At 29.9% G+C, this 57,671-nt stretch carries 59 protein-coding genes (2 of these 59 running past the window's edge); 35 read left to right on the top strand and 24 right to left on the bottom strand.

Features of this window, described 5'->3' with window-relative positions; translation table 11 throughout:
• Both AEBR_RS02360 and AEBR_RS02355 read right to left on the bottom strand, forming a co-directional pair.
• Positions 1-169: the 5' end (the start) of a sensor histidine kinase gene (locus AEBR_RS02360; RefSeq protein WP_129086893.1), read on the bottom strand. Its footprint begins 2,585 nt before the window's first position; the window shows 169 of its 2,754 coding nt (coding positions 1-169); it begins with the start codon at positions 167-169; its stop codon lies off the left edge, out of view.
• A gap of 158 nt (positions 170-327) precedes the next feature.
• The gene (locus tag AEBR_RS02355; protein ID WP_129086892.1) at positions 328-1,452 is read right to left on the bottom strand and encodes a methyltransferase domain-containing protein; all 1,125 of its coding nucleotides are present in this window, start codon (positions 1,450-1,452) and stop codon (positions 328-330) included.
• Between the two features lie 330 nt (positions 1,453-1,782).
• On the opposite strand from AEBR_RS02355, the gene AEBR_RS02350 reads away from it, so the two are divergent.
• Together AEBR_RS02350 and AEBR_RS02345 are read left to right on the top strand one after the other, a co-directional pair.
• Positions 1,783-2,001 (top strand): cold-shock protein, encoded by a 219-nt coding sequence (locus tag AEBR_RS02350; RefSeq protein WP_129086891.1) that lies wholly within the window; start codon positions 1,783-1,785, stop codon positions 1,999-2,001.
• Positions 2,002-2,604: 603 nt separating this feature from the next.
• The gene (locus AEBR_RS02345; RefSeq protein ID WP_164969463.1) at positions 2,605-2,742 is read left to right on the top strand and encodes a hypothetical protein; all 138 of its coding nucleotides are present in this window, start codon (positions 2,605-2,607) and stop codon (positions 2,740-2,742) included.
• Positions 2,743-2,784: 42 nt separating this feature from the next.
• On the opposite strand, the gene AEBR_RS02340 is transcribed toward AEBR_RS02345, so the two are convergent.
• The 4 genes from AEBR_RS02340 to trmD are packed head-to-tail and all read right to left on the bottom strand — an operon-like array spanning position 2,785 to position 5,700.
• The gene (locus tag AEBR_RS02340) at positions 2,785-4,047 is read right to left on the bottom strand and encodes an SPL family radical SAM protein (RefSeq protein WP_323807949.1); all 1,263 of its coding nucleotides are present in this window, start codon (positions 4,045-4,047) and stop codon (positions 2,785-2,787) included.
• On the bottom strand, positions 4,029-4,565 hold the full coding sequence (locus AEBR_RS02335; RefSeq protein ID WP_129086889.1) for a nucleoside phosphorylase: 537 nt from the start codon (positions 4,563-4,565) through the stop codon (positions 4,029-4,031). Before AEBR_RS02335 ends, AEBR_RS02340 begins: the two co-directional genes overlap by 19 nt.
• Before the next feature lie 33 nt (positions 4,566-4,598).
• Positions 4,599-4,955, bottom strand: a complete 357-nt coding sequence (gene rplS, locus AEBR_RS02330) for a 50S ribosomal protein L19 (RefSeq protein ID WP_128979890.1) — start codon at positions 4,953-4,955, stop codon at positions 4,599-4,601.
• Positions 4,956-5,010: 55 nt separating this feature from the next.
• Positions 5,011-5,700, bottom strand: coding sequence for a tRNA (guanosine(37)-N1)-methyltransferase TrmD (trmD, locus tag AEBR_RS02325; RefSeq protein ID WP_129086888.1), 690 nt, complete (start codon positions 5,698-5,700; stop codon positions 5,011-5,013).
• A gap of 99 nt (positions 5,701-5,799) precedes the next feature.
• Here trmD and AEBR_RS02320 point away from each other — a divergent pair, with 99 nt between their 5' ends.
• The 5 genes from AEBR_RS02320 (at position 5,800) to AEBR_RS02300 (ending at position 11,226) form a co-directional block, all read left to right on the top strand.
• Positions 5,800-6,150: a hypothetical protein gene (locus tag AEBR_RS02320; RefSeq protein WP_129086887.1), complete on the top strand. Its 351-nt coding sequence runs from the start codon at positions 5,800-5,802 to the stop codon at positions 6,148-6,150.
• Between the two features lie 35 nt (positions 6,151-6,185).
• The gene (gene metE / locus AEBR_RS02315) at positions 6,186-8,465 is read left to right on the top strand and encodes a 5-methyltetrahydropteroyltriglutamate--homocysteine S-methyltransferase (RefSeq protein ID WP_129086886.1); all 2,280 of its coding nucleotides are present in this window, start codon (positions 6,186-6,188) and stop codon (positions 8,463-8,465) included.
• Between the two features lie 95 nt (positions 8,466-8,560).
• Entirely contained in the window at positions 8,561-9,766 is a 1,206-nt protein-coding gene (gene ilvA, locus AEBR_RS02310) for a threonine ammonia-lyase (protein ID WP_129087020.1), read from the top strand.
• 91 nt (positions 9,767-9,857) lie between these two features.
• Complete coding sequence (locus AEBR_RS02305; RefSeq protein WP_128979880.1) at positions 9,858-10,544, top strand: F0F1 ATP synthase subunit A; 687 nt, start codon at positions 9,858-9,860, stop codon at positions 10,542-10,544.
• Between the two features lie 112 nt (positions 10,545-10,656).
• Entirely contained in the window at positions 10,657-11,226 is a 570-nt protein-coding gene (locus AEBR_RS02300; protein ID WP_228712161.1) for a thiamine phosphate synthase, read from the top strand.
• Here the strand turns inward: AEBR_RS02300 and AEBR_RS02295 are convergent.
• On the bottom strand, positions 11,219-13,954 hold the full coding sequence (locus tag AEBR_RS02295) for a RecB-like helicase (RefSeq protein ID WP_129086885.1): 2,736 nt from the start codon (positions 13,952-13,954) through the stop codon (positions 11,219-11,221). The genes AEBR_RS02300 and AEBR_RS02295 overlap by 8 nt on opposite strands.
• Positions 13,955-14,065: 111 nt before the next feature.
• Between AEBR_RS02295 and AEBR_RS02290 the strand changes: the two genes are divergently transcribed.
• The 7 genes from AEBR_RS02290 (at position 14,066) to AEBR_RS02260 (ending at position 21,650) form a co-directional block, all read left to right on the top strand.
• The gene (locus AEBR_RS02290) at positions 14,066-15,910 is read left to right on the top strand and encodes a GGDEF domain-containing protein (RefSeq protein ID WP_129086884.1); all 1,845 of its coding nucleotides are present in this window, start codon (positions 14,066-14,068) and stop codon (positions 15,908-15,910) included.
• A gap of 46 nt (positions 15,911-15,956) precedes the next feature.
• Positions 15,957-16,856, top strand: coding sequence for an acetylglutamate kinase (gene argB / locus AEBR_RS02285; protein ID WP_129086883.1), 900 nt, complete (start codon positions 15,957-15,959; stop codon positions 16,854-16,856).
• Between the two features lie 87 nt (positions 16,857-16,943).
• The gene (gene thrC / locus AEBR_RS02280; RefSeq protein WP_129086882.1) at positions 16,944-18,422 is read left to right on the top strand and encodes a threonine synthase; all 1,479 of its coding nucleotides are present in this window, start codon (positions 16,944-16,946) and stop codon (positions 18,420-18,422) included.
• Positions 18,423-18,570: 148 nt separating this feature from the next.
• Positions 18,571-19,074: a Rieske 2Fe-2S domain-containing protein gene (locus AEBR_RS02275; protein WP_128979870.1), complete on the top strand. Its 504-nt coding sequence runs from the start codon at positions 18,571-18,573 to the stop codon at positions 19,072-19,074.
• 10 nt (positions 19,075-19,084) lie between these two features.
• On the top strand, positions 19,085-20,332 hold the full coding sequence (locus tag AEBR_RS02270; RefSeq protein ID WP_129086881.1) for a cytochrome b: 1,248 nt from the start codon (positions 19,085-19,087) through the stop codon (positions 20,330-20,332).
• Positions 20,332-21,216, top strand: a complete 885-nt coding sequence (locus AEBR_RS02265; protein WP_128979866.1) for a c-type cytochrome — start codon at positions 20,332-20,334, stop codon at positions 21,214-21,216. Before AEBR_RS02270 ends, AEBR_RS02265 begins: the two co-directional genes overlap by 1 nt.
• A gap of 38 nt (positions 21,217-21,254) precedes the next feature.
• Entirely contained in the window at positions 21,255-21,650 is a 396-nt protein-coding gene (locus tag AEBR_RS02260; protein WP_129086880.1) for a hypothetical protein, read from the top strand.
• A 29-nt stretch (positions 21,651-21,679) separates the two neighbouring features.
• On the opposite strand, the gene AEBR_RS02255 is transcribed toward AEBR_RS02260, so the two are convergent.
• Positions 21,680-22,351, bottom strand: a complete 672-nt coding sequence (locus AEBR_RS02255; RefSeq protein WP_129086879.1) for a 16S rRNA (uracil(1498)-N(3))-methyltransferase — start codon at positions 22,349-22,351, stop codon at positions 21,680-21,682.
• Positions 22,351-22,755, bottom strand: coding sequence for a hypothetical protein (locus AEBR_RS02250; protein ID WP_129086878.1), 405 nt, complete (start codon positions 22,753-22,755; stop codon positions 22,351-22,353). Before AEBR_RS02250 ends, AEBR_RS02255 begins: the two co-directional genes overlap by 1 nt.
• 60 nt (positions 22,756-22,815) lie before the next feature.
• On the opposite strand from AEBR_RS02250, the gene AEBR_RS02245 reads away from it, so the two are divergent.
• From AEBR_RS02245 to accA, 8 genes are all read left to right on the top strand, one after another.
• Entirely contained in the window at positions 22,816-24,039 is a 1,224-nt protein-coding gene (locus tag AEBR_RS02245; RefSeq protein WP_129086877.1) for a molybdopterin molybdotransferase MoeA, read from the top strand.
• Positions 24,032-24,706, top strand: coding sequence for a 7-cyano-7-deazaguanine synthase QueC (gene queC, locus AEBR_RS02240; protein WP_129086876.1), 675 nt, complete (start codon positions 24,032-24,034; stop codon positions 24,704-24,706). Before AEBR_RS02245 ends, queC begins: the two co-directional genes overlap by 8 nt.
• 2 nt (positions 24,707-24,708) lie before the next feature.
• Positions 24,709-25,242: a 6-carboxytetrahydropterin synthase gene (locus AEBR_RS02235; RefSeq protein WP_129086875.1), complete on the top strand. Its 534-nt coding sequence runs from the start codon at positions 24,709-24,711 to the stop codon at positions 25,240-25,242.
• Positions 25,235-25,984, top strand: a complete 750-nt coding sequence (locus AEBR_RS02230) for a 7-carboxy-7-deazaguanine synthase QueE (RefSeq protein ID WP_129086874.1) — start codon at positions 25,235-25,237, stop codon at positions 25,982-25,984. The genes AEBR_RS02235 and AEBR_RS02230 overlap by 8 nt, the downstream gene beginning before the upstream one ends.
• A gap of 54 nt (positions 25,985-26,038) precedes the next feature.
• The gene (fabG, locus tag AEBR_RS02225; RefSeq protein WP_128979850.1) at positions 26,039-26,782 is read left to right on the top strand and encodes a 3-oxoacyl-ACP reductase FabG; all 744 of its coding nucleotides are present in this window, start codon (positions 26,039-26,041) and stop codon (positions 26,780-26,782) included.
• Between the two features lie 61 nt (positions 26,783-26,843).
• Positions 26,844-27,074 (top strand): acyl carrier protein, encoded by a 231-nt coding sequence (gene acpP, locus AEBR_RS02220; RefSeq protein WP_128979848.1) that lies wholly within the window; start codon positions 26,844-26,846, stop codon positions 27,072-27,074.
• A 129-nt stretch (positions 27,075-27,203) separates the two neighbouring features.
• Positions 27,204-28,463, top strand: a complete 1,260-nt coding sequence (locus AEBR_RS02215; RefSeq protein WP_129086873.1) for a beta-ketoacyl-ACP synthase II — start codon at positions 27,204-27,206, stop codon at positions 28,461-28,463.
• A gap of 30 nt (positions 28,464-28,493) precedes the next feature.
• Positions 28,494-29,432 carry an acetyl-CoA carboxylase carboxyl transferase subunit alpha gene (accA, locus tag AEBR_RS02210; RefSeq protein ID WP_128979844.1) on the top strand — a complete coding sequence of 313 codons (939 nt, stop codon included), beginning with the start codon at positions 28,494-28,496 and terminating at the stop codon, positions 29,430-29,432.
• A gap of 30 nt (positions 29,433-29,462) precedes the next feature.
• Here the strand turns inward: accA and AEBR_RS02205 are convergent, their stop codons facing one another.
• The gene (locus AEBR_RS02205) at positions 29,463-29,792 is read right to left on the bottom strand and encodes a histidine triad nucleotide-binding protein (protein WP_129086872.1); all 330 of its coding nucleotides are present in this window, start codon (positions 29,790-29,792) and stop codon (positions 29,463-29,465) included.
• Positions 29,793-29,907: 115 nt separating this feature from the next.
• On the opposite strand from AEBR_RS02205, the gene pheS reads away from it, so the two are divergent.
• From pheS to efp, 7 genes are all read left to right on the top strand, one after another.
• On the top strand, positions 29,908-30,900 hold the full coding sequence (gene pheS, locus AEBR_RS02200; RefSeq protein ID WP_129086871.1) for a phenylalanine--tRNA ligase subunit alpha: 993 nt from the start codon (positions 29,908-29,910) through the stop codon (positions 30,898-30,900).
• Positions 30,897-33,224, top strand: coding sequence for a phenylalanine--tRNA ligase subunit beta (pheT, locus tag AEBR_RS02195; protein WP_129086870.1), 2,328 nt, complete (start codon positions 30,897-30,899; stop codon positions 33,222-33,224). Before pheS ends, pheT begins: the two co-directional genes overlap by 4 nt.
• Before the next feature lie 9 nt (positions 33,225-33,233).
• Positions 33,234-34,514, top strand: coding sequence for a 3-phosphoshikimate 1-carboxyvinyltransferase (aroA, locus tag AEBR_RS02190; RefSeq protein ID WP_129086869.1), 1,281 nt, complete (start codon positions 33,234-33,236; stop codon positions 34,512-34,514).
• A gap of 106 nt (positions 34,515-34,620) precedes the next feature.
• Positions 34,621-35,454: a 4-hydroxy-3-methylbut-2-enyl diphosphate reductase gene (locus AEBR_RS02185; RefSeq protein WP_129086868.1), complete on the top strand. Its 834-nt coding sequence runs from the start codon at positions 34,621-34,623 to the stop codon at positions 35,452-35,454.
• Between the two features lie 74 nt (positions 35,455-35,528).
• Entirely contained in the window at positions 35,529-37,181 is a 1,653-nt protein-coding gene (locus AEBR_RS02180; RefSeq protein WP_129086867.1) for a 30S ribosomal protein S1, read from the top strand.
• 18 nt (positions 37,182-37,199) lie between these two features.
• Complete coding sequence (gene serA / locus AEBR_RS02175; RefSeq protein ID WP_129086866.1) at positions 37,200-38,786, top strand: phosphoglycerate dehydrogenase; 1,587 nt, start codon at positions 37,200-37,202, stop codon at positions 38,784-38,786.
• Between the two features lie 12 nt (positions 38,787-38,798).
• Complete coding sequence (gene efp, locus AEBR_RS02170) at positions 38,799-39,362, top strand: elongation factor P (RefSeq protein WP_129086865.1); 564 nt, start codon at positions 38,799-38,801, stop codon at positions 39,360-39,362.
• A 349-nt stretch (positions 39,363-39,711) separates the two neighbouring features.
• Here efp and ribD read toward each other — a convergent pair whose 3' ends face one another.
• From ribD to nadA, 13 genes are read right to left on the bottom strand one after another with little or no spacing between them, the layout of a single operon-like run.
• Entirely contained in the window at positions 39,712-40,716 is a 1,005-nt protein-coding gene (gene ribD / locus AEBR_RS02165; protein WP_129086864.1) for a bifunctional diaminohydroxyphosphoribosylaminopyrimidine deaminase/5-amino-6-(5-phosphoribosylamino)uracil reductase RibD, read from the bottom strand.
• Positions 40,716-41,342: a LysE family translocator gene (locus AEBR_RS02160; RefSeq protein WP_129086863.1), complete on the bottom strand. Its 627-nt coding sequence runs from the start codon at positions 41,340-41,342 to the stop codon at positions 40,716-40,718. Before AEBR_RS02160 ends, ribD begins: the two co-directional genes overlap by 1 nt.
• A gap of 14 nt (positions 41,343-41,356) precedes the next feature.
• Entirely contained in the window at positions 41,357-41,785 is a 429-nt protein-coding gene (gene rimP, locus AEBR_RS02155; RefSeq protein ID WP_128979820.1) for a ribosome maturation factor RimP, read from the bottom strand.
• Positions 41,782-42,138, bottom strand: coding sequence for a 30S ribosome-binding factor RbfA (gene rbfA, locus AEBR_RS02150; RefSeq protein WP_128979818.1), 357 nt, complete (start codon positions 42,136-42,138; stop codon positions 41,782-41,784). The genes rimP and rbfA overlap by 4 nt, the downstream gene beginning before the upstream one ends.
• Positions 42,139-42,149: 11 nt before the next feature.
• Positions 42,150-44,789: a translation initiation factor IF-2 gene (infB, locus tag AEBR_RS02145; protein ID WP_129086862.1), complete on the bottom strand. Its 2,640-nt coding sequence runs from the start codon at positions 44,787-44,789 to the stop codon at positions 42,150-42,152.
• Complete coding sequence (locus tag AEBR_RS02140; RefSeq protein ID WP_128979814.1) at positions 44,779-45,057, bottom strand: DUF448 domain-containing protein; 279 nt, start codon at positions 45,055-45,057, stop codon at positions 44,779-44,781. The genes infB and AEBR_RS02140 overlap by 11 nt, the downstream gene beginning before the upstream one ends.
• 36 nt (positions 45,058-45,093) lie before the next feature.
• Positions 45,094-45,975, bottom strand: a complete 882-nt coding sequence (gene thrB / locus AEBR_RS02135; RefSeq protein ID WP_128979812.1) for a homoserine kinase — start codon at positions 45,973-45,975, stop codon at positions 45,094-45,096.
• 11 nt (positions 45,976-45,986) lie between these two features.
• Positions 45,987-46,439 carry a hypothetical protein gene (locus AEBR_RS02130; RefSeq protein ID WP_129086861.1) on the bottom strand — a complete coding sequence of 151 codons (453 nt, stop codon included), beginning with the start codon at positions 46,437-46,439 and terminating at the stop codon, positions 45,987-45,989.
• Between the two features lie 3 nt (positions 46,440-46,442).
• Entirely contained in the window at positions 46,443-47,348 is a 906-nt protein-coding gene (gene lpxC / locus AEBR_RS02125; RefSeq protein WP_129086860.1) for a UDP-3-O-acyl-N-acetylglucosamine deacetylase, read from the bottom strand.
• Entirely contained in the window at positions 47,345-48,721 is a 1,377-nt protein-coding gene (locus AEBR_RS02120) for a M23 family metallopeptidase (protein ID WP_129086859.1), read from the bottom strand. Before AEBR_RS02120 ends, lpxC begins: the two co-directional genes overlap by 4 nt.
• The gene (locus AEBR_RS02115) at positions 48,705-49,691 is read right to left on the bottom strand and encodes a DHH family phosphoesterase (protein ID WP_129086858.1); all 987 of its coding nucleotides are present in this window, start codon (positions 49,689-49,691) and stop codon (positions 48,705-48,707) included. Before AEBR_RS02115 ends, AEBR_RS02120 begins: the two co-directional genes overlap by 17 nt.
• Positions 49,692-49,729: 38 nt before the next feature.
• On the bottom strand, positions 49,730-50,551 hold the full coding sequence (gene nadC, locus AEBR_RS02110) for a carboxylating nicotinate-nucleotide diphosphorylase (protein WP_129086857.1): 822 nt from the start codon (positions 50,549-50,551) through the stop codon (positions 49,730-49,732).
• The gene (gene nadA, locus AEBR_RS02105; protein ID WP_129086856.1) at positions 50,548-51,537 is read right to left on the bottom strand and encodes a quinolinate synthase NadA; all 990 of its coding nucleotides are present in this window, start codon (positions 51,535-51,537) and stop codon (positions 50,548-50,550) included. Before nadA ends, nadC begins: the two co-directional genes overlap by 4 nt.
• Positions 51,538-51,643: 106 nt before the next feature.
• On the opposite strand from nadA, the gene plsY reads away from it, so the two are divergent.
• The 6 genes from plsY (at position 51,644) to AEBR_RS02075 (ending at position 57,114) form a co-directional block, all read left to right on the top strand.
• Positions 51,644-52,267 (top strand): glycerol-3-phosphate 1-O-acyltransferase PlsY, encoded by a 624-nt coding sequence (gene plsY, locus AEBR_RS02100; RefSeq protein ID WP_129086855.1) that lies wholly within the window; start codon positions 51,644-51,646, stop codon positions 52,265-52,267.
• A gap of 32 nt (positions 52,268-52,299) precedes the next feature.
• Positions 52,300-52,617, top strand: coding sequence for a dihydroneopterin aldolase (locus AEBR_RS02095; RefSeq protein ID WP_129086854.1), 318 nt, complete (start codon positions 52,300-52,302; stop codon positions 52,615-52,617).
• Positions 52,618-52,809: 192 nt separating this feature from the next.
• On the top strand, positions 52,810-53,997 hold the full coding sequence (locus tag AEBR_RS02090; RefSeq protein ID WP_129086853.1) for a major outer membrane protein: 1,188 nt from the start codon (positions 52,810-52,812) through the stop codon (positions 53,995-53,997).
• Between the two features lie 122 nt (positions 53,998-54,119).
• Complete coding sequence (locus AEBR_RS02085; RefSeq protein WP_129086852.1) at positions 54,120-54,755, top strand: c-type cytochrome; 636 nt, start codon at positions 54,120-54,122, stop codon at positions 54,753-54,755.
• Positions 54,755-55,855 carry a peptide chain release factor 2 gene (gene prfB / locus AEBR_RS02080; protein WP_129086851.1) on the top strand — a complete coding sequence of 367 codons (1,101 nt, stop codon included), beginning with the start codon at positions 54,755-54,757 and terminating at the stop codon, positions 55,853-55,855. Before AEBR_RS02085 ends, prfB begins: the two co-directional genes overlap by 1 nt.
• Before the next feature lie 110 nt (positions 55,856-55,965).
• Positions 55,966-57,114, top strand: coding sequence for a major outer membrane protein (locus AEBR_RS02075; protein WP_164969462.1), 1,149 nt, complete (start codon positions 55,966-55,968; stop codon positions 57,112-57,114).
• A gap of 55 nt (positions 57,115-57,169) precedes the next feature.
• Here AEBR_RS02075 and AEBR_RS02070 read toward each other — a convergent pair whose 3' ends face one another.
• Positions 57,170-57,671, bottom strand: partial view of a PD-(D/E)XK nuclease family protein gene (locus tag AEBR_RS02070; RefSeq protein ID WP_129086849.1) — the final stretch only. The gene runs 1,853 nt beyond the window's last position; the window shows 502 of its 2,355 coding nt (coding positions 1,854-2,355); the start codon falls outside the window, past its right edge; the stop codon is at positions 57,170-57,172.

Here is a 57,671-nt window from a genome sequence, read left to right as displayed (position 1 = left end):
CCAATATTTTCCAGAATCTTTCACTCATCCATTGGTTTTCAGGATTTTCTAAATCCCAATACCAAATTCCATCCAATGAGCTAGACTCTATAAATTCAAAAATAAATATATCAGATTTTATTAATTTGTCTAATTCTTCTTTTAAATAGTGTGTTTCTGATATCTGCATAGCATCTCTCGTCTTATTTATATGAAATCTTTAATTATACCATAAGTTTCCAGATTTAATATTATCTTCATAATTTGCTTAATTATGGGAGTTGTTAGAGATTCGACAACAGTGTAACTTAAAGAGAATTATTTTTTGTTATTTAATATCTCAACAACTTATGTATCATAATTTGTATCAAATTTAACTAGTTTTTTTAATATAAAAATAACGCCTTTTTGACCAATTTTATTTTCTTCTCTTAAAATAATTTCTTCTTTCTCTACTATCTCAAAACCAATATTTTTGCATAAAGCTACTATGTAGCTAATATCATGCGAAAACCTACCACTTTTTGCTAGTTGAAAATCTTTGATATTAGTCTCTAATGATAATTCAACAGTAAATATAAAATAACCGTCAGAACTTATACATTTTTCTACATAATTAAAAATAGTTTCAATATTACCTATATATATAAAAACATCTGCAGCAATAATTAAATCAAATTTTTCAGTATTTTGGGAAAGAAAGTCACTTATATCCTTGATATAAAGTTTTGAATAGATATCTTTTTTTCTTGTTTCTTCAATCATGTTAGTGGATATATCAACACCTACTATATTTGAAAATTGTTTAATAATAGTTTTTCCTAATAACCCAGTACCACATCCTAAATCTAAAACTTTTGACTCATTTGAAAGATTTAAAAGTTTTAATTTTTCTTTTATAATAAATGGCACTTGGTATTTTAATGATGAAACTAAATGCTCTTCAAAATGTCCTGCATATCTATCAAATAAATCTTCAGCATATTCTGAAGAAAATTCACTTATTATCTCTTTATTTATTGATGCTAACAAATGATTAGCACCAGGGTGTTTTGGCAACTTTGATAATGTTTTATTCAAATACTCAATCATTTTACTTTCATTTTTCATTTTTCTATAACACTGTGCAATTAAAAAAAGTACATCATAAAAATCTGGACAAATAATAACTACTCTATCTAAATGAAAAAGTGAAAATTCAAATTTACTAAGTTTCTCATAAATTTTCGACATATTAAGGTGACAAACATAACATTTACTATTTACTTTTGAAGCTTTTTTAAAATAAAAAAGTGCCTTATTATAATCTTTAATCTTTTCATAACAGTTTCCCAACTCAAAGCAAGCTTTGAAATTAGTTTCATTTTCATTTAATATATCTTCATAAATCACTTTCGCTTTATTTATCATTCCAGATTTTTGAAACAAAATAGCTTTTTCTAAAGATTGTTCAATTGTAAGTTTTGTATTCATAATATGCAGCTCCTAAGGATTGAGCTGCAGAAAATGTTAATTAAGTGTTAAATCAAAAAAGATTAAAATAGGCTCTATTAAAGTGTATCTTTTTAATATCAATCTAATAAATAAAACTGTATAAAATTTATTAAATTTCATATTTCAGTAAAAAAAACTTGCTATTTTTATTTTTTTCAGATATAGTTTCGCACTTAAAGAAAAAATTAGTACTTATTTATTGTTTGCTTTTTATTGATTCACACTCAACATCTGTCTCTCGAAAATTTAAAACCCTGATTTAACTTTACTAAAACTTCTTAAATGAAGAAATACATAAAAAGGATTTCTATGTCAAATAGATACAATGGAACTGTAAAATGGTTCAATAATGATAAAGGTTTTGGATTTATCCAATTAGAAGATAATAGCAAAGATATATTCGTACACTATACTGAAATTAATAACAAAGGTTATGGAAAATCTTCATTAACTGATGGTCAAAAAGTAACTTTTAACATTGGTGTAAACCAAAAAGGTGAACAAGCAACAAGTGTAGAAGCTCTATAAGTTTGTTTGTCCAAAATAAGATATAAATATCAAACAATAGTATTTGATAATGTAGATATACATTTAAAAACACTTAAAGACCCAACAATTTTATAATAAAAATAGTGAAGCTCAAGAATTAGGAATAAATTCTGCATCTTGGGCTCTGTTTGGAGTCTTGTGTCCTTCAAATCACATTTTAGCAAACTTTATTTATTAATCTGACACAACCTCAAGAAGAATTCTTGAAGTTGGTTGTAGTATCAGTCTAAGTAGTTTACTTTTAAATCATTTACAACAAAATATTTCAGCAACTGATTATCACTCTGAAGTAGAATCTTTTCTTTTAAATAACTCAATTTTGAAGAAACTTGTAAGTTTGATTTAATAAGTGGAACTCATTTACTTTACTAGCAAAATCATGAAAAATTACTTTCTCATTTTATTAGTCAATCTGCAAATAATAAATATGAAGTAATAATTGTTGACCCAAAAAAAGGTAATCCTTCAAAATTTAAAAAAGAGATGATGAACTTTGGGTTTAAATATGAAAAGATAGCTACCTTAAAATACTCTAATTCAGTATTCAAAGGTTCTATTTATAAATATAATAAAAGGATAAAAATGCACATTTTAACAATGGAATATAAATATATAGTTTTTTTAAAACTACTAAAAAAAAATGAAAAATTGGAAGATGCTTGTTCAAAAGCTGGATTAACTATTAAAGAAGCGTCCACTTTAATAAATATGGTTTTATAAAACAAAACCACATTTCTTAAAAATTTTCATATAAACTCTTTCTTAAGAGTTTTGCTTTATCTTATTCAAGTATGCCATCTTCATAAACTCTTCCATTTGATTGTTTGAGATATATTCATAACCAAAAACATCTTTCCATAAAGATTCATCTTCCATACAAAGATAAAAATATACATCTTTGTGCCAAGGCTTAAAGCTCTCATAAGCATGTCTAAACATCTCTCTTTTTATCTCTAAAGGATATGATTGTTTACCATTTGCATCAGAAAAAGGCATTTGTAAAATCTTTGATTTAAAATTTCTACTTCTAATTTTATTTATAACTGGTTTTATAAAAGTTAATGTTCCAAATGAAACTAATGCTACTTTTTTAGAATCAAAGGTGTTTATAAGAGTTTTATAAACCTCTTCATACTCATTTAAATAGTTTTCATAGTGAACAATAGGATGAAAATGAAACCCAACTAAAACACCCTTTTCACTAACTTTTTTTGCAGATTCTATTCTCTGAGTTAGAGAGGCAGCTAAATGCTCTTCATTTTCAATTATAGTTGGAGTATTTAAAGACCAAGTACAAATTATATTTTTAGGAACTTCATTTTCTAAAAAATATTTTATATTGTTTGATTTGGTTTTAAACTCCAAAATAACATTTGGATTATTTTTTGCAAAAGCAAAAAGAGCATCAAGTATCCCCTCTTTGTTCCCCCACATAAGTGAATCTGAACTTTGTCCTGTTCCTATATGATAGATCTCATTGGGATCAAGTTTTAGATTTTCCAAATTTTTTTTAAAATTAATATCAAAACCAATTTTGTCTTGATTGTAAAAACTCTGTATAGAACAATAAGAGCAATCAAAACCACAAGATTGAACTGCATCCAAAGTTAATAAATTACAACATCTTGTATTAGCACTTGCAACAGGGCAAGAACCAAGAGCTGTTTTTTCTCCTTCAAATTTAGTGAATGAAAACTTTCTAATATCATCTTTGTATAAATCTTTTGTAAAATTTTTATATGAGTTTGGTTTTTGTTTTAACTCTTCCCATTTTTTTCTAATATCATTGAAAGCATTTTTTCTATTTGAATATTCATTTTTGAAAAAAGAGCTTATATCACCCTCATGCCACATCTTAAAATCTATGGCAAAATCTATTAGTTGTTTTAGCTCTTGAAAAGAGAACTCATAAAAAAAAGCTTGCTTTTTTATAAACTCTTGATTTTCTAAAGAGAGTTTTTGAAAGTTTGTTTTATCTACAGACTCTTCAAACTTCTTTTCATAACTCATAGGTAGTCTTTCCACTGCTTTTTGCATTTTTCTATAAGTTCAATTACAAAAGATTTTTTAGGAATTTGTATATCTAAATAATCTGATACAACTTTAAAACAATAGATATTTTTACAATATTTTTTTGAAATCTCTAAAAAATATTTTGCTTCCATATCAACCAAAAGTGTTTCTAAATTTTCATCACTTTGTAAAGGTTCATCAACAGTAGTAATTGAAGCAAAGTTTATATTTGGAAGCAGTTTATTTGTACAAAATAGTGTTCCAATCTTAATTGAAGAATCACAACAACCAGCAATTCCTATATTTATAGCTTTTTTTATCTCATAGTTATTGTAAACAAAATCTAAAGATTTAAAACAATTATCTCTACCAATACCAGATACTATTAATAGATATTTTTCATCTTCATCTTTAAAAAGTTTGAAATTTAATGATAGATTTCGAACAGAGTTGTCCTCTTTTAGTTTTAAAAAGTTGATAAGTGGTTGTGCTTCTGGAAGTAATGCAGTATAAATTAAAGTTTTTGACATGAAAGTAAAACTAAGGCTAAGGCCTTAGTTAGATTACTTTTTAAGCTCTTTAATTCTAGCAGCTTTTCCTGTAAGACCTCTTAGGTAGTGAAGTTTAGCTCTTCTTACTTTTCCTCTTCTTACAACTTCAAAAGTTTTAATTGATTCTGAGTATAGTGGGAAGATTCTCTCAACACCAACAGAGTTAGCTCCAATTTTTCTTACTGTAAATGTAGCATCTACTCCGTTACCACCTCTAGCAATAACGATACCTTCGTAAGACTGAACTCTCTTTTTTTCACCCTCTTTAATTTCAACACCAAGTCTTACTGTATCACCAGCTCTAAACTGTGGAATCTCTTTTTCTGCAAGTTGCGCTGCTTCAAAGCTCGCAATATATCTATTTTTCATTGTATTTCCCTTTAGTGAAAGTGCCCGCATTTGCAAGTTGCGGGGTATCACGCTTTTATTTTGTTTTTTTTCTTGTAATCAATCCCGGTCTAAAATATTTTGTTTTGCAAATAGCCAGATTGTTTTTTAGGTCGGCAATTTTACTATGATTTCCCTTTAAGAATTCTTTAATTACACTTAAATTTTCAAAATTTTCAGGTTTTGAAAAAGATGGTGCCTCTAAAAGATTGTTTTCATAACTCTCCATAGTCAAAGAATCTACATTACCAAGCACACCTTCTACATTTCTAGAAATTGCATCTGCCATAACCAAAGAGGGTAATTCTCCTCCTGTTAGGATAAATTCTCCTATAGAAAAGATTTCATTTGCATATTTTTCTATTACTCTCTCATCAATTCCCTCATATCTTCCACTAACAAAAACAAGATTTTCTTTTTTTGCCAATCTTTTTGCATCATTTTGCCTAAAAGGTTTTGCTGCTGCTAATGGAAATATGATATAAGCTTCAGGATTTTTCTTTTTTATCTCATCTAAACAATCAAAAAGGGGTTGACAATTCATAAGCATCCCCGCACCTCCTCCTATCATAGGAGAATCAACTTTTAAATGTTTATTCTTTGTATAATCCCTTGGGTTATAAAATTCATAAGTTAAAAATCCTGCCTCTATAGCTCTTTTTAATATTGAATCATAAAAGTAAGGTTCAATTAAATTTGGGAATAGAGATACAAATGTAAATTTCAAAATAAACCTTATTTATTTTTTTGAATATTATCTAAATTTAAATTAAGTTTAGTTTTCCATGATATAATTGCAGACTTAAATTTTATGAAAGGAAAAGCTGTGAAGTCACCAAAAGGTTTTGGAAAAAAATATTTTTCATTTGCAAGTATATTAGCCCATAGTGTACAAATAAAAATTGAAAACCAAATTACTATTGCGAAAAAGACTTTACGATATAGCACATCTAAAGATATAGATGAATTGAAGGAGGATGATCCCCCCAAATTACTAAACTCTATATCTGTTTTAACAAAGCTTAATAAACCTTATCACTGTGACTGTGCTTTTAGAAAAAAAACTAAACTAGCTGTCTCTTTATTTAAGTTTATTCCTAGATGTCCATATTATACTACCTATTTCGCATTTAGACGAACAGGAGTACATCCACCACTTAATATATCAAATATTTAATCATACAAAAAAGAAAAAATTCAAAGGATATATTAATGTCAAAAAATAGTTATGTAATAGGATTTCCAAGAATTGGAGAGAAAAGAGAGTTAAAAAAAGTATTAGAGAGTTTTTGGGCAAAAGATTGCTCATTCGATGAAGTAAAAAAAGTTGCAAGTGAACTAAAAAAAAGACACTGGAATTATCAAAAAGATGCAGGTATAACATATATCAGTTCAAATGATTTTTCACTTTATGACAATATGTTAGATACCGCATTTATGTTAAATGCTATTCCTAAAAGATTTAAACATCTAAAAGATGAAGAGCTGTATTTTGCAATGGCTAGAGGAAATCAAAACTCTGTAGCAATGGAGATGACAAAATGGTTTAATACAAACTACCATTATATAGTTCCTGAACTTTCACTTGATGATAAATACTCGCTAAATTCTTCTAAAATATTAGAAGAGTATAAAGAAGCAAAAGAGTTAGGAATAAAAACAAAAATAAACCTAATTGGACCAATAACATTCTTAGGTCTTTCAAAAAGAGTTGACAGAGGTGACACTTTTGAACTTCTAAGTAAAGTTCTTCCTATATATGAAAAACTCTTAAATGAGCTTTCAACTTTAGATGATAGTGTAATAGTTCAAATTGATGAACCAATCTTTGTAAAAGACAATGAACCAAAAGTATTAAGTCTAATAAAACCTGTATATGATAGATTAGGAACTATAAGTGACAATTTAAAAATTATTGTTACAACATATTTTGAGCACTCAAATGAAGCTACAAAAGTTTTAACAAAAACTCCTATTTGGGGAATAGGACTTGATTTTTTATATGGAGAAGAGAATACACAAGCTTTAGAAGAGATTGCAAACAGTGGTAAAAAACTTATAGCAGGTGTTGTTGATGGAAGAAATATTTGGAAAAACAATATTCAAAATACTTTAGAGATTTTGGCAAATATAACAAAACATATAAAAAAAGATAATCTACTTATCTCTTCATCTTGTTCACTTCTTCATTCACCTTTAACACTAAAATATGAACAAAAATTAGATTCATCTATAAAAGAGTGGTTGAGTTTTGCCTATGAAAAACTTCAAGAGATAACTATTATTTCAAAGATATTCTTCTCAGGCTTAGAATCTTTAGATTCAAATGAGATAAAAATTTATGAAGAAAACATAAATGCAAACCATAATAGAAAAAATTCTACAGTTATTCACGACAAAGATGTTCAAAAGAGAGTAAATAGCTTTGATAAGTTTTCAAGAAATGGTAAATATGAAGAGAGAATAAAACTTCAAAGAGAGATTTTAGCTTATAAAGATTTAGCTACAACCACAATTGGTTCTTTTCCTCAAACACCAGAAGTTAGAAAATCAAGAAGAGATTTCAAAAAAGGTGAAATTTCACAAGAACTTTATGAAAAAGCTATGAAAGATTATATTGATGATTGCATCGCATTTCAAGAAGAGTGTGGTCTTGAAGTTTTAGTTCATGGAGAGCCGGAAAGAAATGATATGGTTGAATACTTTGGAGAGCAACTAAAAGGTTATGGATTTTCTCAAAATGGTTGGGTTCAATCGTATGGAAGCAGATGTGTAAAACCCCCTTTTATATTTGGAGATATTAGTAGACCAAAACCAATGACTGTTGATTGGATTACATATGCACAAAGTAAAACTTCAAAAATTATGAAAGGTATGTTAACAGGACCTGTTACTATTCTTAATTGGTCTTTTGTAAGAGATGATCTTCCAAGAAGTGAAGTATCTAAACAAATCGCCGTTGCACTTAGTGATGAGATTGACGACCTACAAAAAGCGGGTATAAAAATCATTCAAGTGGATGAAGCAGCGTTTAAAGAGGGTTATCCTCTAAGAACAAACAAAATCAAAGAGTATGAAGATTGGGCAGTTAGAGATTTCAAAATCTCTGTTAGTTCTGCAAAACAAGAGACTCAAATCCATACTCACATGTGCTACAGCGAATTTAATGATATTATTAAAACAATTGAAGCAATGGATGCAGATGTTATCTCAATAGAAACAGCAAGAAGTGGAAATGAGCTTCTTAAAATATTTAAAGAGGTTGGATATAAACAAGAAGTTGGACCTGGTGTTTATGATATTCATAGTCCAAGAGTTCCAAGTGTAGAAGAGATTGTTAAACAAATAAATCTTCTTTTAGAAGTATTACCAAAAGAACAACTATGGATTAATCCAGATTGTGGACTTAAAACAAGAAAATACGAAGAGGTAAAACCAAGTTTGATTAATATGGTAAAAGCAGTAAAACAAATAAGAGAGGAAAGAGAGTAAGGGGCAATGCCCCTTATCTAAAAAGAGTTTTTATTTATAAAAGTAAAAACTCTTTTTAGATAACATTTCAGGAAATAAATATGAAAAGTAAAAAAATGATTACATTTAGTGATATAGAAGAAGCAAAAAGAAATTTAGAAAATGTGGTTCAAAAAACTCCACTTACTAAAGCTCCATTTTTAAGCAAAACTTTTAATAGTGAAATCTACTTAAAAAAAGAGAATTTACAACTAACAGGAAGCTTTAAATTAAGAGGTGCTTTTAATAGAATTGCCAAACTTGACAAAAGAAGAAGAGATAATGGTGTAGTTGCTGCAAGTGCAGGAAATCATGCCCAAGGTGTTGCTTTTAGTGCCCAATATTTTAACTGTGAAGCAACTATTTTTATGCCTGAAGCAACTCCTTTAACAAAAGTAAGTGGTGTAAAATCATATGGTGCTAATGTTGTTTTAACAGGGGAAAATTTTGATGAAGCCTATGAGGCTTCATTAAAATTTTGTGAAGAACACAATAAAGAGTTTATTCACCCTTTTGCAGATGATGAAGTGATAGCAGGACAAGGAACAATTGCCGTTGAGATTTTGGAAAAAATTCCTGATTTAAAACAACTTATAGTACCAATTGGTGGGGGAGGATTAATCTCTGGTATTGCAATTGCAGCAAAAGCTATAAACCCTGATATTAAAGTTATTGGAGTTGTTGCAAGTGGTGCAAGAGGAATGAAAGAGTCATATAAAGCACAAATGCCTATTGATTCAAAAGCAGTTAGAACTATTGCAGATGGGATAGCTGTAAGAGATGTAAATCCCAAACTTTTAGACATTATTTTAGATTATGTTGACCATATTGTTGAAGTATCTGACAATGAAATTGCAAATGCAATTCTTTTTTTATTAGAAAAACATAAACTTGTGGTTGAAGGAGCAGGAGCTGCTGCAACCGCTGCAATTATGCATGAAAAAATAGAGATTGAAGACTCAAAAATTTGTGCAATAATTAGTGGAGGAAATATCGATGTTACTATGCTTTCACAAATTATTGAGAAAGGCTTAGTTAAATCATATAGAAAAATGAACCTAATTGTTACACTTATGGATAAACCAGGAGCACTTATGCATTTAACTGAAATATTTAAAGAGTGTTCAGCAAATATTGTGCAAATAGATTATGATAGAGATTCAGTAAAGCTCGAATTTGGCGAAGCTCACGTTACTATTGCACTTGAAACAAAAGGTGAAGAACACCAAAAAGATATAAGAGAAAAATTGAAACAAAATGGTTACAGATATAAACAAATATAAATTTTATAAGTGACATTTATAAAAATTTTAGAAAATAAAATATATAATATCTGATATTTTAGTCAAAAAAAGAAATCATAAAAGGAAGAAAATGGAAGGAAGAGTGTTTACATTCTTAGGTGCTATTGGTGGGCATGGTCAAGAATGGCTTATCTTATCGCACTTTGCTATAGTAGTTGTAGCTGTTTTATTATTAGCTAGAGCTGCAACAAGAAAAATGCAACTGGTTCCAACTGGTTCGCAAAACTTTTTAGAGGCGTTTATTGGTGGAGTTATCAGTATGGGTGCTGATACAATGGGAGAAGAGAATGCAAGAAGATATTTACCACTTATTGGTTCTTTAGCATTAGTTATTTTCTTTAGTAATATGTTAGGTATTATTCCAGGTTTTGAATCACCAACTGCTAATATTAACTTTACTCTAAGTTTAGCTTTAATTGTATTTGTTTACTACAACTATCTTGGTATTAAGAAAAATGGTTTTGTAAACTACTTTAAACACTTTATGGGACCTATGCCAGTGCTTGCTCCATTAATGTTTCCTATTGAAATAATCTCTCATTTATCAAGAATTATTTCATTATCATTCAGACTTTTTGGTTCAATCAAAGGGGATGATATGTTTACTTTGGTACTTTTAATGTTAGTACCTTGGTTGTTACCAATGGCTGGTTTCTTTATGTTAACAGCATTTGGTGTACTTCAAGCATTTATTTTTAGTATCCTTACATATGTATATATTGCAGGATCAATCATGATGGAAGAAGAACATCACTAAAATTGACTTTGGTTACAAAAAGGGAAGAGGTAATAACCTTTTCCCTTTTTTTATGCCCTATTTTTAATAAAACATATTATAAAATCTTAAAAAATATAAGGATTTTATAAAAATGGACGATAACCTGATTAGTTATTTAATAACTGATCCCACATACTACACAAGCAATGAAGAGCTTTTTAAAAAAAATCTTCAAGAAGTTCTTACAAATAAAAGAGTCGACATGGCTTGCTTTAGAGATAAAGAATCTGCAAACTGCAATGAACTAGCAAAAATTTTTGTTGAAACTTGTAAAGATTTCAATGTAGATAAAATTTTATTAAATGAAAATATTGTTTTAGCCTCTAAATTAGAAGCAGATGGTGTACATTTAACTTCAAATCAATTTGATAAAATAAAAGAGGCAAAAAACTTAGATTTGTATACAATAATCTCTTGTCACGATTATAAAGAGCTTGATAATGCACAAAAACTTCATGTAAATGCTGTAACCTACTCTCCAATTTTTATTACACCAAACAAGGGTGAACCAAAAGGTGTTAGTAGATTAAAAGAGGTAGTTCGACTCTATGAAGATTTAGACATTATTGCCCTTGGCGGAGTTGTAAGTGAAGCTCAAATAAAAGAGATATCAAAAAGTGGTGCTTATGGTTTTGCCTCTATTAGATATTTTGTTAATTAACCTCTTTTAAAAAGCTCTCTTTCTCTTTTAAATATATTATATATGTAGAGATATTAGAACTATTTATTATATCTTTTAGAGCATTTTTATAATGACTTACTTGTATTTCATGCTCTTTCGACTCCTCTTTTGTAGTTTTATAGTCAAAGATATAATATCTCTCATCTTTTTTTACTAAAAGATCTATAATTTTTAGTTCACCCTTATATATTAGAGCTTGTTCTTTGTCATATTCACCATCACTAACAAGAGATAAAAATTTTTCATTTTCTAAAAGCGCTAAAACGCGATTTCTAATATTTAAAAAATCACTATCTCCTAAATATGAAGAGAATCTACTCTTTGTTAAATTAAGTGCTTTATTTAAAGAGTCTTCATTAAACTCATTCATCATTTCCAAACAATAGTGAGTTGCTATTCCAAAATATCTAGAGTACAAAGAGTACTCTTTTTCATCATCTTCAATTTGCATTGGTTTATCTTGTAAACCGAGGTTTAAAGGTTTATAAATAACCTTCTCACTCTTCTCATGGTTTATTGTAAGATTACTACTTTTTACAATTTCTCCTAAAGTTTGAACTTTTAAATCCAATAAATCAAAAACAGAACTCTTTGTTTTTTTGAAAACAACCATATTCTTTTTGGCTCTTGTTAAAGCAACATAAAGAATATTTAGTTCATCTTCATAATTTAAACTTTTCTCTTTTTCCAAAGCTTTTTTATACTCTTCATTATAGTTTTCCAAAGAAGAGATTTTATAATAGATATTTTTTAGTTCAACACCTTCATACTCAAATAGAAGCGAACTTTTATCACTATTTTTCTGTTTTATTCTATCAACTAATAAAACAGTATGAAACTCTAAACCTTTTGATTTAAATATGGTTAATATCTGTAAACCATATTGTTCTTGGTTTTCTATTGGCGTCTCTAACTTATCGATTTCATATACAAAATCAACAATATTTTTATATGAAGAGGCAAGCTCTATAACTCTTATTATATTTTCGTCTACAATATCAAGAACTTTTGCAATATTGTAAAGGGTCTCTTGAACACTTTTTTGTTTAATATCAACATCAATTTTTAGTTCACTTCCAGGCTCTTTTCCCAAAATTGCATTTACATTCTCTTTATATATTTCCTCTTTAAAGTAGAGATATTTAACCATATTTATCAAAGCTTTTATATTCTCTTGATTTACTAATCTTGAAGTCATCTCTGTTGATATTTTTAGTGTTGGGAACATCTTTTTTAGGTACGAATAAATATTTAAAACATCATCATTTGTATAGGTTAAAATTGCAATATCATTACTGTTAACTCCACTTTGCATTAGTTGTGAAATCTTTTTTGCAATATTTACATACTTTTCCTCTTCTAAAAGTGCATTATCTTCTAAAACCTCAACATACCCATCTTGATGAATTGAGTGTTGCTCATAATATTCATATGAAGGTAAATTTATAAAAGAGTTATTTACAAACTCAACAATATTTTTAGATGATCTATAGTTTGTATTTAAAACTTCAACTTCAATTTGAGGATTTGTTTTAGAAACATAATCAAAAAGCTCCCTCTTCCCACCTCTAAATCTATAGATTGATTGTTTTGTATCTCCAACATAAAAAAAACTATTAAACTCATTTGAAGAGAGTAGCTCTTCTATCAAAGGTTGTAAAATTCTATATTGTAGCAAAGAGGTATCTTGGAACTCATCTATTAAAATATGAGAAAATTTTGAATCCAATCTAAAATATAAAAACTCTTTATCAATCTTTTTAGAAAGTAGTTCGTAAACAAGATTTGAGATATCACTAAAATGCAGATAGTTTTTTGAGATATTAAAACTCTTTTTATACTCTTTGAAAAGTCTATAGAGTTCAAATAATTTTCCTAAACTATAAGCAGCTCTTATTTTATAATATATTGCAAGCTCTTTTTTTGTCTCTTGAAAAAACTCTTCTAGTAACTCATTGCTACACTTTTTAAAGTATGAAAATTCACTTGCAAACTCTTTGCCAAGCCAAGTATTTCCTCTTTTTAATAGGTTTTCAAAGGAGTCAAAATCAACTGCATTTTTTGCACTATTTGAAGCAACAGGAGAGTTTAATATAAACTCTTTTATCTTATAGGCTTTATCTAATACAGCTTTTTTTTGAAGAGTAATTAAAGTTGCATCAACATCTACAGTCTCTATATCTTCATTTTTTTCTATCAAGTTTTGGAAAATATCAAATAAAGAGCTATACTTTTTCTTCTCATAAATTTGGAAATCAATAAGTTTATCAAAACTCTGTAGGTCTAGTGACTCTAAAAATTTTGCACTTAAAGACTCTATATCATCCTCTTTTATTTCAAAGTCATCACTAACTCCAGCATATCCACAAAACTCTCTTAATATCATATTAACAAATTTATCAATAGTAAAAATTGATAGAGTTGCATTTGTATAATCTTTTATAAGAGCATCTTTTTTTAAAAGAATTGTCTCAATTGAGATTCCAGATTCTTTTGCAATCTCATTTAGATATGCTTCATCTTCACCTAAATGCAAAAGAGTATGATATATCCTCTCACTCATCTCATTTGCAGCTTTATTGGTAAAAGTAAGAGTTAATATCTCTTTTGGTTTGGCTCTTAAAAGTAACAGAGTTATGTATCTTACAGTAAGTGCAAAAGTCTTTCCACTCCCTGCACTTGCTTTCAATGCTAAAAATTGTTTCATATTGAAATAATACTCAATATTTATTAATTATCTGCTATTAAAAAACTTAATAAAAACTTTAATTTAATAATTTGTTGTTATAATAAATCCTATTATAATAAACGGAACTATATGAAAACCAAAAATAAAATAATTTTATTAGTAATCTCTATTATTGTCTTTATGTTCCTATTGATAACTGCTGATATGATCTATAACTTTAGAGAATATGGTATAAAATCAATTGATGACAAAGCTCATGCTATTGCTAAAACAGTTGAACACTCATTAACCTCTCAAATGGTTACAGGAGTTATACAAGAGAGAGAACTCTTTTTAAGTCAACTAAAAAATATTCCAAATATTGATAATATTTGGCTAAGCAGAAGTCAAAAAGTTGTTGAACTATATGGTAAAGGTTTAAGTACTGAAGTTATAAAAGATAATGTTGATGAAGAGGTATTAAAAACAGGAGAGATCAAAAAAGTTATAGATGAAAATATTTTTTCACAAAGTTTTTATAGAATTACAATTCCATATAAAGCTACATCAAAAGGGAAAATCAACTGTATTAACTGCCATACAAATGCTTCCGAAGGGGATACATTGGGAGCTATTACTATTCAAATGTCTATTGATGGTTCAAAAGAGATTGGTATTAAAACAATTACAAATACTATTGTGATTGCTCTAATTTTAACAATAGCAATTATATTTATCCTAAACTTTATTATCTCACCTTTTTTAAGTCTTTTTGATTCAATTAAAAAAGTTATGAATAAAGCTCAAAAAGGAGATTACTCTTATCGAATTGTTGGTATAAATAATAAAGAGGCTGAAGATGTATCATTATGGATAAATGGTTTACTTGAAAAACTAGAGAGCACACTTGATTCAATAGATTCAAAAATCTCTATTTTCTTATCTGCAAATCAGAAAAATAAAGAAAAAGATCACCTAATAAATGTAAAAAATACAGTTGAAAGACTATCTGATGTATATAAATTTAGAAAAACAATTGAATATGATGAAACATTAGAAGAGGTTTATTCAAGACTAGCTCAGGTAATAAAAGAGAAAATTGGAGTAGAAAACTTCAACTTTTTTGAGGCAAATACCCAAAATGGTGAAATAGCACTTGTTTATAAAGAGAAAGAGATTTTTTGTAATATTTTCAAAGATGGATGTAGGGCAGATAGAACAAATTCAATGATTGACTCTACTCAATTTAAAAATGTTTGCCCATCTTGCGGAGCACATGAGGGTAAAAACTATTTTTGTATTCCTTACTCTATCTCAAATGAGTTTGACTTAATAATCTCTATTTATGCAAAAGATGAGATAGAAGTAGAGAGATTTCAAAAAGAGTATGACTATATAAAAGATTATGTAGATGTTGCTAAAACTGTAATTATCAGTAAAAAGCTAATGAAGATTTTAGAAAAGAACGCCCAAACTGATGTTCTAACTAATCTTTATAATAGAAAATTTTTAGAAGATAATATCAAAAAAATCTCTGCTCAAGTGAATAGATCTGGTATTACTTATGGTATTTTAATGATTGATATTGATTTCTTTAAAATTATAAATGATACCTATGGACATGATATTGGGGATAACGCTATTAAAGTTGTAACAGAAATATTAACTGAAAATACTAGAAAATCTGATGTAGCAATTAGATATGGGGGAGAAGAGTTTTTAATCCTTTTATATAATTGTGATGACAAATTTGTACTTAGTGTGGCTGAAAAAATCAAACTTGCATTTTCAAGAAGAGATATTCAAACAGGTGGAACAACTACAATTAGAAAAACTCTAAGTATTGGAACATCTATCTATCCAAATGATAGTAAAGATTTAAAAGAAGCAATTAAATATGCTGACTTAGCCCTCTATAAAGCAAAAAATAGTGGAAGAAATTGTGTAGTTAAATTTGTACCAGAGTTAAAAAACCTACAACACAAATCTAAGTAAAAATTGGCTATAATCGCCATCTTAAAATATAGTAGTAGGATTTACTATGGAGAAAAAACAACACAAAGTACAAACGCTATTAGATGCTATTCCTCATATCAAAAAATTTTATGGGAAAACTATTGTTATTAAATATGGTGGCTCAGCACAAACAAGCCCAGAACTAAAAGATAAATTTGCTGAAGATATTGTCCTTCTCTCATTAGTTGGTATTAAACCAGTTATTGTTCATGGGGGAGGAGCAAGAATCTCTGAATTATTAAATAAACTTGAAATCCACTCTGAATTTATTGATGGACATAGGGTTACCTCTGAAGATACTATGAGAGTAGTTGAGATGGTATTATCAGGTGAAATCAATAAAAATATAACTTCTCTTTTAAATTTCCATGGAGCAAAAGCTATCGGTATTTCAGGGAAAGACTCAGCTATTATAAAAGCTCAACCAAAAGATAATGGTAAATTTGGTTACACTGGAGTTATAACAGAAGTAAATGGAAATATGATTAATAATCTAATTAAAGAGGGATTTATCCCTGTAATAGCTCCAATTGCAGATAGTGCATCACCAAATCATCCTGGATATAACATTAACGCTGATGTTGCTGCATCAAAAATAGCTCAAGCAATAAATGCTCAAAAAGTGCTTTTTTTAACAGATACCGTTGGAGTATTGGATAAAGAGGGGAAACTTCTAAATTCATTAGATAAAGATGATGTACAAAGATATAAAGATGATGGAACTATTGCAGGAGGTATGATCCCAAAAGTTGATTCATGCATTGATGCGATTTACAATGGAGTAAATAAAGCCCATATTATTGATGGAAGAGTTGAACACTCAATTTTATTAGAGCTATTTACAAGTGATGGTGTTGGAACACAATTTCTTAGGAAAGACAATCCAAACAATGGAATAGATATGGAAAAACTATTAAGTGAGTAGAGTAACTCGTTACTCTCTTTAGAGTTTGTTTCTTTAGCTAAATTTATTTTAGCGTTAAAAGAAATTAAAATAAGAATAAGGAAAATAATGAACTTTATTGAAACAAGAGGAAATGACGGAGTAAAATCTAAAGAAGTTACCTTTAGTGAAGCTATCTTAAGTCCAAGTGCATCTTTTGGTGGATTATATGTGCCAAAAGAGTTACCAAAACTAGAAAAGAATTTTATTTTAAATCATATTAATTCAAGTTACAAAGAACTTGCATATGATATTTTAAAAGCTTTTGAGATTGATATTGAAGAAGAAGAGATAAGAAAAGCTCTTGATCTTTATGATAAATTTGACAACCCAAATAATCCATGTCCAGTTGTAAAAGTTAAAGATGATCTTTTTGTACATGAACAGTACCATGGTCCTACAAGGGCTTTTAAAGATATGGCTTTACAACCATTTGGTTCTATTTTAAGCTCAATTGCAAAAAAAAGAGAAGAGAAATATCTAATTCTTGCTGCAACATCAGGAGATACAGGACCAGCTGCGCTTAATACTTTTAAAAATAAAGAGAATATCCAAGTAGCTTGTCTCTATCCAGATGGGGGAACTTCAGATGTTCAAAGACTTCAAATGGTTTGTGAAGATGGAAAAAATCTAAAAGTAATAGGGATAAAAGGGAATTTTGATGATGCACAAACTGCATTGAAAAATCTTCTTGCATCTGACTCTTTTAAAAAAGAGTTAGAAAAAGATAATATTAAACTTAGTGCTGCAAACTCTGTTAACTTTGGAAGAATTATTTTCCAAATCATTTACCACTTTTGGTCATATATCCAACTTCTTAAACAAGAAGAGATTAAATATGGTGAAAAAATATATTTAGTAGTTCCTAGTGGAAACTTTGGAAATGTTCTTGGAGGATTCTATGCTCTTCAAATGGGAGTACCAGTTGAAAAACTACTTGTTGCTTCAAATGAGAATAAAATATTAACTGAATGGATTAACACAGGTATCTATGATATAAGAGATAAAAAACTTATTCTTACAAAATCACCTGCAATGGATATTTTAAAATCTTCTAATATAGAAAGAGTAATATACTCTATATGTAAAGCAGAAAGAACAAAAGAATTAATGGAAGATTTAAATAGAGATAAGATATTTAAAATGAATGAAAAAGAGACAAAAGAGCTTCAAAAATATTTTTCTGCAATAAATTCTGATGATAAATTTGGAGCAAAAATCATAAAAGAATTTTTAAATTCAAACTATTTGATGGATCCACATACAGCAACTTGTATAAAAGCTTATCAGGAATTAAAAGAAAAAGATCTAAAAGTGGTTATTTATTCTACAGCTGAGTGGACAAAATTTTCACCAACTGTTCTTCAAGCACTACATGAAAATTCTACACCATTCCCAGACAAAGAGGCTCTTGAAACCATATCAAAAGAGTACAATACTAAACTTCCTAGTTCAATAAAAGAGCTATTTTCTTCTGAAATTAAACATAAATCAGTAATAGAAAAAGAGAAAATTGAAGAAGAGATAGTAAGATTTATCAGAGAGTAATCACTCTTTGATAAGCCTAGCTTATAATTCTACTGTGTAGATTATCCACATATTTGCTCATAAAAGCGCACTTTTTGACATATGTCATAACTTTTTAAGAAAATTATTAATATAATAGACAGATTTAAATTTAAAATAAGGAAGCTAAATGTCTAACGAAACAAATAGACGAGATTTTCTAGGTTATACATTTGCAGCTGTGGCGGCTGTCGGTGGTGCAGCTTCGCTTGTGGGGATGAAGCAAGCATGGGATCCACTGCCAAGTGTATTAGCTGGTGGATTTACAACTATAGAGCTTAGTGGAATAAAAGCGGGGGAACCAGAAACTTTTACGTGGAGAGGTAAACCAATTTTTGTTCTTAAGAAAACTGCCGAAATGGAAAACAACAAAAGAGATTTAGTAATTGGTGAAGACAGATTCACTGTTGCTATTGGACTTTGTACACACTTAGGTTGTATTCCTGCATGGAAAAAAACAAAGTGGAAATGTGCATGTCACGGTGGGGAATTTAACCCTAGTGCGGAGCAAGTTTTTGGACCTCCTCCAAGACCACTTGATTTACCTCCATTCAGTGTAAAAGGGACACAAATCGTACTTGGTGAAGAGGGTCCTGAATACAAAAAAATCGCTGCTGCGATGAAAAATGCGTAAGGAGTAGTTGATGGCAAAAATTACAAAAGCTAACTCAGTTGGTGAGTGGTTAGATCAAAGATTAAACACAACTACTTTTAACAAAGTGATGATGACTGAATACTGGATTCCAAAAGATATTAACTTCTTATGGGCAATGGGTGTTCTTTTAGCAACAACTTTTGGTATTCTACTTATTTCTGGTATTTTCTTACTTATGTACTACAAACCAGATGTAAACTTAGCATTTGACTCTGTTAACTATACAATTATGCAAGAGGTTGCTTATGGTTGGTTATTTAGACATATGCACGGGGTTGCAGCATCTGTTGTTTTCTTAATTATCTATATTCACATGTTTACAGGTATCTATTATGGTTCTTATAAACAAGGAAGAGAGATGATTTGGATTTCAGGTATGTTATTATTTGTTACTTTCTCAGCAGAAGGTTTCTCAGGATATATGTTACCTTGGGGACAAATGTCATACTGGGCTGCAATGGTTATTACAAACCTATTTGGTGGTGTTCCAGTTATTGGAGATGCACTTGTTGTATGGATTAGAGGTGACTTTAACGTTGCTGATGCTACATTAACAAGATTTTTCATGTTACACGTGTTCTTATTACCACTTGTAATTATGGCTTTAATTGCATTCCACTTCTATACATTAAGAATTCCACACGTTAATAACCAAACTTCTGAAGAGTTTGATTTTGATGCTGAAGCTGAAAAATATCTAAGTGGAAATAAAAAAGAGTCAAAAGTAATTCCTTTCTGGCCTATTTTTATCTCAAAAGATTTAGCTGTTTTAGGTATCTTCTTAATTTTCTATTTCTATTTGGTATTCTTCCACTATAACTTTGCAATGGACCCAGTTAACTTTGATCCAGCAGACAACATGGTTACACCAGCTCACATCTATCCTGAATGGTATTTCCTATGGTCATACGAAGTATTAAGAGGTTTCTTCTTCGATATTGCTGGAGTAAAAGCATTTGATATTGGTCTTGCAGCATTTGGATTTGCAAATATTATTTTTGTAATATTACCATGGTTAGACAGAGATACAAAAATTTTACCAGCACACAAAAGACCAGCTTTCTTTATTTGGTTCTGGATTTTAATGGTTGACTTAATTATATTAACAATTTGGGGGAAACTACCTCCTACAGGTAATAATGCATGGGTAGGTTTCTTTGCAGCAACTGCATTTATCCTTCTATTTGTATTACTTCCAATTGTTACTAAAATTGATGCTAAAAAGAGAGGTGAGTAATGAGAGAATTAAAAGTATTAGCTGTAGTAGTAGTGTTAACACTTGTTACTTACTGGGGAGTTGAACCTTTTGCTCATCATCAAATGCATCCACATGTTGAAGCACCTGATTACTCATTTGCAGATGTTCAAGGGGATGTTGCAGATGTTAAAGCTTTAACAGGAAATGCAGAAAATGGTGCAGTATTAGTACAATCAAATTGTACTGCTTGTCACTCAATTGAGTCACAAGGTTTTCCTCCAATTATGGATGATGCTAGCGCTGCAGCAGCATATGGAGTTGTTCCACCAGATTTAAGTACTGCTGGAAAACTTTATAATGCTGATTATTTAGCTGCTTTTGTTAAAGATCCTGCAAAAGCATCTAAAACTGCTCATAAATTTGTGGATGGAAAAGTTCACCCAATGCCAGGTTATTCATGGATGCAACCTCAAGAGATTGCTGATATTGTTGCATATTTAGTATCTATTGCTCCAAAAGAGATGACAAACAAAGAAGTATTCCAAAATGCTTGTCAAAGATGTCATGGTATCAAATATGGAGATATGATGAATGGAACTATGGCTGCAAAAAGTCCAGTTGAAAATATCAAAGCATATATGGGTAAAATCCCACCAGATTTATCTCAATATATTAGATCTAGAGGTGCTGAATATTTACATGAATTTGTTAATGACCCTCAAAAACACTTAGAAGGTACAGCAATGCCTAGAGTTGGATTAACTCATGAAGCAGAAAAACAAGTTGTAGCTTATATGGAAGAGGTTGGTGATTCTAAGAAAGCTGAGAGAGAAGCATTAGGGCCAAAATTCCTAATCTACTTAGTAATCTTTGCAATTTTTGCGTGGTTATGGAAAGCAAGCAAATGGAGAGAAGTTCATTAAGAACTTCTCTAATAGAATGACTATCTAGGGGTAAAAATATGAAATTTATAAATGTTCTAACTGCTGCAGTATTAACTGTTTCTGTTGCTTCTGCACAAGATGTTATGCAAAAATCTATGGCTATAATGGAGGAAGGTATGACTCAGATTCAAAAAGGTTTTTTGAATAACAATATCGATTTAATTACAAGTGGTGCAAAACTAGTTCACGATGGGAATAAACTATTCTCTGATGTAAAAGTAATTTCTCAATATTTACCAGAGAATAAAAAACATATGGTAAATGTTGCTGAAAATGCTGCAAAAAGAATTGAATTAGATGTAAATGTTTTAGAATTAAATCTTGAAGAAAAAGCTTATATTAATGCTGCAAATGCATATTCTGATATGTTAAATGCATGTGCAAGATGCCACTCTATTGTTAGAAGCTGGTAGGGAATAAAAGTAGAGAATTTTCTCTACTTTTAAACTAATATTTTTGAACTAACAGAGACTACAGCCGTCTCACTTCTTAAAATCAAATTTGAATTAAATCCAACAACTTTTTCATCTAAGAAACCTTTTCTCTCATTTTTTGAGAAACCGCCTTCACAACCAATTACTAAAGTTTTAACCTCATCAATTTTTGTGTCTATATGATTTAAAGAGAAATCTAACATAAAAGAGTCTGGGTTTTGTTTTAGGAACTCTTTTAAACTATTGCAAATCTCTAATTTTATAATTGAACTTCTTCCACATTGAGATGATGAATTTATAAGAATTTTTTCTAGTTTTTCTATATTGATTTTAAAATTCTTTTGCGAATATTCACAATAGATGAATGTGATTTTATCTACACCTAACTCATTTAAAGATGCTATTACTTTTTCTACAGTTTTTGGATCAACCATACACCAACCAAGATGAAGTTTTTTACTATTTTCAACTACTTTCTCTTCATTTGATTTTAGTTTAAAATCTGCTTTTTTTCTATCTATAAAACTTAGTTCATAATAGTATATAAAGTTATCATTTAAGTTTCTAAAAGGGATAATATCTCCAACTTTATGTCTTCTTGCTTTTATTAGATATTTATATAAATCTCCATCAATTTCTAAATTTGATGATGATGCATTAGAATGAAACGTAAACTGCATTAGAATACTTTACTGATTGCAAAAACTATAATAAGTGTAAAAATTTCTATTATGTATATTTTTTTTGCAAACTCTCTAAATTCAAGTTGCAAGTTCACTTCATTAGATTTAATTACACGCATTTTTTTATATCTTTTAATCTCTAAAACCATTAAAAAAATTGATGTTGGTATCATTAATGCTACTTTAATTGAAAGAGTAGTTGAATAAGCTGCAACAATTGCTCCTGTATAGATAACAACGGCATTACATAAATGATAAATTGGCGTCATAAATTTCAATCTTTTTGCTAGTTTAATATGACTATCTATAGTTGTTACAGAGAAAAGATTAAAAAGTATAATTGCAAAAAATAGATAAATTGTATATACATGTGTTATTACAGCATCGCCCATTATTTCCATGTTAATCTCACTTTTAAAAAATTTTGGTATTATACCTCAATTGTCATAAAAGGATTAAATATGGCTGTAACTGTCAAAGAGGCCTTAGATACTATTTCAAATCTAACTACTAATTTAAAATATGAGATTATTCCTATAGAAGATTGTATTAATAGAATCTGTGCTGAAAATATTTTTGCAAAAATTTGTTTACCTAGATTTAATAACTCTGCAATGGATGGATATGCAATACTTTTTGAAGATGCAAATAAAGAGTTGGAACTAATTGATACAATATTTGCAGGAGATAACAATAATAAATTATTAAAACCTAATACCTGCATAAAGATTATGACTGGAGCAAGGATTCCAGATAACTGTAATGTAATAATCCCTAAAGAGGATTGTACTGAATTAGAAAATGGAAAAATAAAAGTTCCAGAAAACATAAAAATGAATCAACATATTAGATTTATTGGTGAAGATATAGATTGTAATGACCTATTAATAAAAGAGAAAGAGGAGATTAATTTTTCAAAGATTACCCTACTTTCAAGCCAAGGTTTATCTCATATAAAGGTTTATAAAAAACCAAAAATAGTTGTTTTTGCAAGTGGCGAAGAGTTAAAACTTCATTATGAAAAAGCAGAAGATTATCAAATTTATAACTCAAATACTCCAACTTTTATTAGTAGATGTCAAGAGTTAGGATGTGATGTTGATTTTATAGGTCAAGCAAAAGACTCTATTGAAGCAATTAAAGAGCTAATTTTAAACTCACTTGGTGCAGATTTAATTATCACTTCAGGAGGAGTATCAGTTGGAGATGCTGATTTTACCCGTGATGCTTTTAAAGAGGTAGATTGTATTAATATTTTTGAAGGTATAAAAATCAAACCTGGAAAACCTACAGTTTTTGGGAAAATCAAAGATACTTATATTTTAAATCTTCCAGGAAATCCTCTTGCAAGTGCACTTATTTTTGAACTATTTGGAAAATTAATAATTCAAAAACTTTTAGGTTCAAATCTAACTTATCACAACTTTATTTTTTCTAAACTTGGTGAAGATTTAAAAAATAAAAAGGGAAGAATCACTATAATTCCAGGAAATTTTGATGGAAGATACTTTTATTGTGAGAAAAAAAGTAATCCTGGCATGGTTTCAACTCTCTCTAAATGTAATTCATTAATAGTTTTAGATGAGAACGTATCTTTACTAAAAAAAGATTCAGAAGTAAAAGTGCTTCCTATTTCATGGAAGTTTTTCGAAAAAGAGTATAAGGATTTTTTAACAAATGAGTAGAAAAAAAGCAGTATGTATTTTAAGTGGAGGAATGGATTCAAGCCTATCTTCTTATATTGCAAAAAAAGAGGATGGTTATGACATTATTGCTGTTCACTTTAATTATGGACAAAGAACAGAAAAAAGAGAGCTAAAAGCTTTTAGAAACATATGTGAAGATTTAGATATAAAAGAGAAGTATGAGATAGATATACCTTTTTTTACCCAAATAGGCGCAAGTGCTCTTACAGATAAAACAATTGAAGTTCCAACACAAGGTGTAAAACCTGGTGTTCCAATTACTTATGTTCCATTTAGAAATGGAATTTTTCTATCTATTGCAACAGCTATTGCAGAAAAAGAAGAGGCAGAAGCTATTTTTATTGGAGTTGTGGAAGAGGATAGTTCTGGATACCCAGACTGTACTGATTCATTTATAGAAAAAATGACCTCTGCAATTAACCAAGGAACAAAAGAGTCAACAAAAATAAAAATAGAAACCCCTTTAGTAAAACTTATGAAAAGAGATATTGTAAAAAGAGCTTTAGAGTTAAATGTACCATTAGAACACACTTGGTCTTGTTATAAAGAGGAGGAGGAAGCTTGTGGAGTTTGTGACTCTTGTAGATTAAGATTAAATGGGTTTAAAGAGGCAAATGCAATAGATCCAATTCCATATAAGGATTAGTTTTGACGTGGAAAATATCTAAATCTTTTGATTTTTGTTATGGTCATAGAGTTTGGTCGCAGGAACTTAATGCTGAATTTTCTATGGATTCATGCTTAAAGTGTAGACACCTTCATGGACATCAAGGTAAAGTTATAATATATTTAGAGTCAAACAAACTAAACAATGGCATGGTTACAGATTTTAAACACTTAAATTGGTTTAAACACTTTTTAGATGATGTTTTAGATCATAAATTTATTATTGATATAAATGATCCACTATTTCAAACCCTATTACCTCACTACAATAAAGAAGAGTTGCTCAAGTTTCCACAAGGATATATGTTAGTAGATCTAACTAAAATCAAAGATGAACCACAACATATAAAAGAGATGTATGAGGGTTATGTATTAGTTGATTTTGTTCCAACAAGCGAAAATCTTTCAGCTTGGTTTTTAAAAATTGCCGCAGAGAAAATGAGTAAGTTAGGAATAAAAGTTTCTAGTGTAGAGTTTGAAGAGACACCAAAAAGCAAAAGCCACGTTTATGCTTGAAATAAATGAGATTTTTGGACCAACAATACAAGGAGAGGGAAAACTAATAGGAACTCCTTCTATCTTTATTAGAGTTGGAAAATGTAATATGAAATGCGAAGGGTTTAATGTTGAATACGAAACCCCAAGTGGAGTTAAAAAGTGTTCTTGTGATACTTATTACGCCGTTGACCCAGCTTTCAAAGATCAATGGCAACAATTAAGTTCAAAAGAGATTATAGAAAAAGTCAATGAACTAAAACCAGATTATAATGTGGATATTGTAATTACTGGAGGAGAACCTCTTTTATATTGGTTTAATGAAGAGTTTCAAGAACTTTTAAAATATTATGTAACAAATGCTTATAAAGTTACCATTGAGACAAATGCCTCTTTAAATATAGATTTACAACAAGAGTATCAAAAGAAGATTCTATTCTCTATGAGTGTAAAACTCTCAAACTCTTTGGAACCTCTTAAAAAAAGAGTTAATATTGCCACTTTAACAACAATTATAAATGGTACAAAAGAGTCTTATCTTAAGTTTGTTGTTGATAAAAAATTTATTGCACAAGCAGCAAAAGAGATAGAAGAGATCTTAAAAGAGATTCCAGAAGTTGAAGTCTATTTAATGCCAATGGGTGATACAGCAGAAGAGATAAATCAAAATAGTGAGGCTGTAATTAATATGGCAATTAAAAAAGGTTTTAAATATTGTGACCGCCTTCATATAAGGGTTTGGGACAATAAAAGAGGTGTTTAGCTAATTGTGGCTATAATGTAGCCTTTAATTTGTACAATTTACAAAAGGATTTAAATGAAATTTAGTGGAACAAATGTATTAGTAACAGGTGCAAGCAGAGGAATTGGAGCTGAGATTGCAAAAACTTTAGGTGGTTTTGGTCTAAAAGTATGGATTAACTACAGAAGTGGAGCAGAGGCTGCTGAGGCAATTAAAGAAGAGATTGAATCAAATGGCGGAAAAGCTGCAATTATAAAAGCTGATGTTACAAATGAAGATGAGTTCAATGATGCAATTAAAACAATTGTAGATGCAGATGGAGAGCTATCATATCTTGTAAACAATGCAGGTATTACAAGGGATAAATTAGCTCTAAGAATGTCAGTTGAAGATTTCACAGATGTAATTAATGCAAACTTAACTTCTGCGTTTATTGGATGTAAAGCTGCTTTAAAAGTTATGGGTAAAAAAAGATTTGGTTCTATTGTTAATATCTCTTCAATTGTTGGAGAGATGGGAAATCCAGGACAAACTAACTATTCAGCTTCTAAAGGTGGTTTAAATGCAATGACAAAATCATTTGCAAAAGAGGCAGCTGCAAGAAATCTTAGATACAACGCAGTAACTCCAGGGTTTATTCAAACAGATATGACAAATGAGTTAAAAGATGAAGTTAAAGCAGAATATGAAAAAAATATTCCTCTAAGTAGATTTGGTCAACCAAAAGAGATTGCCGAAGCTGTGGCGTTTCTTTTAAGTGATCACTCTTCATATATTACAGGTGAAATTTTGAAAGTAAATGGTGGATTATACGTATAAAAAGATTTATTAAATTTTTTTGTGGTATAATTTGGCGATAATTTTATAAAAGGAAAAAAATATGGCATTATTAGATGATGTGAAAGAAGTAGTAGTTGAGCAACTTGATTGTGATCCGGCTGAAGTTAAAGAAGAATCTAAATTCATCGAGGACTTAGGTGCTGACTCTTTAGACGTTGTTGAATTAGTTATGGCGTTAGAAGAAAAATTCGATATCGAAATCCCTGATGAAGATGCAGAAAAGATTTTAACTGTAGCTGATGCTATTAAATACATCGAAGATAACGCGTAATTTAAACGCTTTATAAATACGTTTAAGCCAGTACTTCTTACTGGCTTTTTTTCTATCTAAAAATTATTTATATTGTTGAGTTTTTTTTAAAGATTGAATTATATAAATATTTTAATTGGAGCTTATTTAATGAAAAGAGTTGTAATAACTGGTTTAGGTACTATTAATTCTATAGGACACTGTGTAGAAGATTCGTTTAAAGCAGTCGTTGCGGGGGAATGTGGTATTGACACCATTTCACTTTTTGATGCAAGTGACTATCCTGTTCAAATTGCAGCTGAAGTTAAAGATTTTGATCCAACAACGGTAATGGATAAAAAAGAGGTTAAAAAAGCTGATAGATTTATACAACTTGGTATTAAAGCCGCTTTAGAAGCTATGTGTGATTCTGGTTTTGCAACAGAAGAGAATAAAAGAGTTGATGAATCTATTGCCTCTAGATTTGGTATTATCTCAGCATCTGGTATTGGTGGATTATCAACAATTGAAAGAAACTCAGTTGTTTGTGAAAACAGAGGTCCAAGAAAAATTTCGCCATTTTTCATCCCTTCATCTTTAGTAAATATGTTAGGTGGATTTATCTCAATTGAGCATGGATTAAAAGGTCCATCACTTTCACATGTTACAGCTTGTGCAGCATCAACTCATGCATTAGCTGACGCATTTAAAACAATTGTTTTAAATGGAGCAGATAGAGTATTAGTTGTGGGTGCTGAAAGTGCAATTTGTGGTGCAGGTGTTGGTGGATTTGCTGCAATGAAAGCATTATCTACTAGAAATGACGATCCTAAAACTGCTTCAAGACCATTTGATAAAGATAGAGATGGTTTTGTAATGGGAGAAGGTGCAGGAGCACTTGTACTTGAAGATTTAGACTCTGCTCTTGAAAGAGGTGCAAAAATCTATTGTGAAGTGATTGGTATTGGAGAGAGTGCTGATGCTAACCATATTACTGCTCCTGTTATGGATGGACCACTAAGAGCTATGAAAGCTGCAATTTCAATGGCTGAAGCAACAGCTGGTGGAAAAATAAAAATTGATTATATAAATACTCACGGAACTTCAACTCCAGTTGGAGATCTAAATGAGTCTAAGGCTATTGTTGAACTGTTTAATGGTGTAGAAAATTGTCCTCCTGTTACATCAACAAAAGGACAAGTTGGTCACTGTTTAGGTGCAGCAGGAGCGATTGAGGCAATTTTTGCAATTAAGGCATTAAATGAGGGGATTATTCCTCCAACAATAAATATTAAAAATCAAGATGAAGAGTGTCAACTAGACTATGTTCCAGATGTAGCTAGAAAAGCTGAACTAAACATTGTTATGAGTAATAACTTTGGGTTTGGTGGAACAAATGCATCTGTAATTTTCAAAAAGTTTGATAAGTAGAGTAGATTTACACTCTTAAGGAATTATATTTTGGCAACATATTTAGATTTTGAAGATAAAATCAAAAAAATAGAAGAAGATATAATCATTGCTAAAACCAAGTCAGATGATTATGCAATTGATATATTAGAAAAAAAACTAGAAAAAGAGGTTGAGAAAACATTTAAAAATTTAAATGATTATCAAAAACTTCAACTAGCACGTCATCCAGACAGACCTTATGCATTAGATTATGTAAGAGGCCTAATGACAAACTATTATGAGATTCATGGTGATAGACATTACAATGATGACAATGCAATAGTTTGTTTTCTTGGCTATATTGGCAAAGAAAAAGTTATGCTTATTGGTGAGCAAAAGGGTCGAGGAACAAAAAACAAACTAAAAAGAAATTTTGGTATGCCAAATCCAGAAGGTTATAGAAAAGCATTAAGAGCTGCTAAAATGGCCGATAAATTTGGTATTCCAATTTTGATGTTAGTTGACACCCCGGGTGCATACCCAGGACTTGGAGCTGAAGAGAGAAATCAAAGTGAAGCAATTGCAAAAAACTTATATGAGTTCTCTGATTTAACTACACCAACAATCTCTGTTGTAATTGGAGAGGGTGGTTCAGGAGGAGCATTAGCTATTTCAGTTGCTGATAAATTGGCAATGATGAGATACTCTGTTTATGCTGTTATTTCACCTGAAGGATGTAGTGCTATTTTATGGAATGATCCTGCAAAAGTTGAGACAGCTGCAAATGCACTTAAAATTACTGCTGAAGCTCTAAAAGATTTAGAACTAGTTGATGATGTAATTAACGAACCTTTAATTGGTGCTCATAGAAAAAAAGAGGAAGCTATTAAAGCTTTAGGTGATTATTTTTTAAATACTCTAGCTGAGTTAAAAAAATTAACACCAGAACAAAGACTTCAAATGAAGTATGAAAAACTTATGAGTTTAGGGAAATTCCAAGAGGATTAAGATAAAAAGTTTGTAGTTTATCTACAAACTTTATCTAACTAACCTACCTACAGGTTCACCACCTAAAATATGAAAATGCAGATGAGGAACTTCTTGCCCTCCATCACTTCCAATATTTGTAATCATTCTATATCCACTCTCTTTTATCTCAAGTTTTGATACAACTTTATGTATAAACTCAGTCATTGAAGCCATTACTTTTGGTGGTATAACATCAAAAGAGTCATAATGTTGCTTTGGAATTACAAGCACATGGATTTTTCTTGCAGGGTTTATGTCATTAAATGCTAGAAAATTTTCATCCTCTAAAACAGTTTGATTTGGAATCTCACCCTTTACAATCTTACAAAAGATACACATCAACTTTCCTTTCTCTAGTTTAAAAAAAATTATAACCAAACTCTAATAAAATTTAAAGTATAATCCCCAAAAATTAAATACAGTTAGAAGACTCAATAATGAGGAGAATTTAATAGTGACACAATGGCTAGAAAAAATAAATAGTGCGAACTCTTTAGAAAGTTTAGAGACTTTAAGGGTTGAAACGTTAGGGAAAAAAGGTGTTCTTACACTAGAATTTGCAAAAATGAAGGATATTCCAGGTCCAGATAAAAAAGCTTTTGCAGAGAATTTAAACAGACAAAAAGCTGAAATTACTGAGGCTTTAGAAGCAAAAAAAATCATTTTAGAGAAAGTGGCTTTAGAAGCAAAACTAAAAGAAGAAAAAATTGATGTAACAAAGTTTAACAATGAACTTTCAACTGGTTCAGTTCACCCTGTTTCATTTACAATGGATAGAATTGTACAATATTTTCAAAATCTAAATTTTGCGGTTGAAGAGGGACCATTAGTAGAAGATGATTTCCATAACTTTGAAGCATTAAACCTTCCAAAATATCATCCAGCAAGAGATATGCAAGATACATTTTATAACAAAGATTATACTCTATTAAGAACGCATACATCTCCTGTACAAATTAGAACTATGTTAAGCCAAAAAACACCTATTAGAATGATAGCTCCAGGAACTGTATTTAGAAGAGATTTCGATTTAACGCATACACCAATGTTTCACCAAATTGAAGCTTTGGTTGTTGATGAAGCAGATAAAATCTCATTTGCAAATCTAAAACACGTTTTAGTTGAATTCTTACACCATATGTTTGGTGAAGTTGATGTTAGATTTAGACCATCATTCTTCCCATTTACAGAACCTAGTGCAGAGGTTGATATCTCATGTGTTTTCTGTAAAGGAAAAGGTTGTAGAGTATGTTCTCAAACAGGTTGGTTAGAAGTATTAGGTTGTGGTGTTGTTGATCAAAACGTATTTGATTCAGTTGGATATAAAAACAAATCAGGATACGCTTTTGGTTTGGGAGTTGAAAGATTTGCAATGTTAATACACAATATTGGAGATTTAAGATCTCTATTTGAAAGCGATTTAAGATTATTAGGACAGTTTAAATGATAGTTACTAGAAATTGGTTACAAGAGTATGTTAATATATCAGATATTTCAACTGATGAGATTTGTAAAACATTAAACTCAATTGGACTTGAAGTTGATAGTTTAAATGTACATAGAATACCTTCAAAAGTTGTTGTTGGTAAGGTTTTAGAAAAAGAGAAACATCCAGATGCAGACAAACTTAACATTTGTCAAGTAGATTTGGGGAATGAAGTTGTTCAAATTGTATGTGGTGCAAAAAATGTAGATGCAGGTCAATTTGTACCCGTTGCTGTTGTTGGATGTGATTTAGGAAATGATTTTAAAATCAAAAAAGCTAAGTTAAGAGGAGTAGAATCAAATGGTATGATTTGCTCTTCAACAGAGATTGGACTTCCAAAACTAAATGATGGTATTTTAGAGTTAGATGAATCAATTGGTAAATTAACTCTTGGAAAAGAGTTAAAGGATTACCCTTTAATGAATGATGATATCATTGAGATAGACTTGACTGCAAATAGAGGAGACTGTCTTAGTATTCATGGTGTTGCTAGAGAACTTGCTGCATTTTATAATTTAAGACTTATTGAACAAGATTTCACAGTTGAGCCAAATGATTTAGGTATTGGACAGATATTAGAAGTAGAAAGTTCTAATAATATAGATAGCAAATATATCTATAAAGCAACTGATATGAAAGATTTTAAAATGCCTGTATTATACAAACTAAGAATAGGTATTTTAGAAAAATTCAAAGAGTGTGATATAAGAGATATTATTACCTATGTTAGCCATTCAACGGGTGTAATTCTTAATGCCTATGCAAGAAATGATTTTAAAACAAATAAATCTGATATTGCTGTTTTAGAGATAAAAAAAGATAAACAAGGTTTTGATGTAGTTTCAGGGAAAGATAAACTAAGCACTATGTGTATTGAGCATGGGGAGATAAATATTGATAAAAGAGGTGAATATATAATTGAAGCAAGTTATATGGACCCAGAACTTTTATCAAAAAAAGTTTTTGAAACAAAAAGAAAAACTGGAGAGATTTATTATAGATCTTCTAGGGGGAGTGAACCTTATTTAGAGTTCGGAATTGATTCATTTTGTTGTTTGGCTTCAAGAGCAGGAGCTAAACTATATAATGGAAATGAATCATTTAATGATTATAATGAAAAACATACACTTGATGTAAATATTGATAAAATCAACTCTATTATTGGTCAAAATATAGAAAAAGCGACTATTGAAAAAATATTAAGTTCTTTGGGATTTACAGTAAAAGATGTTGCTAAAGAGGTTTTATCTCTACAAATTCCACTATATAGACATGATATAAAAAATATAGCAGATGTAACGGAAGAGATTGTAAGAATTATTGGAATTGATAATATAAAAGCAAAACCCCTTGCAATTGATGAAGTAAATAGAATAAATCAAACTTCTCTTAATTTGATAAAAAGAAATAGATTAAGATTTAAAGCTATTGAAAATGGATTTTATGAAACAATTACTTATGTATTTTCAGATAAAGAGAAGTTGAAAAAATACTCTATACCTACAGTAAAAACTTCACTTGATATCTTAAATCCTATTGTAAAAGAGCTTGATACATTTAGAACAACAATCTCTTTAAATTTAATTGAAGCCTGTGCAAATAATATGAAACTTGGTTTTAGATCTGCTGCATTCTTTGAAATAGGAAAAATTTTTGATAATAATAGAGCTGAAAAAAGTGTTATCTCTTTTGTTTTTAGTGGACAAAAAGAGAGTGAATCAGTTTCAAATGCAGGAAAACCTCAAAATATTGAGTTCTTTGATTTTGCAAAAAAGATTTTAAATACAATAGGTAAATTTGATTTAGCTCCATTAAAAAAAGTTCCAAATGATTTAGTTCATCCATACCAAAATGGTGCTGTTTTAGTAGATGGAAAAGAGATTGGATTTATCTCAAAGCTACATCCAAGCGTTGCAGCTGATTATGACTTAAGTGATACTTTTATAGCTGAGATTGAATTTGATGCAATTAAAAATGATTTGACAAAAGTTCAAAGCTACTCTAAATTTCAATCATCAAGAAAAGATTTAAGTATAGTTGTTCCAAAAACAATGGATTATAAGAAAATCAAAGATGTAATAAGTTCAATTGAAGATGAAAACATTAAACAATTTAACTTAATAGATATCTATAGTGATGAAAAACTTGGAAATAATGAGAGTTTAACAATTAGATTTATTTTACAAAACAATCAAAAAACTCTTGAAGAAGAAGATATTAGCTCAACAATGGGTAAAATATTAGACTCTTTAAAAGAGAAATTAAACCTTACATTAAGAGACTAAGAGGTAAAAATGGAAAACTTTAGCATAAAAAAATTGTCTAAGGCTTTTGATATTGAAATTGACTCAATTGCAAGTGATAAATCAATTTCACATAGATGTGCAATGTTTTCTATTTTTTCTAATGAAACCTCTATTATTAGAAACTTTTTAACAGCTGAAGATACTCTAAACTCTTTAGCTATTGTAGAACAATTAGGAGCAAAAATAAAAAGAGATGGCTCTTATGTTGAGATAACTCCAACTAGTAATTTAACAGAACCAAGTGATGTTTTAGATTGTGGGAACTCTGGAACTGCAATGAGACTTTTTTGTGGTCTTTTGGCTTCTGTTGATGGAAGTTTTGTTTTAAGTGGAGATAAATATCTAAGAAATAGACCTATGAAAAGAGTTGCTGATCCATTAAGAAGTATTGGAGCTAATATTGATGGTAGAGAAAATGGTAACAAAGCTCCACTTTTCATACGTGGGGTTAAAGAGTTAAAACCCTTTACTTATCATTCACCAGTTGATTCTGCACAAGTAAAATCAGCTATGATTCTTGCAGCTCTTAGAGCTACAGGTGTATCAAAATATAAAGAGAATGAACTCACCCGTGATCATACAGAAAGAATGTTAAAAGGTATGGGAGCAAAAATAGAGACAGATAATGAAGGTTTTATAAATATTTATCCTCTACAAGGTCATCTAAAACCACTTAATATTACAGTTCCAACAGATCCAAGCTCTGCTTTCTTTTTTGCTCTTGCCGCTGCAATTACTCCAAATAGTAGAGTTTTAATAAAAAATGTAACTTTAAATCCAACAAGAATTGGAGCCTATGAAATTTTAAAAAGAATGGGTGTAGAGATTAACTATATTCAAAAAGAGAATATTTATGAACCAATTGGTGATATTGAAGTAAAACACAAAGAGTTAAATGGTGTTGTTGTTGAAGATAATATCTCTTGGCTTATTGATGAACTTCCTGCACTATCAATTGCTATGAGTTTAGCAAAAGGGAAATCTTTAGTTAAAAATGCCGCTGAACTTAGAGTTAAAGAATCTGATAGAATAAAATCAGTAGTAACAAACTTAGAAAAGTGTGGGGTTTCTTATACTGAATTTGAAGATGGTTATGAAATTATTGGAGGAAGCTTAAATAAAGCATGCATTAACTCACATGGAGATCATAGAATTGCAATGAGTTTTTCTATTGCAGGATTGGTTTGCGATATGGATATAGAAGATGTTGATTGTATCTTAACCTCTTTTCCAAATTTTAAAGAGATACTAGACTCACTTAGAGATTAAAAGTAATATATATTATTTATTTTAGAATTCAGTTCTTTAAATAAAATCGATTTTTTAAAAAGTAAAATATAAACTTCTCCAAAAAGAGAATGCTTTAAGGATAAAGATGAGAGTAAAACTAGCTTCAAGTTATGGTTTCTGCTTTGGTGTAAAAAGAGCAATAAAAATAGCTGAAGGGTATCATAATTCTTCAACTATGGGACCACTTATTCACAATCAAAATGAGATTGATAGATTAAAAAATGATTATAATGTAGGTTTATACAACAGCTTAAGTGATGTAAAACCTAAAGATACTGTAATAATTAGAACCCATGGTATTCCAAAAAATGATTTAAAAGAGTTAAGACAAAAAGATGCAAAAGTTATAAATGCGACTTGCCCTTTCGTTACAACTCCTCAACAAATAGTAAAAAAAATGTCTGAAGAGAACTACTCAATTCTTATATTTGGAGATGAAAATCATCCAGAAGTTCAAGGTGTAAAATCGTATGGCAAAGATACAGATGATGTTCATGTTGTTTTATGTAAAGATGACCTTGAAAAAATAAATTTCAAATATGACAAAATTGCAACAGTTGCACAAACTACAAGAAAAAAAGAGATCTACTTAGAGATAGTTAATGCACTAATTTTGAAAAACAAAGAAGTTAGAGTATTTAATACAATATGTGATGCGACTTTTGAGAATCAAGATGCAGCAAGAGAACTCTCAAAAGAGGTTGATGTAATGATTGTAATTGGAGGTAAAAACTCATCAAATACGAAACAACTTCATTCAATCTGTCTTGAGAATTGTGAAGACTCTTTTTTAATTGAAAATATTGAAGAGTTAGATATTTCTTGGCTAAAAAATAAAACTCTTTGCGGTATAACGGCGGGTGCATCGACTCCTGATTGGATTATCCAACAAGTTGTTACAAAAATTGAAAATGTGTAAATCTAACTATTTTAAGTAAACTTTAGATATAATCAAACCCATTTAATAAAAAACGGTTAATACGAAGGAATAAAATGGGTATCGAAGATATAGAATTAGGTGAAGACTTTGATTTCGCGCAAATGTTAGAAGAGTCTTTTGAGAATGCTGAGAATAACTCTGTAGTTGATGGTGTAATTGTTGAAATTACTGATGATAGTGTACTTGTAGATGTAGGTCAAAAAATCGAAGGTAAACTGAATATCTCTGAAATAACAATAAATGGAGAGGTTCAATTTAAAGCTGGAGATACTATTCCTGTTATGTTAATGGGGAATAAAGGTGAAAGACCATCTATCTCATACAAAAAAGTTCTTCAAAAAGAAAAATTTGATGCTTTTGTAAAAGAGCATGGTGAAGATGTAGAAGATGTAACTATCGAAGCTAAAATTGTATCTGTAAAAAATAAAGGTGGTTTTATTTTAGAGGATGATACAGGATTAGAATATTTCATGCCTATGGCTCAATCTTACTTAAAAACACAAGGTGCTATTGGTAAAAAAGTTAAAGCAAAAGTTTTAAAAGTAAACACTGCACAAAACTCAATTATAGTTTCTAGAAAAAAACTTATTGAAGAATCAAAACTTCAAAAAGATTCAAAAGTAAATGAAATTTTAGAAAAAAATGAACCAATCACTGGTATCGTTAAAAAAATCACTTCTTATGGAATGTTTATTGATTTAGGTGGAATTGATGGACTTGTTAATTACAATGAAATATCTTATAAAGGTCCAGTTAATCCTGCAAATTATTATAGTGAAGGTGATGAAGTATCTGTTATTGTTTTATCTTATGACAAAGCAAAACAACACTTGTCTCTATCAATTAAAGCTGCTCTTCCAAACCCTTGGGAAGAGATTAAAGATGAATTAGAAGTTGGTGATACAATCACTGTAACTGTATCTAACTTTGAATCTTATGGTGCATTTGTTGATTTAGGAAATGATATTGAGGGACTATTACATATCTCTGAAATCTCTTGGAATAAAAATTTAAAAAATCCAAAAGATGTTTTAACTTTGGGTGAAGAGATTAATGTTGAAGTAATTGAGCTTGATGTTGCTAAAAAAAGATTAAGAGTATCTCTTAAAAATTTACAAGAGAAACCTTTTACAAAATTCCTAAAAGAGCATAAAGTTGGTGATGTATTAAAAGGTAAAATTGCTACATTAACTGATTTTGGAGCATTCGTTACACTTGGAGAAGTTGATGGATTACTTCACAATGAAGAGGCTGCTTGGGAATCTAATGCAAAATGTAAATCACTTTATAAAAAAGGTGACGAAGTAGAAGTAAAAATCATCAAAGTTGATAAAGAAAAAGAAAATATTTCATTGTCAGTTAAAGAGATTGCTGACTCTCCTGCAAAAAGCTTCCAAAATGAACATAAAATGGGAGATATTGTAAAAGGACCTGTTAAAGATAAAAAAGATTTTGGAATTTTTATTAAATTAGATGACAATTTAGATGGTCTAATTAGAAATGAAGATTTTGGTCCTTTAAATGCTGATGAAGTAAATATTGGTGATGAGTTAGAAGCAGTAGTAATCAACATTGATACTAAAAAAAATAGAGTTAGATTATCTATTAAAAGATTAGAGCAACAACAAGAGAGAGAAGTTCTAAAAGCAGTTAATGATGACAGTTCAATGACTTTAGGTGATCTATTAAAAGACCAAATTAAATAGTTTAAGGAATCAAAAAAAATGAGTAAACACACCATTGTTGTTTGTGACCATATTCATGAAGATGGATTAAATATATTAAAAAATACTGAAGATGTAAATTATGTATATGCAGCAGATATAGATAAAGTTAAATTACTTGATATAATCAAAGATGCAGATGTTGCAATTACAAGATCTTCAACAGACGTAGATGAGAAATTTTTAGAAGCAGGAAAAAATTTAAAAGCAATTATCAGAGCTGGTGTTGGTTATGATAATGTTGATATGGAAGGTTGTAGCAAAAGAGGAATCATTGCTATGAACGTTCCTACTGCAAATACTATTGCTGCAGTTGAATTAACTATGGCACATATGTTATCTTGTATGAGAAAATTTCCATACGCACACAATCAACTTAAAAATGATAGAATCTGGAAAAGAGAAGATTGGTATGGAAATGAACTTTTTGGGAAAAAACTAGGTATTATCGGTTTTGGTAATATTGGACATAGAGTTGGACTTAGAGCAAAAAGTTTTGAGATGGATGTTGTAACGTATGACCCATATATTCCATCAACAAAAGCTACAGATTTAGGAATAAAATATACAACAAATTTCCAAGATATATTAGCATGTGACATTATCACTATTCATACACCAAAAAATAAAGAAACAATCGATATGATTGGTGAAGAAGAGATTGCTAAAATGAAAGATGGTGTTATCCTTATTAACTGTGCAAGAGGTGGTTTATATAATGAAGATGCCCTATATAACAACCTTAAATCAGGTAAAATCGCAATGGCTGGAATTGATGTATTTAAAAAAGAACCAGCAACAGATAACAAACTTTTAGACCTTCCAAATCTAACTGTAACAGCTCACTTAGGAGCTAATACAAAAGAGTCTCAAAAGAAAATAGCAATACAAGCAGCAGAAAATGCAATTGAATCAGCAAGAGGAGTCTCATATCCAAATGCACTTAACTTACCAATAGATGAAACAAAAATTCCTTCTTTTGTAAAACCATATATTGAATTAACACAAAAAATTGCTTTCCTTTCAGCACAATTAGATAAATCTCCAATTAGATCTATCTCTGTTTGCGCTCAAGGTGAAATAAAAGAGTATTTAGAGCCATTAGTGACATTTGCAACAGTTGGAGCACTAAGTGTATCTGCTGGAAGTGATGTTAACTATGTAAATGCAAACTTTTTAGCACAAGAGAAAGGTATCACATTTGATACTTGCGAAGTTACTCATAAAAGTGGCTACAGCAATAAAGTAACTGTTAAAATAACAACAGAAAAAAGAGTAAATACAATCTCTGGAACAGTATTTGATGATAATGTGCAAAGAGTTGTAGGACTTGATGGATTTGATTTTGACATTGAACCTAAAGGTAAAATGATCTTAATGAGAAACAACGATGTACCAGGTGTAATTGGAACTGTTGGAAAACTATTAGGAGATAGAAATATAAATATCTCTGACTTTAGACTAGCACGTGGCAAAAATAATGATGCTCTTGCTATTATATTAGTTGATGAATCAATTAATAATAAAATTTTAGAAGAAATTAGTAACATCGAAGCTGCAATTGCAGTTTCATATGCAGAAATCTAAGGAGAACATTAAATGGCTAATATTTCAATGAGTGAATTAAAAAAAGGTCTTAAAATCGAACTTGATGGAGTACCTTACAAAATCGTTGAATATCAACACGTAAAACCTGGAAAGGGTGCAGCTTTTGTTAGATGTAAAATTAAGTCATTTTTAAATGGTAAAGTTATCGAAAAAACTTTCCATGCTGGAGATAAATGTACTACTCCTGATTTACAGCAAAAAACTATGCAGTTTTTATATGATGATGGTGAATTACTACAATTTATGGACAATGTTACATATGAACAAATTGGTTTAACATATGATCAAGTAGGTGAAGCATTTGATTGGATTATTGATGGAATGAGCGTTGATATGATGTTCTTTAATGGTAATGCAATTACTGTTGAGCCACCAATGATTGTTGAACTTAAAATTGTTGATACACCACCTAACTTTAAAGGTGATTCTCAAGGTGGTAAAAAACCTGCTACATTAGAGTCTGGTGCAGTTGTGCAAATACCTTTTCATATTCTAGAAGGTGATGTTATTAGATGTGACACTAGAACTGGTGAGTATATCGAAAAAGTAAAATAAAACTATAAATCTTTATTGCTATAAACGGCGATAAAGATTTATTTTCCTCAGTCACTTACACTTGTAAGCTCCCTCCTCAAATAAACCCCTCTCTTGTTTCTAACAATAAATATTTATAGTTTTCAAAAGTAGTTATGTATTAAGAGAAAAACTATCCAATATAATAATAAGTATTTTTCTTAGTAAAATTATTATCTTAAAAATAGATATAAACTTATTAGATTTAAAAGTCATATTTTTAAGTAACTAGAAGGAAAAGAAAGAAATTTATGAGGGAGTTTACTTAAGTAAATGACTGATTGAATTTCCTTATTTGACGAAGAGATTGCTAAAAAGATGGCTTTTAATACTATTTACGTTTTAGATAGATAATTTTCTCTTTCCCTATCATATTCTCATGGATAATCTCAAAGTCTTGGTCTATATCATTTAAAGCATTTAGTCCTTTTCTAATCTTTGGACTAACTAATAGAACAACAAAATCTATTCTCTCTTTTAGAATTTCCATTAAACTATAAGTTCCTTCAACCATAACAAACTTATAATCTAACAGTTTAAACAAATCATCACTAATAATAACTTCCCTATTTGGCACTTTAAATAAAGGAATACTATTATCAAAAACCTTATTTTTAGAGTATATCATTACATTTGGGGCACGTCCAACTATATATCTTGCATCTAAAGTTGGTTTATCACTTCTAACTGTATTTCCACCTATTAACATCAAATCAATTTTATCTCTTAATGTATGGGTTAAAGCCAAGGTTTGATTTGAAGATATATTTCCATCAATAGAACCATTTAGAGTCATAGCCATTTTAAAAAAGATAAAAGTTCCACTTCTCCATTTAATAAAAGGATATAAAAGATTATAAGCTACTTTTTCCATACAGCCTAAGCTTATCTCTATTCCTGCTTCATTTAAGCTCTCACAGCCACCGCTTGCTTCTTTATTTATATCTTTATGCGCAATAATTACTCTTTTTGGTTTTATCTCTTTTAAAAGATTAGCACATGCAGGAGTTTTCCCTATGTGATTACAAGGTTCTAATGTAACAAATACTTCACAGTCATGGAAAAACCCATTATGATTTTTTATTAAATAATCATGTATCTCGTGACTACTATTTTTCATTTTTAATAAATTATTTGGATTTTTTTTAATATATGCAGCTTTTAAAGCATTAACTTCAGCATGTGCTTCTCCAGCTTCATGGTGAGCTTCAATAGCTAAAATTTCACCATTTTTAACAACAGTACAACCAACAGCTGGATTTGGATATGTTAAGAGTTGGTATTTCCAAGCTTCATCAATAGCCAACTTCATATAAAAATTATCATCAATTTTCATTATGCCTGCTTATTGAATAAAAGAAAACTTCCAGCTGCAATCATAATTGAACCAGCAGTGTAATTTAATCTTTTTAGTGATTTTTTTGATTTTAATAGTTGTTTAGCTTTATTTGCCAAAATTGATACAAACATTAATCCTATCATTAAAGCAACAATTGTTAAGAAAGATACCCAAATTATATCATTAGTATTTAATGATTTTATATCCAAAAATGTTGGTAAAAATGCAATATAAAATAATATTACTTTAGGATTAGAAGCCGAGATAAGGAATCCTTGAATAAAAGTTAAAAGGAAATCTTTTTTTAGTTTCTCTTTTTTCTGTGTCTTTTCTAACTCTATTGGTGCAGTAAACATTTTATATCCAAGATAAAATAGATAAACCGCACCTAAAATTCTAATTGCTTCAAATAAAAAAGCATAATTATGCGCAATTGTAGCTAATCCTAAACATGCAAATATTAGATAAATTACATCACTTATTGTCATACCGAGAGCTAAAGGAATACATTGTTTTGCACCAAGTGTCATACCTCTTGCAAGAAGAGCAAATACACCTGGACCTGGTGTTATTCCAAATATTAATATTGCTAGAAAAAATGTTAAAGAGCTTTCAAAACTCATTTTAAAAGCCTATATTACCACTCAAAATATGTTGAAGCACTAGAGATTTGATCATATGTAATTGTCTCTTCACCATGCTCAGTTTTTAATTTTATCTCATTCTCATCAGCAGAGATTAACTCCCCTTTGAGAACATTTTTATCAAAATCTTTAAGTTTTACTTTTTCACCAATTGAAGCAATAAAATGCAAAGGTTTTTTTAATTTTCTTTCAATCCCTGGAGAGCTTACTTCAAGGTTGTATTTTCCTTGCATAGGCTCTTCAATGTCTAATATTGGAGATATTAATCTAGAGATTTCTGCACATTTATCTAAAGATACTCCATCTTTTGAAGTTATATAAACTCTATAAATATTGCTATCATTCTCTTTTAGAGTAACAATATCATAAACTTCAGCACCGCAACCCTTAACTGCGATTTGTATTGACTCTTCTAAATTCATTCTTTGCTCTTTTTCTTTTCTATTTGTTTAAAAAGATCTTCAATATGTTTTGAAGACTCTAATGAGTTGTCATTTACAAACTTAAATGTTGGACATTTATACCAACCTGTTGCACTCAATACATAAGTTTTTAGTCTTCCATTTGCTTTTGTTAAAGCTGAAATTACACCGGGAATCTCTTTTTCATTAAAATCACTACCATCAAAATATACAGTTGCATCATACTTTCCATTTTTGCAGTTAACGCTAGTAATTGGTAGTGAACAAATTCTCTCATCATTTAGAGTTGATAATGCTTCAGGTATCAACTCCATTAAAAGTGATTCTGTTCTTTGTAAATTAATACTTTTCAAACTAACTCTCTTTAGTCAATATGAACTTTTTCTTCAATTTGGATAAATGTTTCAATAAAATCTCCAACTTTAATATCATTGAATTTATCAAACATAATACCACACTCATAACCGTTTGCAACCTCTTTAACATCATCTTTAAATCTTTTTAATGATGAAATTTTTCCTGTATATGTTACAACACCATCTCTGATGATTCTTGCTAGTCCACCTCTGATAACTTTACCATCAGTTACTAAACATCCTGCTACAGTTCCAACTTTTGGTACAACGAATGTATCTCTAACCTCTGCTTGACCAGTGTTTTCTTCTCTAATTATTGCACTCATCATACCAGATAATGCATCTTTAACATCATCTATTAAATCATAAATAATTGAGTAAGTATTAATTGTAACACCATCAGCTTTTGCTTTATTTTTAACTGAACCTGTAGGTCTTACATTAAATCCAAGGATAATACAACCCTCACTAGCACTTGCTAATACTAAATCCGATTCAGTAATTCCACCAACACCAGCATGAACTACTTTTACTTTTACTTCATCGTTTTGGATTTTTTCTAAGCTTCCTTTGATAGCTTCAAGTGAACCTGCAACATCAGTTTTGATAATAACTGGAAGTTGTTTGATTTTTCCTTCTGCTATAAGACCACTCATCTCTTCTAAAGATACTTTAGTAGATTTTGAGAGTTCTTTTGCTCTTGCGTGTTCAGCTCTTTTTGTTGCAATATCTCTTGCTTCTTTATCAGAGTCTTGACCAACCATGATTGCACCTGCAGCAGGAACTTCATTTAATCCAAGAACTGTACCTGTTTCTGAAAGTCCCAACTCTTTTACTGGTTTTCCTAAATCATTAGTAATAGCTTTTACTCTTCCGTATGTTGTATCACAAACAATATTATCACCCAATCTTAATATACCATTTTGAACAATAACTGTAGCAACTGGACCTCTACCTTTTTCAAGGGAAGCCTCAACAACAGCAGCTTTTACTTTTGCTTTTGGATCTGCTTTTAACTCTAAAATTTCTGCTTGAAGGAGAATGTTTTCTAGTAAATCATCAATTCCCATTCCAGTATGTGCTGAAACTCCAATAAACTCAACATCTCCACCCCAATCAACAGGAGTCATCTCTCTTTCTGCCATTTGAGCTTTTACCATATCCATATTTGCAGTCTCTTTATCCATTTTGTTAACTGCAACTATAATTGGACATCCTGAAGCTTTTGCATGAGAGATTACCTCTTCAGTTTGTGGCATAACTCCATCATCTGCTGCAACAACAATAATAACAATATCAGTAACATCCGCACCTCTTGCTCTCATTGCTGAGAAAGCGGCGTGACCTGGAGTATCTACAAATGTGATTTTTTGACCACTTTGTTCAATTGTGTAAGCTGAAATATGTTGAGTAATCCCTCCAGCCTCACCAGAAGCAACTTTTGAGCTTCTAATTTTATCTAAAAGTGATGTTTTACCATGGTCAACGTGTCCCATAATTGTTACAACTGGTGGTCTAGTTACAAAGTGAGAAATATCAACTTCTTCTTGGTAATCTTCAACATAGTTTACATCTTCTAGAGCATCTTTTACTGTTACTTCAATTCCAAACTCTTCACCAAGGATTTCCAATTCATCTTGTTTTAAAAAGTCATTTTTTGTAACCATCATTCCAAGACCAAAAAGTACAGTAATTACTTCAGCAGGAGATTTTCCACAAGCTTCTGCAAATTCATAAACTCTAATATCTTCTGGAATAGTAATTTCAGTTATTTCAACATCTTCTCTAACTTGCTTAATTCTTTTCTTTCTTTTCCCTCTTTTTAAACCTTGAGGTCTATTTCCAAATGCTGCAGGTTTTGAAGCTCTTGATTGATTTTTATTATTATCATTTGGTTTTGGATCATCAAAAATTTTTGAAGTATCTGTTAAACCCATATCAAGAAGAACAACCTCTTCCCCTAATAGAGATTCATCACTACGAGAGAACTCTTCATCAGCAACTTCTAAACCAGAGAATTCAATTACTTTTCCATGATCATGAGATCTTGCAGGTTGTTTCTTTTTCTCTTTTTTCTTTGCTGCAATTTTTTGTTGTTGTGCTAAAGAAGGCTTTTCTTCCACAGGTTCATCATTTCCACCTAAAATCTCACTTAATGATTTCATTGGTTTTTTTGCTTGAACCTCTTCTGTTGTTGATGAGTTATTCTCTTTTTTTATTTCAGGTTCAAAATCAGTATCTTTTTTCTTCTTAATGATTTTAAGACCTCTTCTTTTTGGAACAATCTTATTAGGAGTTACGCTCTTTAAAGCTTTTTCTTTTTTAGGTTCTTCACTTTCTACTTCTAAACTATCTTTTTTAGTTTCTACTTTTTTAGTTTCAGGTAAAGCCTCTACTTTTTTCTCTTCAGTCTTCTCTGGCGTTGTCTCTTTTTTTACAACAACTTTTTTAGCTTTTACTGGTTTTTTCTTTAATCTAGTACTTTTACCAGTCATTATATAATTTGCTATCTCTTCAGCATCTTCGAATGAAACTGCACTTTGAGGAGATTTAAGATCAATTCCTAAATCCTTAGCTTTTGCAATAACATCGTTACTACTTGCTCCTGCCTCTTCTGCTATCTCATAAACTCTTACATTATCTGACATGCGTTATTATCTCCTTAAGTTGTCCTAAATAGTCATCTTTGTTTTTACACAATCTGCATAGTGTTTTTTCAAATCTTTTCAAATCTTTTTGATTGTTTTGTGAATTTTCAAAAATAGAAAGACAATCACTACAGATATAAAAACTTCTGCCATTGTTATCAAATGGTACAAGTTTCTTATCTTCACATTTTAAACGAAGTAGCTCATTTTGAGGAAATTTTCCTCTACAAATGACACAAGTTCGTATAGGGCTTTTTAAAATAGTCAATATTATACCTAATTTTTACTTAATCTTATAGTTTTTTTAATATTCAACAGTTACACCATCATTATCAAAGTCTCTTGTTAACACTTTAAAATGTGGAAATTTATTTTTTAACTCTTTTTCAACTCTTTGAGCATCTTCATTAAGACAAATTGTAAATAGTGTTGAACCTGAACCTGAAAGTGTACTCATCAAAGCACCACATTTAAGTGCAGTTTTTTGCACATCAAAGAGTTCTGGCATCTGTTTCATTCTATATTTTTGATGTATTTTATCTTGAGAAGCCAATTTTAGTGTATCCCAATCTTCACTCATAAAAGCAGCAGTCAATAAAGATGAGTGAGAAATATTAAAAACTGCATCCTCTTTAGAGTATTTAAAAGGTAAAGCTTTTCTTGCAAGTTGAGTTGATATAGGTCTATTTGGTATTACAACAACTGCTTTTAAAGTTTTTGGCATATTTTTTCTAATATATTTTACTTCATTATCTTGTACAGTTGCCACATTAAATCCACCCATAACTGCTGGAGTAATATTATCAGGATGACTCTCATAAGCTAAAGCTAGATTGAGTAATTTGTCTTTATCAATTTCAATACCCTCAATTGCATAAGCACTTGCAATTGCTGAAACAATAACAGCAGAAGAACTTCCAAGCCCTCTTGAAAGTGGAATATCATTGGCAAATTCAAATCTAAAATGTCTTTTTTTGTTTGACAAATTTTGATAAAAATCATTAAAAATTGCAATAAACATATTGTTATCTTTTAGCACTGGGTTATTAGCACCCTCACCTTTTAAAGAAACACTATGAAATTTTGATGGTTTGATACTCACTTGATTGTGAAGTGAAATAGCCAAACCTAGAGTATCAAACCCCGGTCCCAAATTTGCACTTGTTGCAGGAACACATATTCTCAAACTTTTTCCTTTTAAACAGCAGGTAAATTGTAAATTGGCAGAGTATCAATATTTGATTTAATATTTTTTAAACTCTCTGGCAATTTAAAGGCTGACATTTTACAGTTATTTTCTAAAAAGTCAACTTTAATACCATCTTTACTATTTATAAAATATTTTTTTCCTATTGCTTTAATAGGTGAATTTTCATTAAATTCAAACCCGCAACAAGCCTCTAAGCTTATGTTTTTAACAATAGAGATTGATTTTAAAAAGATATAGGCAACTTTTATTGCCATATAAGATCCAGGCGTATTTACATAATAAATTTTAACTATTTTAAAATCTGTTAGAATCTCTTTAAAAAGTGAAGGGAGAATATCAGAAGTCATTCCCTCTTTTTCATAAGTTTTTATAAGTTGTTTATCTTTATAGATACCAACTAAAAGTGGTGTAGAAATACTTATTACTAAAACTTCAATCATATATTATACAACTGCCTTTGAGTAAGCAAGCTCAAATACTTCAGCCTCTTCTTGCGCCTCTTCTAAATTTATTATTTCATAATTTGCTTCATCTTCATATAGCTTTTTTGTAAGTAAATGATTTAAGTGATGGCTTCCTGCATGGGCATTATACTCTCCCACAAGAGTATATCCAAGCAGTGCCATATCTCCTATGGCATCAAGAATTTTATGTCTTACAAATTCATCTTCATATCTTAAACCTTCAGGGTTTAAAACTTTTGAATGATCTAGTACAATAGCATTTTCCATACTTCCCCCTTGTGCTAAACCAATACTTCTTAAATATTGAACTTCATGCAAAAACCCAAAAGTTCTTGCTCTACTTATATTCTCTTTATATTCAGCAATTGAGTAGTCAAAATGGAACTGTTGTTCTCCAATAACAGGGTGCTCAAAATTAATAGAAAAATCATAGATAATGTGGTTTGAAGGTTTTAATGCAACTTTTTTACCATCTTCCGTTGTTACTTCAACATCTTTTTTTATTTTTATTGCTCTTTTTGATTTTTCAAGCTCTTTTATTCCAGCCTCATCTATAAGCATACAATATCCAGAAGAACTTCCATCAAGAACTGGAACCTCATCATTATCAATAACAACTCTTAGATTATCAATACCATAAGCATAAACAGCAGATAATAGGTGTTCAATAGTAGAGACAACAACTCCATCTTTTCCAATTACTGTTGCCATTTTTGTATCTACAACATTTTCAATTTTCAAAGGAATTGTAACTCCTGCATCAACTCTATAAAACACTATTCCCATATCTGAGTCTAGTGGTTCAAGTCTCATCTTTACAGGAACTCCTTTATGAAGTCCAATTCCAACTATTTCGACACTTTTTTCTATTGTTCTTTGTCTCATTTGCTACTTCTTATCTCTTGATTAGCTTCTTCTAAAATATTTGTTACCCTTGTTTTAATCCAATTGGCATCCATCCACTCTAAAGGATTTACCTCTATTCCTTGAATCAAAACACCAAAATGTAAGTGATCTCCAAATACTGCCCCTGTGCTTCCAGTATTTGCTATCTCTTGACCAATTTTTAGCTCTTGATCTTTATTAACATTAAATCTACTTGTATGTGCATAAAGGGATTGAATTCCAAATCCATGATCTACAATCAAAGTATTTCCATATATTCCTAAATAATCACTAAAAATCACTTTCCCTTTATTTGAAATCTCAATTGGCGCATGTTTTATACTTGCCCAATCCATACCTAAATGCCAAGCTTCATCAATCTTTTCCCCATCATAATAATAAGATCTTCTTTCTGCAAAACCTGCAAATCTTTTTGAATTTTGCAATCTTTTAAAAGGTTTAATATCAAAACTTGTTTCTAACTCTTTAGACATATTATCAAGAGAAACCTTTTTAATTGTTTTAACATTGTTTGCTCTTAACTCTTCATTCTGTTTTACAAAAATTTCAACATTTGTTGTTGGAACATCATAACCACTTTTTTGAAGAACAGGAATAGAGACTCTGTTTACAAAATTGTCTGAAATTGTTAATTTATCTCTTTTAATAGCTAAATCTTTTATATAAAGAGGTATTTTTGTTATGGTTTTATTATTTGCTTTATCAACTGCTACTAAATTAACCCTTTCAAAAGAATCAAACTCTATATCAATAGGCCAAGCTATTATTGCTGTGTAAAATCCCTCTTTCATATAAGGGATTAGTTCAAATCTAGTGTCGTTATTAAAAGTAATATATTTATCTTCTAAATTCTCATCACTTACTTCAACTACAACAGCTGCACTTCCACCTCTTCTTATATTATATGAATTTGTTATAACTCTAGCTATTGGTCTTTTTTTGTCAATCTTTAAGTTATACTCTTCATAAGCTCTATTACCTTTAAAAAGATTCCACATTGAATTATCATAAGCTTCAATTACCAATTTTATCTCTTTTATATCAGGAGTTAAAGTAAGTGCTTTAATATTAAACCCTATACTCTTTCCTTTTGGTAAATTATTATTATCTAAAATAACTTCAGTTTTATCACCTGCTTCATAAAAAACTTTGAAAGATTTAATTCCACTATCATCAAAAAGTGAAACTTTAATATCATCTTTTACATTCCAATAACCATTGTTGTTAATAGTTATTTTAGGTGCAGTTTTTTCAAAAAGTGGAGAAAAATATACAAATCCTCCAATTATAATAACTATTATAATAAAAATAAAAAATAAAAATTTGCTTATATTACTATTTTGTCGTCTCAAGTATTTCCTTTAAAATCTCGTTTTTTACACTATTTATATCTGTACTTTCCATAGAAAAACCTGACGCGTTAAGGTGTCCTCCACCTCCATATTTAGAAGCTATTTTCGCAACATTAATCTTCTGCTTTGAACGCAAGCTTATTCTACAAGAACTATTTACAACTCTTACAAAAAGAGCAACTTTAACTATATGCATCTTCATTATCATATTTAGAACTTCATCACAGTCTCTATTATGTGCACCAGTCTCTTTAAACCACTCCTCTTTTGCATATATAGTTGCAATTTTACCTTCATTGTGAAGTTCAAGACTTTCTAAAACTTTTGGAATAATTCTATATTTTGCTAGGGAGTCTCTTCTTTTCAACTTATCTGCAATTTCAGAAGGACTAGCTCCAAACTCAACAAGATGATTTACTTTATCAAAAGTTAACTCATCACATCTATTTAAAGAGAATGCCAAAGAGTCATCATATATTCCAACATATAAAGAGGTAGCACTATTTTTTGTTATATACAATCCATTGAATTTAAAAAAGTCATAGATTATCTCAGCAGTTGAACTCTTCATAGGATCAACTAAATTTATATTGCCAAAAAAATCATTTGAATCATGGTGGTCAAAATTTATAATTGGTATTGTCTCATCAACTTCAAAACCAAATCTTTTTTTAGAGGCACAATCGCAAGAGATAACCAAATCATAAAATTTTGGCAGTTGGTCTGTAATTTTGTCATATCTATTTATAAAATCTAAACTTTTTGGTAAATCAGAACTTATATTAAAAACCTTATGTTTAATCTTATTTTCATAAAATAAATTTGACAAAGCTAAAGCCGAAGAGATAGAGTCTGGATCTGGATTTACATGGGTAATAATCAAGATATATCTACTCTTCTCAATAAGCTGTAATGCTTTTGCGTAATCTGTAGTATTTATTTTATTATTTAAGATAAAGTCTTTTTTCATTCCTTCAGTATGCCTTAGTTTTATTAACCAATCGTAAATTAATCAAACTTCATTGAAAAATCTAGCCAAGTTGCTTGGTGAATTATACTTCCACTACTAATTGCATCTACACCTGTTAGAGCAAATTCTCTTACTGTATCTATTGATATATTTCCAGAAGCTTCCAATAAAATATGAGGATGAACTTTGTTTCTATATTCAACTACCTCTTTTATCTGTGCAGTTGTCATATTGTCACACATTATTATATCAGCTCCAGCTTCCATTGCCTCTTTTACTTGAGTAAAAGTTTCACACTCTATCTCAATTTTTGTAACCCAAGAGATTCTTCTTCTAGCATTTTTAATAAAGCCTTTTAAATCTGTAATTGTTCTTAAGTGAGTGTCTTTTAACATTAAACAATCATCAAGTCCAAGCCTATGATTTATTGCTCCACCTACTCTACTTGCATACTTTTCAAAATCTCTTAATTGAGGTCTTGTTTTTCTTGTATCTAATAAAGAGACATTTAAATCCTCAATTTTTGAAGCAAACTTATTTGCCATTGTTGCTATTCCACTTGCATGTTGGAGCATATTTAAAAAAGTTCTTTCACTCGATAAAAGAATTGAAGCTTTACCTTCAAGTACAGCTATCACGTCACCTTTTTTAAGTTTTTCACCATCATGTTTTAAAAATTTGCAATCAAACTTTTCAGTTTTTGCCAAAGCTTTAGCATATGTTTCCCCAGCTAAAACACCCTCATCTTTTGCAATCACTTTTGCTTTAAATTTTCCCTTTGGAGCAACATCAAAAAATAGATCGCCTCTACCATTATCTTCTATAATGGCATTTTTAACAAATTTTTTAATATTTATCATATCTCTAGCATCCTCTCTAGTGCAACCCTTGCCCATTTTATTACATCATCATTAACTTTTATTAAAGTCTCTTCACTTATATTATCATCTTCTATTGATTTTAAAGTTCTATATACATCTTCCAATGTAGTTTCATTCATAGTTGGACACTCAGGTTTTGTTGAACTTAATATATATGTATTTTTTTGTCTTAATCTATTTACCATATTAAACTCTGTTCCAACTGCAACTTTTTGTTCAACAGGCAACTCTTTTATATATTTTATAAGTTGTGAAGTTGAACCAACAAAATCTGCTATATCACAAACTTTTGGATCACACTCTGGATGAACAGCAATTAAGATATCTGGATATTTTTCCCTATAAAACTCTACATCTTCTACTGTAAAAAGCTGGTGAACTGAACAAAAACCATTATAACAGATAATATCAGCCTCTTTTAAATTGCTTCCATCTCCAACAACTGCTGATTTAAGATTTAATGATTTTGCAAAATTTTGTCCTAAACATCTATCTGGAACAAAAAATATCTTTTTGCCCGATTCTAGACCTTTTTCTATTATTTTATAGGCATTTGAAGAGGTACAAACCATTCCACCCATTTGTCCAACTTTTGCTTTTACAGCTGCACTTGAGTTTATATATGTAATAGGAAGAATATTTTCATTTGGAATTCCAGCTTCATTTATCACTTTTAAATTTTGTTCATAATAGCCTTCATCAATCATTCTTGCCATTGCACAACAGGCAATTTTTGGCATAAGTACAGTTTTTTCTGGACTTAAAACCTTAACACTCTCACCCATAAAACCAACTCCGCAAAATACCACATATTTTGAGTCTGTCTCTTTTGCTTTTTTTGCTAATTCTAATGAGTCCCCTGTAATATCTGCTAATTCAAAGACTTCATCTCTTTGATAGAAGTGAGCCACAAGTGTTACATCTAGCTCATTTTTTAATCTAATAATCTCTTCTTTTAAATTCAATTTAAACCTTTAAAAGTTTCATACTTGTAGTTTAAGTGGGAATATAACAAATTTTTAGTTATAATCCACTTTACTAAAATTAAATATTAATTACTAAAGGTAATATATGGATTTTCTTTTCAATTTTAATATCCTATTTTTTCTTCTTGCATACTTAGCAGGGTCTATCCCTTTTGGACTTTTATTAGCAAAAATATTTGCAAATGTAAATATAAAAGAGCAAGGGAGCAAATCAATTGGGGCAACAAATGTTTTAAGAGTTGTAAAACAGACTAATCCTAAATTAGCAAAAAAACTTAGTATTGCAACTGTAGTTTTAGATGCACTTAAAGGTACAATTGTTTTATTAATAGCAATTGCTCTAGGAGCTAGCCAATCAACTCTTTGGGGAATTGGAGTTTTAGCAGTTCTTGGTCACTGTTACTCAATCTTCTTAAGCCTTGAAGGTGGGAAAGGGGTTGCAACAGGACTTGGGATATTTTTAGTTTTAATTCCAATTCCAACTATTATTGGTGCTATTGTATGGGTTGTATGTGGTAAAGTATTAAAAATTTCATCTCTATCTTCATTGTTAGGATTAACTGCTGTAATTATCTCTGCACTTTTTATTAATAATGGTCTTGGGGTTAATAGCAATGCTCCTATGTATATAATTGCATTTATTGTATATTATAAACATTTACCAAATATTATTAGACTTATAAAAGGTGAAGAAAAAAGAGTTATTTAATTTTGTAACTTTTTTGTAACTTAGAAAAACAGATGAAAATATCTATAGAAAATCTAACTTTTTATTGCATTATAGGAATCCTTGATTTTGAAAGAGAAAAAGAACAAAAAGTTATATTAGATATAAGCTTTAAATATAATTATAATAACTCTTCAAATTTTATTGATTATTCATCTGTAACTGCTGATATTGAAGCTATTATGAAAGAAAAAAGATTTAAACTAATAGAAGAAGCAATTATCTATTTAGATAAATTTTTAAAAGAAAAATATAGTATAAAAAAGGTGAAAATCAAGATCTCAAAGCCAAATATTTTACCAAATTGTAGAGTCTCTATAAATAATAGTTAATTTTATTTTTAGATATTAAAATAAACTTAAACCACCTAGCATCTCTTTTATTTTACAATAATTTAAGATAACTTTTATTTTTAGTTGTGTAAAATTTAACCAACGGTAATCCGGAAAAGTATCTAGAGCCTTTCTAGGTAGTTCGCGCGTCCGGTTAACTGCTTACAAATTTTGTTAAAATTAGGAGAACAAATGAAAAAATTCGCAAAAATGAGTTTAGTAGCTGCTGTTGCAGTTGCTGGTTTCACATCTGCTGCTTCAGCTAAACCACTAGAAGAAGCAATCAAAAACGTTGACGTATCTGGATCTGTAGTTTACAGATATAATGATTATCAAGATGATTACAATGGTGCTACTACAAATAAAACAAGTAACAACTACAAAATCGGTTTAACTGCTAAAGCTAAAGTTAATGATGATGTAACTGCTGTTACTAGATTTATCATTGGTAATCCAACTACAAATGACTTAGGTCTTGCTAGTTTAGATACTGGTACTTCTGGAGATGCAAGTGTTGATGTAGAATTATCAAATGTTTATTTTTCATATACTGGATTAGCTAATACTACAATTAATGTTGGTAAACAAGGGTTAACTACTCCTTGGACTGTAGCTGTTGATTCAGATTCAAATGAGCAAACTGGTACTGGTATCTTAGCATTAACAAATGTTGGACCTGTTACTTTAGCTGCGGCATACTTTAACCAAACTAACTTAAATGTTTCTGGTGATGATACTACTACTCTTGGAAATCTTGGAACTGCTGCTGGAGTTAATGTAGGTGCAACTGATATTTGGACAGTTGCAATTATGGGAAATATTGGACCAGTTGCTTTAGATGCTTGGTACTTAGATATGGATGAGCTTTTTGATACATTTACTTTAGGTGCAAAAGCTAAATTTGATCTTGATGCACTTAAATTAGGGATTGAAGCTAGATATACTTCATTAGATACAGATGATTTTAATGCAGATAATGAATTATGGAAACTTGCATTAAGTGCTCAATATGGTATCTTTGATGCTTCTATTAAATACGCTGGTACTGATAAAGAGGGTGGTTTAGTTGCACTTGATAATGATGCTGAAACAGTATTTAATACTTGGAATGTAACTCCAAATGGGGAAAAAGATGCAGATTTCTGGAACGTAGTACTTGGTGTTCAAGCATTACCTTCACTTCATGTTTCAGCTAATTACTCTCATATGGAATATGAAGAAAATGCAGAGCAAGAAGAGTTATATGCACAATTTAAATATAAAATGTCTAAAAACTTTGGTGGATATATCAGATATGGTCAATATACTAAAGATGACAACACTGGTGTAGAAGTTGTTGATGGAACAAGAGGAAGACTTCAAGTTGAATACACTTTCTAATTTGAAAGTTTAATCTACTAAATTCATTTAGGTTAGAGGATTTTCCTCTAACCTTTTTTTTTACTCAATTTTATTTAACTAATTTATGCTAAAATATCCTTAATTTATTAATAAGGATAATAATGAGACTACTTTCGACAATTACTTTAGCTTCAATCTTTACTTTAAGCATTGCTACTGCACAAACAACTATGTGTTTTAAAGAGAACCACAAAGATATGTCAACAATTGAGAATACAAATCTTAATGGTGGAGAGTGTAATGGAACAAAATCTTTAACTCAAATGAAAAAAGAGGGATGGGAAGTTGCTGATATAAATATTACACCTACAAATGATGGTAAAAATTATATCTATATTCTAAAAAAAGATGAAAAACCTACTTCTTCTATTGATGAAGCTGCCTTAGAACAAAAAATCTTACAAAAATTAGAAGATAGAAAAAAAGAGGAAATTGAGATAAAAAAACAACAAATTTATGCTCAAAAAAGTAAATCTGGAGAAAAACTTTTTAAAAATAAATGTGTTACATGTCATGGTGAAAAAGGTGAATTAAAAGCAAAAGGTGTATCAAGACCTATTAATAGCTTGAATTTAGATGACTTTACATTATCTATTAGAGATTATAATCTAGGAACTTATGATAGAGGATTAGCTATGGTTATGAGACCTTATGCTCTTTCAATGGATAGTAATGATATTAAAAATGTATATGTATATTTAAAAAGTATAAATGAGAAAGAAGAAGCTAAAAAATAATGGATGCATACGAGTATACAGAACTTCTTAAACTATTAAATAAAAAACTTACAAATATTAAAAACATACTAAAACCTAGTGAACTTAACACTAGGTTAAAAGAGATTGAAGAGTTAGAATCAGATGCAAATTTTTGGAGCGATATTGCTGCTGCAACAAATATTGGTATTGAGAAAAATAGAATTTTAGGTAAACTCTCAAAATTTAATAAAGCCAATCAAGCTTTAGAAAATGCCAATGAACTTTATGAACTTGCAGTTGATGAAAAAGATGATGAAACTATAGAGATGCTTTATGATGAAGCAGAAGATTTAGAACAGTTAATTAAAGCTACAGAAATCTCTGTTATGTTAAGTAATCCAGATGATACACTAAATGCAATTGTTTCTATTCATCCAGGTGCAGGAGGAACTGAATCACAGGATTGGGCAAGTATTCTTTATAGAATGTATCTAAGATGGGCAGAAAGAGAAGATTATAAAGTTGAACTACTTGATTATCAAGATGGGGAAGAAGCAGGTATAAAGGATGTCTCTTTTATAATTAAAGGCGAAAACGCATATGGTTATTTAAAAGCTGAAAATGGTATTCATAGACTTGTTAGAATCTCTCCTTTTGACTCAAATGCAAAAAGACATACCTCTTTTGCTTCTGTTATGGTAAGCCCTGAAGTTGATGATAATATTGATATTGAAATAGAAGATAAAGATATTAGAATTGATACTTATAGATCAAGTGGTGCCGGTGGACAACACGTAAATAAAACTGAATCTGCTATTAGGATTACACATATTCCAACAGGTATTGTAGTTCAATGTCAAAATGATAGATCTCAACATAAAAATAAAGCAAGTGCAATGAAGATGCTTAAATCAAGACTATATGAATTTGAACTTGAGAAACAAAAGGCACAAGCTGACGGTATTGAAAAAAGCGAAATTGGTTGGGGACATCAAATAAGATCTTATGTTTTACAACCCTATCAACAAGTAAAAGATACTAGAAGTAATATTGGTTATTCAAATGTATCGGCTATTTTAGATGGTGATATTACAAGAATAATTGAGGATGTATTGATTGCTACATCAAAAAAAGTTTAATAATAATGAAATTTTTCTCAATAGTTTAAAAAATAAACAACATTTTAATCAGATTTAAAAAAAAAATTAATATAATTATGTTGCGATTCAAATTTTCAAAAGGAAACAAAATGACAAAATTCGTAAAAATGAGTCTTGTTGCTGCAGTTGCAGTTACTGGATTATCTACAACTTCTTTTGCACAACCATTAGAAGAAGCTATTAAAAACGTTGACGTATCAGGAACAGTAGTTTACAGATATAATGACTATGAGTCAAAAGCTGCTACAAACAATAATGCTACAAACAACTACAAAATGGCTGTAAATGTAAGCTCAAAAGTAAATGATGATATTACTGCAAATACTAGATTTATTATGGGTAAAGATGGTACTACTGATGCTGTTGGTTTAGGAACATCTACTGATGGTGATGCAAGTGTAAATGTACAACTTTCAGAAGTTAACTTTACATATACAGGTGTTCAAGGTTTATCAGTTACTGTTGGTAAACAAGGTATAGCTACTCCATGGACTGTTGCAAGAGATTCAATGGGTGACGAACAAACTGGTACTGGTGTTGTTGCAGTTTATAGCTTTGGACCTGCTACTTTAGTTGGTGCATACTTCAACCAAACAAACTTTAATTCTGCAGAAACAGGATTAAGTGGTTCTAAAGATATTTATGTTTTAGGTGCAATGGCAACTTTTGCTGGTATAACTCTTGATGGATTTTATGCTGATTTAGATGATAACTTTGATGCATATACAATTGGAGTAAATGGTTCTTTTGATTTAGGTGCAGTAAATTTAGCTCCATTTGCTAGATATTCTCAATTAGACCCTGAAGGTGCAGCTGCTACTGCACTTGGTACAACTGAAGATCAAAAATTATGGCAATTAGGATTAACTGCTACTATGGGTATTTTTGAAGGTTTCGTTGCATATGGTGAATCAGGAAGCAATGGTGGATTAGTATATATTGATTCAGGTGCTGCTACAAATATGGATTACCACTGGAGAGTAACTGCAGATGGTTCTGCGGATACTGATTATTTATATGTTCATGCAACTGCACAAGTTACAGATAAAATCAATGTAGGTCTATACTACTCTGAAGCAGATTATAAAACTGCAAATGATGTTGATGAAATTTATGGAAAAGTTTCTTACCAAATGTCTAAAAACTTTGAAACATATGTTCAATTCGGTGAATATAGTGTTGATGGTTCAGATGCTGATGGAAGTATGGGAAGACTTAACGTACAATATACTTTCTAATAAAAGATATTATACAATTTCCTAAAGGGGTTATTGTAAAATAGCCCCTTTTTTATTATCTATTACATAAATCTTTATAGATGCAAAACTGACAAGAAGATAAGCTCTCACATTTTTCAAAGTTTACACTTGTAGTTGATAAGTTTAAAAGAATCTCTTCTAATCTTTTTATTTTTTCATCTATTGCAATCTCTTCTTTTAGTTCAAGTTCATATAAATCATAATAAAAACATCTTATGTTGTCATTTTTATATAATTCATTTAAAGCTAAATAATAAAACTCTAGCTGGAAGTCTATAGATTTATCAAAATTCTTAAGAGTATCTACTTTTAAAGTACTGCTTGTTTTATAATCAATTACATTAAAACTATTCCCAGCTTGCTTTTCAACTCTATCAATTGTTCCTCTTAGTTTAATATTATTAAACTCAATCAAAAATGGTTTTTCAAGTTTTATTATTGTTATATTATTCTCTTTTACTCTCTTTAAATCAAGAACTATAAACTCTTCTACTCTTTTCTTCCAAAGTTCTAAATCTAGATTTAAAAAACTATTT

Source organism: Halarcobacter ebronensis (assembly GCF_013201825.1).
GTDB classification, from domain to species: Bacteria; Campylobacterota; Campylobacteria; order Campylobacterales; family Arcobacteraceae; genus Halarcobacter; species Halarcobacter ebronensis.
The sequence above is the reverse complement of the archived record's forward strand: the minus strand, read 5'-3'. Positions and strand labels throughout refer to the sequence as shown.

Coding starts and splice junctions, on each gene's coding strand:
- AEBR_RS02185 (WP_129086868.1), top strand. CDS start 34,621: ATGAGAGTAAAACTAGCTTCAAGTTATGGTTTCTGCTTTGGTGTAAAA.
- AEBR_RS02230 (WP_129086874.1), top strand. CDS start 25,235: ATGCTTGAAATAAATGAGATTTTTGGACCAACAATACAAGGAGAGGGA.
- lpxC (WP_129086860.1), bottom strand. CDS start 47,348: ATGAGACAAAGAACAATAGAAAAAAGTGTCGAAATAGTTGGAATTGGA.
- rplS (WP_128979890.1), bottom strand. CDS start 4,955: ATGAAAAATAGATATATTGCGAGCTTTGAAGCAGCGCAACTTGCAGAA.
- AEBR_RS02300 (WP_228712161.1), top strand. CDS start 10,657: ATGGACGATAACCTGATTAGTTATTTAATAACTGATCCCACATACTAC.
- AEBR_RS02270 (WP_129086881.1), top strand. CDS start 19,085: ATGGCAAAAATTACAAAAGCTAACTCAGTTGGTGAGTGGTTAGATCAA.
- AEBR_RS02160 (WP_129086863.1), bottom strand. CDS start 41,342: ATGAGTTTTGAAAGCTCTTTAACATTTTTTCTAGCAATATTAATATTT.
- AEBR_RS02085 (WP_129086852.1), top strand. CDS start 54,120: ATGAGACTACTTTCGACAATTACTTTAGCTTCAATCTTTACTTTAAGC.
- AEBR_RS02290 (WP_129086884.1), top strand. CDS start 14,066: ATGAAAACCAAAAATAAAATAATTTTATTAGTAATCTCTATTATTGTC.
- AEBR_RS02305 (WP_128979880.1), top strand. CDS start 9,858: ATGGAAGGAAGAGTGTTTACATTCTTAGGTGCTATTGGTGGGCATGGT.
- AEBR_RS02255 (WP_129086879.1), bottom strand. CDS start 22,351: ATGCAGTTTACGTTTCATTCTAATGCATCATCATCAAATTTAGAAATT.
- infB (WP_129086862.1), bottom strand. CDS start 44,789: ATGTCAGATAATGTAAGAGTTTATGAGATAGCAGAAGAGGCAGGAGCA.
- AEBR_RS02130 (WP_129086861.1), bottom strand. CDS start 46,439: ATGATTGAAGTTTTAGTAATAAGTATTTCTACACCACTTTTAGTTGGT.
- AEBR_RS02075 (WP_164969462.1), top strand. CDS start 55,966: ATGACAAAATTCGTAAAAATGAGTCTTGTTGCTGCAGTTGCAGTTACT.
- serA (WP_129086866.1), top strand. CDS start 37,200: ATGAGTAAACACACCATTGTTGTTTGTGACCATATTCATGAAGATGGA.
- fabG (WP_128979850.1), top strand. CDS start 26,039: ATGAAATTTAGTGGAACAAATGTATTAGTAACAGGTGCAAGCAGAGGA.
- acpP (WP_128979848.1), top strand. CDS start 26,844: ATGGCATTATTAGATGATGTGAAAGAAGTAGTAGTTGAGCAACTTGAT.
- thrC (WP_129086882.1), top strand. CDS start 16,944: ATGAACTTTATTGAAACAAGAGGAAATGACGGAGTAAAATCTAAAGAA.
- AEBR_RS02090 (WP_129086853.1), top strand. CDS start 52,810: ATGAAAAAATTCGCAAAAATGAGTTTAGTAGCTGCTGTTGCAGTTGCT.
- AEBR_RS02350 (WP_129086891.1), top strand. CDS start 1,783: ATGTCAAATAGATACAATGGAACTGTAAAATGGTTCAATAATGATAAA.
- aroA (WP_129086869.1), top strand. CDS start 33,234: ATGGAAAACTTTAGCATAAAAAAATTGTCTAAGGCTTTTGATATTGAA.
- AEBR_RS02180 (WP_129086867.1), top strand. CDS start 35,529: ATGGGTATCGAAGATATAGAATTAGGTGAAGACTTTGATTTCGCGCAA.
- AEBR_RS02115 (WP_129086858.1), bottom strand. CDS start 49,691: ATGAAAAAAGACTTTATCTTAAATAATAAAATAAATACTACAGATTAC.
- AEBR_RS02355 (WP_129086892.1), bottom strand. CDS start 1,452: ATGAATACAAAACTTACAATTGAACAATCTTTAGAAAAAGCTATTTTG.
- metE (WP_129086886.1), top strand. CDS start 6,186: ATGTCAAAAAATAGTTATGTAATAGGATTTCCAAGAATTGGAGAGAAA.
- ribD (WP_129086864.1), bottom strand. CDS start 40,716: ATGAAAATTGATGATAATTTTTATATGAAGTTGGCTATTGATGAAGCT.
- AEBR_RS02295 (WP_129086885.1), bottom strand. CDS start 13,954: ATGAAACAATTTTTAGCATTGAAAGCAAGTGCAGGGAGTGGAAAGACT.
- AEBR_RS02250 (WP_129086878.1), bottom strand. CDS start 22,755: ATGGAAATAATGGGCGATGCTGTAATAACACATGTATATACAATTTAT.
- AEBR_RS02345 (WP_164969463.1), top strand. CDS start 2,605: ATGCACATTTTAACAATGGAATATAAATATATAGTTTTTTTAAAACTA.
- AEBR_RS02245 (WP_129086877.1), top strand. CDS start 22,816: ATGGCTGTAACTGTCAAAGAGGCCTTAGATACTATTTCAAATCTAACT.
- AEBR_RS02205 (WP_129086872.1), bottom strand. CDS start 29,792: ATGTGTATCTTTTGTAAGATTGTAAAGGGTGAGATTCCAAATCAAACT.
- AEBR_RS02095 (WP_129086854.1), top strand. CDS start 52,300: ATGAAAATATCTATAGAAAATCTAACTTTTTATTGCATTATAGGAATC.
- AEBR_RS02265 (WP_128979866.1), top strand. CDS start 20,332: ATGAGAGAATTAAAAGTATTAGCTGTAGTAGTAGTGTTAACACTTGTT.
- rimP (WP_128979820.1), bottom strand. CDS start 41,785: ATGAATTTAGAAGAGTCAATACAAATCGCAGTTAAGGGTTGCGGTGCT.
- AEBR_RS02335 (WP_129086889.1), bottom strand. CDS start 4,565: ATGTCAAAAACTTTAATTTATACTGCATTACTTCCAGAAGCACAACCA.
- AEBR_RS02275 (WP_128979870.1), top strand. CDS start 18,571: ATGTCTAACGAAACAAATAGACGAGATTTTCTAGGTTATACATTTGCA.
- pheT (WP_129086870.1), top strand. CDS start 30,897: ATGATAGTTACTAGAAATTGGTTACAAGAGTATGTTAATATATCAGAT.
- plsY (WP_129086855.1), top strand. CDS start 51,644: ATGGATTTTCTTTTCAATTTTAATATCCTATTTTTTCTTCTTGCATAC.
- AEBR_RS02215 (WP_129086873.1), top strand. CDS start 27,204: ATGAAAAGAGTTGTAATAACTGGTTTAGGTACTATTAATTCTATAGGA.
- ilvA (WP_129087020.1), top strand. CDS start 8,561: ATGATTACATTTAGTGATATAGAAGAAGCAAAAAGAAATTTAGAAAAT.
- argB (WP_129086883.1), top strand. CDS start 15,957: ATGGAGAAAAAACAACACAAAGTACAAACGCTATTAGATGCTATTCCT.
- prfB (WP_129086851.1), top strand. CDS start 54,755: ATGGATGCATACGAGTATACAGAACTTCTTAAACTATTAAATAAAAAA.
- efp (WP_129086865.1), top strand. CDS start 38,799: ATGGCTAATATTTCAATGAGTGAATTAAAAAAAGGTCTTAAAATCGAA.
- AEBR_RS02260 (WP_129086880.1), top strand. CDS start 21,255: ATGAAATTTATAAATGTTCTAACTGCTGCAGTATTAACTGTTTCTGTT.
- nadC (WP_129086857.1), bottom strand. CDS start 50,551: ATGATAAATATTAAAAAATTTGTTAAAAATGCCATTATAGAAGATAAT.
- queC (WP_129086876.1), top strand. CDS start 24,032: ATGAGTAGAAAAAAAGCAGTATGTATTTTAAGTGGAGGAATGGATTCA.